The sequence below is a fragment of the Streptomyces johnsoniae genome (genome assembly GCF_031845565.1).
Lineage (GTDB): Bacteria > Actinomycetota > Actinomycetes > Streptomycetales > Streptomycetaceae > Streptomyces > Streptomyces johnsoniae.
On record NZ_JAVREV010000016.1, the window covers coordinates 1 to 55,105 of the forward strand.

The following is a 55,105-nucleotide window of genomic DNA, read 5'->3' on the forward strand; positions in this document are numbered from 1 at the left end:
GATTCGGTAACGCAGCGTGGGGGCACCTCCCAGCCGCCAGGCTGGGGGAGTGCCGTAGCTGGGGGCACCTCCCGGACGGAGTCTGGGGGAGTCGTGGGCCCGGCAAGATCGGCAGGACAGGGCCTAGGCGCGGTCATGCAGGGGCGGGCGGCCGGGATCAGCCGACCGTGCCGTACATCCGGTCGCCGGCGTCGCCCAGGCCCGGCACGATGAACCCCTGCTCGTTCAGACCCTCGTCGAGCGCGCCGGTCACCACCGTCACCGGCGCCCCGGCCAGCGCCGCCTCCAGCCGCTCCACGCCCTCGGGCGCCGCCAGCAGGCAGATCACCGTCACGTCGTCCGCGCCGCGCCGCATCAGCTCGCCCACCGCGGCCACCAGCGTGCCGCCGGTCGCCAGCATCGGGTCGAGCACGTAGACCTGACGCCCCGACAGGTCCTCGGGCATCCGGTTCGCATAGGTGGACGCCTCCAGCGTCGCCTCGTCCCGGATCATCCCGAGGAAGCCGACCTCGGCCGTCGGCAGCAGCCTGACCATGCCGTCGAGCATGCCCAGACCTGCCCGTATGATCGGCACGACCAGCGGACGCGGATGGGAGAGACGTACACCCGTGGTCGCCGTCACCGGGGTCGCGATGTCGACCAGCTCGGTGCGGACGTCACGGGTCGCTTCGTAGGCCAGCAGCGTGACGAGTTCATCGGCCAGCCGCCGGAACGTCGGGGAGTCGGTACGCGCGTCGCGCAGCGTGGTCAGCTTGTGCGCCACCAACGGGTGGTCGACGACATGGGTCCGCATGGGTTCGACAGTATCGAACACCACCGGCACTCCAGGACTGACCGGCGGGTTTCCCGTTGTGGACCGCCGGTGGACAAAGAACGGCGGCGGCGTGGAGAGTGGTGCATGGCAGGAGGAGGGCATATGCCGCCCCGGCGCCCGAGCCCGGCCGACCGCGCCCGTACCCGTCCGTTCGCGTGAGGAACAACGCGCGCGAACATTCCGTTGGTGAACTGCCGAGTTACCCGACAGCGCACCCCTTTTCTGCCACGATGCAGGTGGCACTGCCGAACCGAGTGGGGAGAGTCACGGTGTACTTCACCGCACTGCTCGCGCGGACCGATAATGGTTGGGAAGCGAGTGATACAGAGCTCGATGACGTGGAGAGTCTCGACGAGCTGGCCGAGTTGGCCCGCGCGGCGACTCCCGACGACGAGACGGTTCTCGTCTGCATCGAGCAGGAAGGTGCCTGGTTCGGTCTCGTCCGTGTGGACGGCGAGGACGACCCGAGGATCTTCGTCTCCGACGCCGCACGGGCGATGCGCAGCGCCTACGGCGAAATCCTGCTGACCGATGAGCTGCTGGGCCGCGAGCCGGAGGGCCCCGACGTTCTGGACCAGCTGGCCGGCCTGGACGGCTCCCAGGACGGCGAAGTGGCCGAGGCCGAAGAAGAGGACGACCACGAGCCCGGTTCCCCCGACGCGGTGCCGCGCGGCCCGCTCGGCGACTCCGGCCTGCTGGCGGACCTGGGGATCGACGCCGGCACCGTTCTGAAGCTCACCCCCGACGACGCGCTCGGCGAGATCGCCGACGCGCTGGGCTGCGCCGAGGTCCTTGAGGCGGTCAGGTGACGCCCGCCCCATGACCGAATGACCGAAGAGACCCCCCGCGTGACCGCGCGGGACCCGCTGCGCGACCCGTGGCGGCCGGCGATGCGCGAAGCGCTGACGCGGGCCGCCGCCGCGGCGAAGGCGGGAGACGTGCCCGTCGGCGCCGTGGTCCTCGGCCCCGGCGGCCCGGACGGCCCCGTCCTCGGCACGGGGCACAACGAACGGGAGGCCACCGGCGATCCGACCGCGCACGCCGAGGTACTGGCCCTGCGGGAGGCGGCCGGACGGCTCGGCGCCTGGCGGCTCACCGGCTGCACGCTGGTCGTCACGCTGGAGCCGTGCACGATGTGCGCGGGCGCCGGCGTGCTCGCACGCGTCGACCGCGTGGTGTACGGCGCCACCGACCCCAAGGCCGGCGCCGCCGGCTCCGTGTGGGACGTCCTGCGCGACCGACGCCTCAACCACCGCCCCGAGGTGATCGGCTCGGTCCTCGCGGACGAGTGCGGCCGGCTGCTGACGGACTTCTTCCGTTCCCCCTGACCCTTCCGGTTTTCTGCCGGGCCCCGGCGTGGGATAGGCTCTCTCCCGGTAGCGTGTCCGAGCGGCCTAAGGAGCTCGCCTCGAAAGCGAGTGTGGGGGCAACTCCACCGAGGGTTCAAATCCCTCCGCTACCGCTCTTGAGCAGTACAGACGAGAGGGCGGGCCCCACGGGGCCCGCCCTCTCGCCGTGCCTCCGTCTCAGTTCGGGGAGCGGCGCCGGGGGCTGGGTTGCCTTGTCTGGTTCAATGGCCGCTCGTCCGGCCGACCGCCCGGAGTCGTTCGTCTCGGAGGCATCCCATGACGCTGGCGCAGGCGAGGAAGATCGCCCTGTACGTCCTGACCGTTGCCGCGTTCTACGCCGTGATGACTTCCCCCGCCAGGTCCGCCGAGTTCGTTCACCTCCTCTTCGAGGCGCTCTCCGGCTCGGCGGACGCGGTCGGCGACCTGCTGACCGGCCGCTGATCAACACGTAGTTAACCGGTGCTTGCACACAGTGGACCTGTCTTGTGATGCTATGAATGGTTTTGCCCGGTGGTGATAGCCGTGAAGGAGTGGTCGGGAGGTGGCGGCGACGCAGAGCCGGGGTGCGGCAGCGCGGGCGCTCACACAGGCCCTGTTCGAGCGGCTGGCGGACTGTCCCGCGGGGAGCGCCGAGCGCGCCCGGGTTCGTGCCGCGCTGGTCGAGGCGAATCTGCCGCTGGTCCGCTACGTCGCACTGCGCTTCCGCAGCAGGAACGAGCCGATGGAGGACATCGTCCAGGTCGGCACGATCGGGCTGATCCACGCGATCGACCGGTTCGACAGCGAGCGCGGCGTGCAGTTCCCCACCTTCGCCATGCCGACGATCGTCGGCGAGATCCGCCGCTACTTCCGGGACAGCGTGCGCAGCGTGCACGTGCCACGGCGGCTGCACGAACTGTGGGCGCAGGTCCGCGGGGCCGCCGAGGAGTTGACGGTCGCGCTGGGGCGGACCCCGACGGCCGCCGAGATCGCGGAACGGCTGCGCATCCCCGAGGAGGACGTGCTGGCGAGCTTCGACGCCGGCCGGGCCTACCGGGTGACCTCGCTGGAGGCCGCGGGCGAGCGGGACGACGGGATGCCGGGGCTCATCGACCGGCTGGGCTATGAAGATCCAGGACTGGTCGGCGTCGAGCATCGCGCGCTGGTCCGGCATCTGCTGGTGCAACTACCCGAGCGCGAACGGCGCATCCTGCTGATGCGGTACTACCGCAACCTGACGCAGTCCCAGATCAGTGCGGAGCTAGGCGTTTCGCAGATGCACATTTCCCGGCTGCTCTCGCGGAGCTTCACCCGGCTGCGTGCCGCAAATCCGCTCGACGCCTAAGTCTCACGAGCTACTCAACTTCGGGAACTCAGCCCTCAGCTGTGCCGTTTTATCGACATGAAGCTACGTCGCGTTGATGACATGTGACATTCTGTGGGAACCGCGTTTGCCGTGGCGGCAGAGCCGGTATCCACGAGGAGGCGACTTCTCTCGTCCGAAGTCACATCCGGAAGCGCGCCGCCGCGACCCGTCCACGACCTCAAGGGGGTGGCATGTCCGTAGAACTGGGCAGCTCCAAGGTGCTCACCACGACCGGCACGCCGCATGTACCCGCGCCGCACGTACCCTCGTTGCCGCAGGAAGCTCCCGCGGAGACCGGCAACCTCGACACCCGCACGCTGTCGCGTTCCCTGTTCCAGCGGCTCTCAGCGCTCGACGCGGACAGCCCCGAGCGCGGATACGTGCGGGACACCCTGATCGAGCTCAACCTTCCGCTGGTGCGCTACGCGGCGGCCCGGTTCCGCAGCAGGAACGAGCCGATGGAGGACATCGTCCAAGTCGGCACCATCGGGCTGATCAAGGCCATCGACCGGTTCGACTGCGAACGGGGCGTGGAGTTCCCGACGTTCGCGATGCCGACGGTGGTCGGTGAGATCAAGCGGTTCTTCCGCGACACCTCGTGGTCGGTGCGCGTCCCGCGCCGGCTCCAGGAGCTGCGGCTCGCCCTCACCAAGGCGAGCGACGAGCTGTCCCAGCGGCTCGACCGCTCCCCGACCGTGCCCGAGCTCGCCGCATGCCTCGGCGTCTCGGAGGACGAGGTCGTCGACGGCCTCGCCGTGGGCAACGCCTACACCGCCAGCTCTCTGGACTCACCCTCGCCCGAGGAGGACGGCGGCGAGGGCTCGCTGGCCGACCGGCTCGGCTACGAGGACACCGCCCTTGAGGGGGTCGAGTACCGCGAGTCGCTGAAGCCGCTGCTGGCCAGGCTGCCCGCCCGCGAGCGCCGCATCATCATGCTGCGCTTCTTCGGGAACATGACGCAGTCCCAGATCGGCGAGGAGGTCGGCATCTCGCAGATGCACGTCTCCCGGCTGCTGACGCGCACCCTGGCACAGCTGCGCGAGGGCCTGACCGCGGAGGAGTGAGGAGACCCGGGCCGGCGGACCCGCCGCCGGTCCGGGGGAGTTCGATGTGCCACGCGGGCGCGCCACGTGGGCGCGTCGCGCGCCGTCAGCCGAGGGCCAGCCAGGCCACCGCGGCCAGCACGACGACCGCCACGACGACGCCCGCGATCAGGCCGACGCGCGGCCCGGCCGACGGCGGCGCCGCTGGTGTGACCTGCCGCGACGCGGTGGTGCTGTCGTTGACGAACGCCTGGAACATCTGCGTGCTGCCCGCCGGGTCGTGGTCCTGCGGACCCTGCGGGCCCTGGGGCGGCTGAGGGGCGTGCGGATTGTGGGCCATGCCTGCCGACCCTAGCGAACGTGCCGCGGAGACCGATAACCGGTCCGCCGCGTTCCGGAACCAATCAGGCCGGTATCCGCCCTTGAGTTGGTCTGCGCCACGCTCGAAGCTGTGTCACGGGCATGGGAGGCGCCCCACAACTCCCCACCTTGGAGTGGTGCCCGTGAAACGCGTCAGACGCATGATCGCCGCGGTGTCCGTGCTGGCCGTGGCCTGGACGCTCCCGCACGCCTACGCCGCGGCCGACCCCGCCCCACCGGCCGAGGCCGCACCCGCACCTGCGCCCGGACCCGCACCTGCGCCCGCACCCGCCGCCGTCGTCTTCGAGGAGAATTTCGACGGTCCGGCCGGCTCCGCCGTGAACGGCGACCGGTGGCAGCTGGAAGTCGGCGACAACGTCAACAACCATGAGTTGCAGTACTACACGCCCGGCAACGCCAACGCCGCCCTCGACGGCCAGGGCAACCTGGTGATCACCGCCCGCCGGGAGAATCCGGGCAACTACGCCTGCTGGTACGGCCGCTGCGAGTACACCTCCGCCCGCATGAACACGGCGGGCCGCTTCACCGCCCAGTACGGCCACGTCGAGGCCCGCATGAAGCTGCCGCGCGGGCAGGGCATGTGGCCCGCGTTCTGGATGCTGGGCAACGACATCGGCAGCATCGGCTGGCCCGCCAGCGGCGAGATCGACGTCATGGAGAACGTCGGCTTCGAGCCGGGCACCGTGCACGGCACCCTGCACGGCCCCGGCTACTCCGGCGGCGAGTCGATCGGCGGCGCGTACACCCTCCCCGGCGGGCAGGCGTTCGCCGACGGGTTCCACACGTTCGCCGTCGACTGGTCGCCGAACGCCATCACGTGGTCGGTCGACGGCCAGGTGTACCAGACCAGGACGCCCGCCGATCTGGGCGGCGACCCCTGGGTGTTCAACAAGCCGTACTTCCTCATCCTCAACCTCGCCGTCGGCGGCTACTGGCCGGGCAACCCCGACGGTTCCACCGTCTTCCCGCAGCAGCTCGTCGTCGACTACGTGCGCGTCACCACCGGCGACAGCGGCGGCGGCCGCACCGGCCCGATCCGCGGCCTGGGCGGCAAGTGCGTCGACGTCGCCGGGGCCGGCACCGCCAACGGCACGCCCGTGCAGCTCTACGACTGCAACGGGTCGGCCGCGCAGAACTGGACCATCGGCACGGACGGCACCATCCGCGCCCTCGGCAAGTGCCTCGACATCGACGGCGGCACCGCGGACGGGTCCCCCACGCAGATCTGGGACTGCCACGGCGGGCCCAACCAGCAGTGGGTCGCCAACGCCGCCCACGACATCGTCAACCCGGCCGCCGACAAGTGCCTGGACGCCACGGGCAATTCCTCGGCGAACGGCACCCGCCTGCAACTGTGGACCTGCACCGGCGCCGCCAACCAGAAGTGGACGGCGCCCTGACGAAGCACTACTAGGAACCGAGCGTGAGCCGCAGCACCGTCAGCCCGCTCGGCGTGCGGACTTCCAGCGAAGCGATGTCCGCACGCCGCAGCGGGGTGCCCACCGTGAGGTAAGCCGTGTCCCGCGGCAGCGCGTGCCAGCTCGCCAGTTCCGCCACGGTGCCGTCGGGGCCCACGGCGACCAGCAGGTAGTCGCCGCCGCGGTCGCCGCCGTACTGGCACTCCATCTCCACGCGCATGCCGCCCTCGGCGTCCACGAGGCCGACCGTCGCCGACACCGGGTAGCCGCCGACGGGCGTCATCGCCGACTCCGGTTCCTCCGCCGCGCCGCCCCCGCCGAGCAGCATGAACACCAGGGCCACGCACGCCGCGAGCGCCACCGCCGCGGCCGAGATGCCGGTGAGCAGGCGCCGCCTGCGCCGGGCGGCGCCGACCCGGGCCAGCAGCCCCGGCAGCAGTTCGGGAGTCGGCGGCCGGCCCGCGGCCGATTCGGTCTGCGCGAGCAGCCCGGGCAGCCCGGCCAGCTCCCGCACCGCACGGGCGCAGGACTCGCAGGTGCGCATGTGCTCCTCGAACGCGGCCCGTTCCTGCGGTGCGAGCGCGCCGAGCACATAGGCCCCGTCGAACGTCCGGAACGAATCCCCGCTCATCGGGTCACGCCCTTCTCCTCAAGCGCCAGGCGCAGCGCGCGAAGGGCGTAGTGGGTCCGTGACTTGACCGTACCTTCGGCGATCCCGAGCCGCGCGGCCGCCTCGGCCACCGACAGGCCCTGGAAATAACACAGGACCAGCACCTCCCGGTGGCGGGCGGACAGTTCGTCCAGCGCGTCCGCGACCAGCCAGCCCTGCACGGCGCGTTCGGTGTCGTCGGGCACGGCCGGCTCGGGCAGCGCGTCGGTGGTGATCTCCGAACGCGCCGCCGCCGACCGCCAGCCGTCGATCACGATGCGCCTGGCCACGGTGAACAGCCAGGCGCGGGCCGAGCGCGCCGACTGGTCCAGCACGCCGGGGTGCCGCCAGGCGCGCAGCAGCGTCTCCTGCGTGACGTCCTCGGCCCGCGCGCGGTCGCCACCCGTGAGGTGGAGCGCGAACGACCACAACGCCGCGGCGTGCTCGTCGTGCAGGGCGCGCATCAGCTGGTCCTCCGCGCTTTCGTTCATGCCCGCGCGCCCCGACGCGTGCCCCGACGCCCGCCCAGGCGGGGGTGGTGGCGGAAGCGGAGCGCGAGCAGGGCGGCGCCGCCCACGATGCAGGCGGCCTCGGTCACCACGCCCCAGACCTCCTCGTCGGTGCGGAACTGCTCCTCCACGCCGAAGAATCCGACGGTCAGCGACAGCACGTACGCCAGCAGCGTCGCCGCGCCGAACCCGACGGCCGCCAGCTCCGGCAGCCAGTGCCCGCGCCAGATGGCCACGGCGACGGCGAGCAGCGCGCCGGCGCCCACGTTCACCAGGAACAGCGGCCCGACGACGTCGTCGTAGCGCGCCCAGTCCTGCCACACGATCAGATGCACCCACGCCGACCCCAGCAGGCCGAGCACCACCAGTATCCGCAGCCCCCAGCCGACCATGGTTCGCTCCCTTGTGTCATGCCCGCGTTCCGTCTTCGACCCCACACACGAGACGGGGGCGCCGGAGGTTCAAAAGTGAACTGAACCCGAAGCGGGGTGGCTTCGTGTGCACGGGTATGACTGCGACCCCACACACCCACACCCGCCGCCGCACCCTCCTCGCCGCGACCGCCGCCTCCGCCGGCACCCTGGCCCTCGCGGCGTGCGGCGACGACAGCGACGACAGCGACGACACCGGCGCCGAGAACGGCGACAACGGCAACGACGACGCCGCGCCGCAGGACCCCGAAGGCCCGGGTGGCGCCCTCGCCGCGCTGGCCGACGTGCCGGTGGGCGAGGCGACGGCCGCCACGACCCCGGACGGCGACGACGCCCTGCTGTTCCGCGCCGACGAGGCCACGGTCGCCGCGTTCAGCGCGGTCTGCACCCACCAGGGCTGCGGCGTCCAGCCGGCCGGTGCCGAGCTGCACTGCCCCTGCCACAATTCGGTCTTCGACGCGGCCACCGGCGAAGTGCTCAGCGGGCCCGCGGACGAACCGCTTCCGGCCATCCGGGTGAGAATCGAAGGACAGCGGATCGTGCAGGAATAACCACGCACCGCGCCGGGTTCTGCCGCGCATGACGAACTCGGAAAGCGTGGAACGGCCGGCCAGGGCGGCGCTCGCCGCGGACCTCGGCCGCATCGGCATCTGGAGCGGGGCACTCAACTCGTCCGATCCGGCACGCGGCGGCGAAGCCGCCGAGGCCGCCGCGGAGCTTGAACGCCTGGGTTACGGCACCCTGTGGCTGGGCGGCAGCCCCGGTGTCGCCCAGGCCCGCCCCGCGCTCGACAGCACGACACGGCTCACGGTCGCCACCGGCATCATCAGCATCTGGGACTACGAACCGGCCGCCGTCGCCGCCGAGTTCGCCGAGGTGAACGAGGCGCACGGCGGCCGGTTCGTGCTCGGGCTCGGGGTGAGCCACGGCGCCGCGACCCCGCGTTACCGGCGGCCGTACTCCGCCATGACCGACTACCTCGACGCCCTCGACGCCGCGGACCGGCCCGTTCCGCCCGCCCGCCGCGTGCTCGCCGCGCTCGGCCCGCGGATGCTGAAGCTCTCCGCCGACCGGGCCGGCGGCGCCCACCCCTACCTCGTCACCCCCGGCCACACCGCGCAGGCCCGTGCCGAGCTGGGCGACGGCGCGGTGCTGGCGCCCGAGCTGAAGGTCGTCCTCGACGAGGACCTGCCGCGGGCCCGCGCCACCGCCCGCGCGTACCTGTCGTTCTACCTGGCCCTGCCCAACTACACCAACAACCTGCGCCGCCTCGGCTTCGAGGACGACGACTTCCGCGACGGCGGCAGCGACCGGCTGCTCGACGCGGTGTTCGCCCTCGGCGGCGCGGACGCCGTGCACGCCCGCGCACAGGAGTACCTGGCCGCGGGCGCCGACCACCTCGCGCTCCAGGTCGTCACGGAGGACCCGCTCCACGACATTCCGCTGCCCGCCTACGGCACCCTCGCCGCCGCCTTCGGGCTCGGCGGCCATGATGGGTGAATGAACCACACCCTCCGGCTCGCCCAGCGCCAGGACGCCGACGAGCTGCTCGGCCGCAGCCCGCTGGCCGCGCTCGTCGGCATGCTCCTCGACCAGCAGGTGCCGATGGAGTGGGCCTTCACAGGCCCGCGCACCATCGCCACCCGCCTCGGCCGCGACGACCTCGACGCCCGCGAGATCGCGGCCCTGCCACCCGAGGACTTCGCCGCCGTCCTGGCCACCAAACCCGCGGTGCACCGTTATCCGGCGGCCATGGCCAAGCGCGTCCAGCAGCTGTGCCAGCACCTCACCGACCACCACGACGGCGACGCGGAGGCCCTGTGGCGCGACGCCGGGACGGGCGCCGAGCTGCTGAAACGGCTGAACGGGCTGCCCGGCTTCGGCAAGCAGAAGGCGCAGATCTTCCTGGCGCTGCTCGGCAAGCAGCTCGGCGTCACCCCCGAGGGCTGGCGCGAGGCCGCGGGGCCCTACGGCGAGGAAGGCTCCTACCGTTCCGTCGCGGACATCACGGGCCCCGAGTCCCTGACCCGGGTACGCGCGGCCAAGCAGGAAGCCAAGCGCTCAGCGGGCTGACGCTTCCCCGGGTCGTAGGGTGGGGAACGTGCGAACGGGTGAACGGATCGGCTCCGGCCGGAGCGCCGACGTGTACACGCTCGTCGGCGACCCGGGCCGCGTGCTACGCCGCTACCGCGACGGCACCGATGCCACCGACGAGGCCGCCCTCATGGCGCGCCTCGCCGCCCTCGGCTACCCGGTGCCCGCCGTTCACCTCGAGGACGCGCCGGGACCCGCCGATCTCGTGATGGAACGGCTCACCGGCCCCACCATGCTGCAAGCCCTCCTCACCGAGAGCGCCGCCGACGATGTCGGCGCCCGCGCCGGGGCCACCCTCGCCGGCCTGCTGCACCGGCTACACGCGCTCCCCGGCCGGATCGTCCACCTCGACCTGCACCCGGACAACGTGATTTTCGGCCCGCGCGGCCCCGTGGTGATCGACTGGTGCAACGCGGACACCGGCCCGCCCGGCCTGGACTGCGCGATGTCGGCCCTCATCCTTGCCCAGGCCGCGGTCGGCGCGCTCCCGCAGGCCCGGCCGGTCCTCGCCGCGCTGCTCCCTCAGCTCGACGGCACCCTGGAAACCCACCTCCCGGCCGCCACGGCCCGCCGCGCCGCCGACCGCGGCGCGGCCCAGGAGGCCGTGCTCCTCGACGAGGCGGTCGCCCTCATACACGCTCTGCGCCGAGTCCAACCTCAAATTTCGCTCTGAGTATCGGGCCGGGCCATTTGCCCGGCCCCCGGCCGGGCATGGGAACGGGGTAAGGACGTCCCGTCCCTTCCGGACCCCGGAGTGCGGCCATGACAGCCAACCCGCCAGCCACCACCCCGGAAGTCGGCACGATGGCCCGCGACGTCTCGCGCGGCAGAGTCGGCCGCGTCATGGCCCACCTCTACGGCACGGTCTGGCTGCGCCCCCCGGGCGGCGGCCAGGAGTGGACCGCCCGCCCCGAAGACCTCGCCCCGGTGACCGCCTCCGAATCCCTGAGCCCCCGCGTCGCCGAGCTGAACCGCCGAGCCCGTCACAGCCACTGAGCATCGGCACGCGCCCGGTGGGAACCCGGGACGCGAACGGCCGAGAAGGCGACCTCGACGCGACAAAGGGCGAAGACATGACCAGGGAAAAGGAGCCCCGCCCCGGCGACCACGTGGCATGGAGCAGCCACGGGAGCGAGGCCGTGGGCAAGGTGACACGCAAAATCACCGAACGCACACGGGCCGGAGGCCGAACGGTCAACGCCTCCCCGGAACACCCGCAGTACGAGGTGCGGAGCGAAAAATCCGGCGGCACCGCCGTGCATAAACCGGAAGCGCTCCGCAGAAAGGAGGACGACGCACAGTGAACGCCACGACACAGGACCGCGAAGAGACGATCACCGCATTCCAGCACGCCGTCAACCTCCCGGCCCACCGCCTCGAACAATGGCTGACGACGGAGGAATCCCACGCCGCGGGCCAGCACAAGGGAAAGAGCCAGGAAAGCACCGGCCACGCGTCGGGCCGCCGCATCGTGCAGCTGATGCACACCAAGAAGCCCGACCTGACGGACGACGACCTGGCCCACATGCGGAAGGTCACCGGCTACATCCACCGCCACCTGAAACAGCGCCCGAAGGGCGACGTGACGCACTCCCGCTGGCGCCACTCCCTGATGAACTGGGGCCACGACCCCTGCCGCTGACCCCACCCCGGGGAACGCCGACGCTCAACGCGCGGCGTTCTCCGCACAGGGAGTCATCGCCAACGCCCCGGCAAACAACGGCTGAATAACATCGGCCAACACCCGCCGCGACTCGTCCGCATCCCCCGGATGCTCGGCCTCGAGAACGAGCGTCAGCTGGTCAATGTAGTTGTGCCCCCCGGGCCCCGGCACAGCACAAGCCGCAGTCGCCATGGCCACCCCCGGCCACACCACAGCCTCGAACTCCCCGGACACACTCTCGGCATCCGCCATGTCGACGCCGAGTGAGTCAAGGCCGAACTCCTCGAAGCTTTCCCTGCCTTCTGCGTCGACCCGCAGTACCGTCTCATCGTCCACATTAATCTCACAGTGACGCGTTGCCATCTGCTCGTAGTCCTCGAACGAATGCAGTACGTCCAGATCGTCCCCCGGTGGAAAGAGCGCCTCATAAAGGCTCTGGTCCATATCGACGCCACACAAACTGCTCGGCAAGCCGTATTCCCTCTCGGATGACCCACCGCAACCAACGACCGCGAGAACCGCAAGCGCCACGCCCACTCCGACGAAAGCACGCACGCGCCACCTCACTACTTCTCCAAATCTGGATGGTCCCACTCGATTCGAAGACCGAAGAACTCCATGATCTCCATTTCCGCAGCATTACGCAGCACCCTCGGCGCATCACTGTCCTCACCGTATCGCCCAACAGCAGCAACCTCGACGGCGTTACCCGCGGAGAACACCGCCGATTCGTAATCGGCCAGGTAGCCGGCTCCTGCGTCCGCAGCCGCTCGCTCGCTGTTGTCGCGCTCCAACGTGGAGAAGATGGCGTCCGACAACTCGCCAACACCCCACTCGATGGCCGGTCCCACGACCGGGTACCGCTCAGAAGCCACCCCCACCACCTCGTCCAGGACGACGCCCGTCCAGTCCTGGATCAGTCCCATTCTGGCGTTGTGCTCCTCGTCGCCCGCGATGCCCTGCTCAAAGACAGCGTTGGCTCGTGCCTCGCTCATGATGCCCGCCATCTGGGCACCCGGAGCGACGGCCTGCACAACGGCTTCTTCCTGCCCGATTCCTTCCGGCAGCTCCGTGGCCAGCGCGCGATCCACACTGACCGCGGTGAACGCCTGCTGAGCACCGGTGATGATGCCGTGCGCCTCTTGATCCCTGCCCAGTTGCCCCAGAAAACTCACGATGTCGCTTCTCTCCCCCAGCTCGACGGGCTTCTCCGACTGAGGCAGGATTTCCAGGCCACTCAACTGCGCCTGGAAATCGCCCATGTACGCGGCCGTCATCCTGGCCAGCTCCGGGCGCAGGGACTGGAACTGGCCGCCGTCCGCGATCAGTGCTGCCTCGTTCGCCGAAAACTTGTCGAACACCATCTCCGTGATCGCGCCGCCCCCCTCCGTGAGGCGCAGCTCGACAGGGCGCTCGCCCGCCGGGACGCCCGTCGTCGCGGCCTGGAGGGCCGCGCCGAAGCCGTCCTGGCCGGTCGGCACGTCGACGGCCTGCGTCGGCGTGACGAACATGTTCATATGTGACCAGTCGCGCTCGTCGATCAGGTACTCCAGGCGGCCGTTGCCGCCGCTCGGATCGAGGTAGGACGTGGCGATGGGCGGCTGGTCACCCATGATCCCGAGCATGGTGTCCATCGGATCGACCGTGAACCATTCGAGGTCCGTGTCGTCCAGCCCATCGACCCCGGCCTCATCGGAGCCCTGGAGCCAGAAGTCCGGGTCTCCGCCCATCGACGGGTCCTCGGCCGCACGGATGTTGTCGGCGAGGTCGTGCAGCAGCCGCTGCGAGTAGTCCGCCTCCCCGGAACTCATCAGGCTCGTCAGCAGCTGGTAGCCGCGTACGTCCTGCCCGGTCAGCCCCTCCACCCGGTGCTCGGCGCGGCCCGCCTCGTCCAGCTCCGCCATGAACTGCGTGTAGAACAGGCCCTGTTCCGTTCGCGCCCACTGACCGTGCTCCATGCTGCCCGGCTCCAGGGACGGCACGGCCGTGCCCGTGGCGAGCAGCGTTCGCATGTGGTCCTGGAGCGCGACGAAGTCCCGCCGCGTATCCCCTTCCCCGCCGACGACCTGACCGCCGACCTGGGCGGCCAGGTCGACGAAGCCGCCGCCGCCCAGCCCGTCCAGCAGTTCCCGTGCGAACTCCGGGTCGTCCGCCTCCAGTTCGAGCAGCCGCACCAGCTCCGCCCGTTCGTCCGCCGACAGCTCCTCCCCGGCCGCGAGCCGGCCGCCCAGCTCGTGGGCCCGGGCCGCCAGCACCTCGTCGGCCGTGTCCTCGGCCGCGCCGTTGAAGATGCCCGCGCGGCGGCCGTCGTTCGTCTCCATGAACTGCGTGAGCGCCAGGTGCAGGCTGTCATCCGCCTGCCCCACCGCCTCCACGGCCCGGTCCACTTCGCCCTGCCGGATGCCACGGTCGCGCGTCAGCCGCTCGTACTCCGTGTCGTTGGCCCACTCGGGGTCCAGCAGGACCCGCCCCTCGCCGTTGACCTCGAAGCCCTCGGCCCTGATGTCGGCGACGACCGCCTCCAGCGCGCCGCGCAGCCGCACCAGCTCCGCCTTGCCGTCCCTGATCACGGCCGCCAGCGCCCGCGCCTCCGCCTTGGCCGCGTCCAGCTCCTGTTCGGTCGCGGAGAACTGGAAACTGGCCGCCCCAGCGCTCTCCCCGACCCACAGCTCCTCGTGGCCGGGCAACGAGGCCACCTCGCTGCGGTAGTTGACCGCGACCTCCTCGAACCCGTCCGAGGCCGCGTCCAGCTCACTCGCCGCGGTCTCCAGGATCTCGAAGTCCTGCTCGATGATTTCGGCGTAGGTCGGCACGGCTCACCAGGTGCCGTCGGCGAGGCTGCCCAACTGCCCGAACTGGTACGTCGTCTCCAGCTCGCCACCGGCGAATCCCGTGGAGACGCCGCGCAGCGCCTCCGCCTCGGCCTGCAACTGCGCGGTCAGCAGCGCGACTTTGCCCGCCCAGCCGTCGGAGACGGTCCGGAGGCCCGTGGCGCACGCCCACCCGCTCATCCGGGCCGACGCCCGGCTCAGCTCGTCCACCGGCAGGTTGCCCTCCCGGCGCGCGTCCGGCAGCAGCTCGGTCTCCAGGTAGTCCGCCGCCGCACGCTGCGCGTCGGAACTGGCCACCAGCCGGTCGTTCGCACCGCCCGCCTCCGAAACGTGACGCGAGGCACTGATCTGCTCCTCGCGGGCGGCAGCCTGCAACTGCGCCCACTCCTCGTCGAACGCACCCACCGAGGCTCCCCCCACGAGAACTGCACGGACCGTAGCGTTCATACTACGCTGCGACCGTGCGCGTGGAGATCAGCAGCCTTGCCGAACGTCCAGATCTTGAGGGCCTCATCTGGTTCCCCGACACCTGGCCCGAGTTCGTCAAGAACGATCCTGCGGGCAACGCCTACTTCGGCCGGATCGCCGAGGAGTTCCCCGCGTTCACGCTCGCGGCGCTCGACGAACGCGGCGAGGTCGTCGGGCGGGGGCACAGCGTTCCCTTCGCCCTCCGCGTGCCCGGCCGCGGCGCGTTGCCGGCGACGGGCTGGGACGAGGTGCTGCGGTGGGCGTTCACCGACCGGGACCACGGCGCGCGGCCCGACACGGTGAGTGCCATCGATGTCACCATCCGGACCGACTGCCTCGGCCAGGGGCTGTCCGGGCGCCTGCTCGACGCGCTGCGGCGCAATGCCGCGTTCCTCGGCTTCACCGAGCTGGTCGCCCCGGTCCGCCCCTCCGCCAAGCACCACGAGCCGGACACGCCGATGGCCGAGTACGCCCGCCGTACCCGCCCCGACGGCCTCCCCGCCGACGCGTGGCTGCGCACCCACGTCCGGGCGGGCGGAGTGATCGACTCCGTGGCGCCCGCCTCGATGGTGGTCACCGGCTCCCTGGCCCAGTGGCGCGAGTGGACCGGCGCCCCGTTCACCGCCCCAGGCCCCACCCGGGTCCCCGGCGGCCTCTCCCCGGTCCGGTGCGTGCCGGACGAGGGCTACGCCGTCTACGTCGAACCCAACGTGTGGGTCCGCCACCGACTCGCTGGCCTTGACACCGGCGTCAAGGTCTAACGTCGCGGGTGAACAGGGAGGAGCCGCACATGCGGATCGGAGAGCTGGCCGAACGGGCCGGCGTCAGCTCACGGTCGCTGCGCTACTACGAGGCGCAGGGTCTGCTGCCGGCCCGCCGCACCGCGAACGGCTACCGCGAGTACGCCGAGGAGGACCTGCGGATGGTGCGCGAGATCCGCACCCTGCTCGACCTCGGCTTCGCGCTGGAGGAGACCCGGCCGTTCGTCGAGTGCCTGCGCGACGGGCACGAGGCGGGCGACCGCTGCCCGGACTCGCTCGCCGTCTACCGGCACAAGCTCGCCGAACTGGACGCATGCATCGCACGCCTCGGCGAGGCACGTGAACGGATCGCCGACCAGTTGGCGCGGGCCGCCGAGCCGCGCTGCGCGTTCTCCCCCGAAGCGGCCCGCCGAACGCAAAGGACCCCACCGTGACCCGCGACCCCGCCGTCGTCACCGTCACCGACGACACCTTCGACGAGCTGGTCCTGCGCAGCGCGCGACCGGTCCTCCTCGAATTCTGGGCCCCATGGTGCGGCCCGTGCCGGCAACTGGCCCCGGTCCTCGAAGAGATCGCCCGCGAGCAGGCCGACCGCCTGACCGTGGCCAAACTCAACATCGACGAGAACCCCGTGACCACGACCACCCAGCACGTCCTGGCCGCCCCCACCCTGCACCTGTACGCCAACGGCACCCTGACCAAATCCCTGGTCGGCACCCGCCCCAAACACCACCTGCTCCAACTCCTGCCCACCTGACCACCCCGCACGAAAGGCCCTGCCGATCACTCGGCAGGGCCTTCGAGCTGCTGCGCGCTCGGCAGGATTCGAACCTGCAACCTTCTGATCCGTAGTCAGATGCTCTATCCGTTAAGCTACGAGCGCCTGGCCCCTTGGGGCCGGTGCGGGGACAACATTACATGACCTGCGGCCGCTGGTGAAATCCGTATCCGGTGGGGGTGCTGACCTGCGGGAACAGCGGAATGCCCTGGTCGTTTGGGGCAGACCAGGGCACAGGTGGCGGAGGCTCCGGGATTTGAACCCGGGATGGGGGGTTACCCCAAACCGCATTAGCAGTGCGGCGCCATAGACCAGACTAGGCGAAGCCTCCTCGCACGACAGCGCGGGCTACGCCGCGTGCGTGCGAGCAAATAATGCCACAGCCCGAACGGCCGCAGCCAATCGGATTCCACCCTACGGGGGTGTCGCCGCCGAGTCGAGTTGCGCAACGTGTCGGGCGGAGGAGCGTTAGCAGTGGGAGCGGAGGTGCGTCCGGTGCCTCCGACCGCACTGAACCATGGAGCCCCCGCATGCTGCACAAGACTCTCGTCGCCGCCCTCGCCCTCGTCGCCTCCGCCGCCGTGCCGGCCGCCGCCGTCGCGGGGCATGCGCCCGAGGAGGCGGCGAACCGTCTGGTCATCACCGTTGCGGACAGCGGAACGGCGGCGGACGGCACCCACGAGCTGATCTGCGGGCCGGCCGGCGGGGACCACCCCGATCCGGCGGGGGCCTGCGAGGCCGTGGAGCGGGCGGACCGGCCGTTCGACGCGGTGGCGGAGGACGCGCTGTGCACCTACGTGCACGGCGGCCCCGCGACCGCCGAGATCGAGGGGGTCTGGAACGGCGAGCGGGTGCGCGCCACGTTCAGCCGCGTCGACGGCTGCGAGATCGCCCGCTGGGACGCGCTGGTGCCCGCGCTGCCGGAAATCGGCGCCTGAGCTGCGTCTTCACATCGGACCGCCGCGCCCGTTGCGCCTGCCCGTAGACTCCCCCTAATGACAGGCACGGGGTACGTGCACCTGAACACGTGGGTCAAGGGAGGAACCGACGTCGTGAGCAGCAGGCCAGCGAGGGGCGCTGCTCGCCTCGCCGCCATACTCGACGCGCTGCCCGACGCGCTGTTGCTCGTCAACGGCAACGGCACCGTCGTCAACGCCAACGCCATCGCCGTGGAGACGCTGGAGGCTCCGGGCGCTCCTCTCGTCGGCCGCGGGCTGCTCGATATCGTGCCGGAGTTCGACCCGCGCCGTATCCCCGGCTCGATGCGCCGCCCGGAGGAGGACCCGAGCGTCCGGACGCGGCCGACGCGCATGGTCGCCCGGCGCACGGACGGCATCGAGTTGCCGGTCGAGGTGACAAGCGCCGGACTCAACGCCGGTCATACGCCGTACAGATCCGCGATCGAAGCCGCGTTCGCCGACGACTACTCCGGTGAGGAGCTGCTGGTCCTGGTGGTGCGCGATCTGTCGGACGCACTGGATACGGAGTCCGAGCTGGTGCGCCAGCAGCGGCAGACGGAGATGATCCTGCGGGCCGCGTCCGAGGGCGTGGTCGGCGTCGACACGGCGGGCCGGATCGTGCTGGTGAACCCGGCCGCCGCGCAGATCCTCGGGCACCGGGCCAGCCAGCTCGGCGGCCAGGAGCTGCATCCGCTGGCGCAGCACTCGCGGGCCGACGGAACGCCGTTGGCGTTCGAGGAGACGCCGCTGCACGACACGCTGACCTCGGGCCGCAAGCACCGGGTGCGCGGGCAGGTGTTGTGGACGAAGGATGGGCGTGCGGTGCCGGTGGATCTGACCACGGCGCCGGTGCGGGACGGCGACCAGCTGGTCGGCGCGGTGCTCGCGTTCACCGACCGCCGTGCCTTCGATGCGATGGCGGCGCGCAACGAGCAGTTGACGTCCGTGCTGCGCGAGGGCCTGCGCGGGCCGCTTGAGCAGTTGCGGGCCGAGCTGTCCGCGCTGGCGGCCGATCCGGCGGGGCAGTTGTGGCCGGAGGCCAATCAGGTGCTGCACCATCTCGCGGCCGGGTACGCGCGGATGACGACGCTGGTGGACAACGTGCTGAGCTACCAGCGGCTGGACGAGGGCCAGGAGAAGCTGGCGCTCGAACGGGCGTCGCTCGACGCGGTGGTGGCCGCGGGCGTCGAGGGGGCGACGGAGCTGATCGGCCCGGGGCGTGCGCAGTTCGCGGTGCACGCGCCGCCGATCGAGGCCGAGGTGGACCCGGAACGGATGGCGCAGGCGCTCGCCCACCTGGTGGCGGACGTGGCCGGGGTCGACGCCACCGGCCAGTCGGCGGCGGGCGCGGCCGGCGGGGACTCGACGATCGTGGTGGCCGCCGCGCAGCGCGGTGACGTGGTGCGGATCGAGGTGCGGGGTCCGCACTCGGGCGGCGATCCGGTGCACGAGCCGATCGTGCGCGGCATCGTTCGCCAGCACGGCGGGGTGTTGCAGACGCACGAGGTGGGCGGCTCGGCGGCGTATGTGCTTGAGGTTCCGGTGGCGGCGGGCGGCGGCAAGGCCCCGCCGGCGAAGCCGCGGGACGCGAGCGGTGACACGACGGTGATGCCCGTTCCCGCGCAGCCGGTGCGGGGCACGGGGGGCAAGGCGCCCATGGCGATCGAGCCGGTTCCTGACACGCCGACCGGTCGGCGACGGAGGGCCGCACCGCCGGCCTCCGCCGAGGTGGCCTCCGCCGAGGTGGCCGTCGCGGAAGCGGCCCCCGCGCCGCCGGCCTCCGCGGAGGTGGCGGTGCAGGAGCCCGCGGGGCCGCAGGCGTTCGGGCCCGAGCCGGACCCGGGCAACGGGCGCCGACGGCGCGCGCTCGCGCCGGCCGGCGAGGCGGCGCCCGTCCCGCACGCCCCCGCGGCGGAGGAGCCGACGGGGCGGCGCAGGCGGGCCAAGCCCGCGCAGGAGCAGCAACAGCCGCAGGAACAGCCGCACGAGCAGCCGCCGGGCGCACCGGGCGCGGGCGGCGTCGCGGTGCAGGGCACCGGGGCTGCGGCGCTCGAACCGGTGGGTCCGCAGCCGCCGCAGCCGTCGGCCGTTCCACAGCCGGAGGAGTCGGACGAGCCGCCGGTGGTGGAGCACTCCGTGGTGGCGGCCAGCCCGATTCTGGACGGCACCGCGCCGGTGGCCCAGACGATGCGGCAGCCGCGCGCGCTGCCGATGCCCGGCAGCGACCGTGCGAAGGCCGGTCCGCGGCCGCCGGGGGTCAGCGTGCAGACGCTGGGGCAGGGCGTTCCGGTGGGGCCGCAGCTGCCCGCTCCGATCGCACCGGCGCGTCGGCGGAAGCTCGCGACGCCGCCCGCCGACGATGCGCGGCTGGCTCCCGTGCAGCAGCCGGGCGCCCCCGGCGCGCCGGAGCGCGAGGAACGCGACGGGCGCGAGGGGCACAAGGGGCACGAGGAACGCGAGGAGCGGGAGGAAACGCAGGGCCGCGGACGGCAGTTCGCGATCGGCGCCCCCGCGGAGGGCGCGGCCGAGGGCCCGGAGCCGCTGGACGGGCCGAACGGGGCGGTCGAGGTGACCGAACGGCACGTGCCCGCCGGGCCACCGGCGCCCGCGGACGACGAGTTGCCGCCGGAGCCGCTGGACAACCCGCGGCGGCTGCTGGTGTGGCCGGAGCCGGACGTCTCGACGCAGCAGGCGCTGACGGACCGCGGGTACCGGCCGGTGATCGTGCATTCGCGCGAGGAGGTCGACGCGCAGATCGCGGCCTATCCGGCGGCGCTGTTCGTCGACCCGCTGACGGGCCCGATCACGCGGACGGCGTTGCAGTCCCTGCGTTCGGCGGCGGTGGCCGCGGAGGTGCCGGTGCTGGTGACGGCGGGGCTCGGCCAGGCCAGCCGGGAGGCGGCGTACGGCGCGGACCCGGCCGTGCTGCTGAAGGCGCTCGCGCCGCGCGACAGCGAGCAGCACCCGCCGCGGGTACTGCTGGTGGAGGAGCAGGAGGCCATCGCGAACGCGTTGACCGTCTCGCTCGAACGGCGCGGGATGCAGGCCGCGCACGCCACCTCCGACGCGGAGGCGATGGAGGTGGCGTCGCAGATCCGTCCGAACCTGGTGGTGATGGATCTCAACCAGGTGCGGCGGCGCCGTGCCGGGATCATCGACTGGCTGCGGGTCAACGGCCTGCTGAACCGAACCCCGTTCGTCGTCTACACGGCCGCGGAGCTGGACCCGGGACAGCTGCCGTCGCTGGCCTCGGGCGAGACGGTGCTGTTCCTCGCGGAGCGCTCGACGAACCCGGAGGTGCAGGCGCGGATCGTGGACCTGCTGACCAAGATCGGCGCGCACTAGCGGCCACGGCCCGGCGCCCGCGGGTCTGCGGGCGCCGGGCCCGGTCAGTCCTCCAGGGTGACGACGGTGAGTTCGCCCTGGGCGTAACGGGCGCGGAGCACCTTCTTGTCGAACTTGCCGACGCTCGTTTTCGGCACGGCGTCGACCCGCGTCCAGTGTTCCGGCAGCTGCCAGCGCGGGAGGCGTTCGCCCAGGTGGCCGCGCAGCTCGCGGTAGGTCGCCTCGGTCGCCTCGGTCGCCTCGGCCGGGTCGGCCGGGTCGGCCGGGTCGGACAGGACGACGGCGGCGAGCGGGCGTTCGCCCCAGGTGTCGTCCGGAACAGCGACGACGGCGGCCTCGCTGACGAGGGGATGGGACATCAGGTGGTTCTCCAGGGCTACGGAGGAGATCCACTCGCCGCCCGACTTGATGACGTCCTTGGCGCGGTCGGTGAGGGTGAGGTAGCCCTCGGGCGAGATGACGCCGACGTCGCCCGTGCGCAGCCAGCCGTCCGGGCTGAACCGGTCGGCGGGGCGCTCCGGCTCGCCGCCGGGGCCGCCGTGGTAGGCGGCGGCTATCCACGGGCCGCGGACCTCCAACTCGCCGGCCGAGGTGCCGTCCCACGGCAGGAACGTGCCGTCCGGCCCGGCGAGACGGGCCTCGACGCCCACGCTGAACCGGCCCTGCGACTCCCGGTAGGGCCGCTCCTCCTCGGGGGTGAGGCCGGGCGGCGGGTCCGCGGTGGTGCCGACGGGGGACGTCTCCGTCATGCCCCAGCAGTGCCGGACGTTGATGCCGTACTTCTCCTCGAACGCCCGCATCAGCGCCGGCGGGCAGGCCGAGCCGCCGATGGCGACGCGGCTGAGGCTGGAGACGTCGCGGGGTCGTTCGGCCAGCTCGGCGAGAAGCCCCTGCCAGAGGGTGGGCACCGCGGCGGCGTGGGTGGGACGTTCCGCGGCGATCATGTCGGCGAGCGGCCCCGGCTGGAGGAACCGGTCGGGCATGAGGAGACCGGTGCCGGACATGAAGACGGCGTGCGGGATGCCCCAGGCGTTGACGTGGAACATCGGCACGACGGGCAGCGTCAGGTCGGCGAGCGTCAGGCCCATGGCCTCGGCCGCCGTCACGTGCATCGAGTGCAGGAAGATCGAACGGTGCGAGTAGGCCGTGCCCTTGGGGTCGCCCGTGGTGCCCGAGGTGTAGCAGAGGGCGGCGGCGGTACGTTCGTCCAGCTCGGGCCAGTCGTAGGTGGTGGGGCGGCCCGCGATGAGGTCCTCGTAGTCGTGAACGGCGGCGCGCGCGCCGGTCAGCGCGCCGGTGTCGCCGGGGCCCACGACGACGATGTGCTCGACGCGGGGCAGGCCGGGCAGCAGCGGGGCGAGGAGCGGCAGGACGCTGCCGTTGACGAGGATCACGCGGTCGTCGGCGTGGCCGATGATGAAGGCCAGCTGCTCGGACGGCAGCCGCAGGTTGAGCGTGTGCAGCACGGCGCCCATCGACGGGACGGCGAAGTACGCCTCAAGGTGCTCCGCGTTGTTCCACATGCAGGTGCCGACGACGTCGCCGCCGCGCACCCCCAGCTCGTCGTGCAGGGCGTGCGCGAGCTGGGCGGAACGGGCGCCCGCCGCCGCGAACGTGCGGCGCCGCGGCTCCCGGCCCTCACCCGCCCAGGTCGTGATGGGGGAGCGCGCGTGGATCGTGGCGCCGTGCCGCAGGATGCGGCTGATCAGTAGGGGGACGTCCTGCATCGTGCCGAGCACCGGGGGCCTCCTGGCTCCTCGCCTGACGGTCGGTCTCCGGTGATTGTGGTGGCTGCGGCGGCCTTATGGCACTGTCGGGGGCCGACGAATTACGCGGCCATCGCCTGGTTGTCGCGGTGACTGCCGCGCTGAGCGCTGTACTGAGCGCCGTGCTGAGCGCTGTACTGCCCGCCATGCTGACTGTCCCGGGCGACCTCGGCCAGCTCCTCGTCCTCCCGGAGCTTGGCGAGCGCGCGCGAGACGGCGCTCTTGACGGTGCCGACGGACACCCCGAGCACCTCGGCGGTCGACGCCTCGCTCAGATCTTCGTAATACCTCAGGACGACCATGGCCCGCTGCCGCGCCGGGAGCCTGACGACGGCGCGCCACATCGCGTCGCGCATCGCCTGCTGCTCGGCCGGGTCGGGCGCGGGCAGCGGGTCGGGCTCGGGAAGCTCGTCCGTCGCGTACTCGTCGACGCGGCGCTTGCGCCACTGCGAGGTGCGGGTGTTGAGCAGGGCGCGGCGGACGTAGCCGTCCAGCGCCCGGTGGTCCTCTATCCGCTCCCAGGCCAGGTAGGTCTTGGTGAGGGCGGTCTGGAGGAGGTCTTCGGCGTCACTGGGATTGGCGGTGAGCGAGCGGGCAGCGCGCAGCAGAACCGGGCCGCGTGCCTGCACGTACGAGGTGAAGGTCAGCGGGGCTGCTGTCCGGGCCGTCCTGGGCGTGGTCATGCCTTACAAATTAGGAGACATCACCCCGCTCGGGGATCGGCCACAGGTCGCGATGAGGTATCCGCCCCAGGGTGTAGAAGTGGTGCTGGCTGCACCTCCCAGAGGTGGAGGGGCCGCCTCCTTTTCGTCAGGGGGGATCAGGGATTCACCTGATGCCCGGTGCGGGAACGCCCTCGGGGGCGCCGGCGAGAACGGCCACCGGGGCGTGCACGAGATTGCGGTCGATGAGCAGGCGCCGCCCGCCGTGGGTCTCGGCGACGTCGCCCGCGTACTGGTGGATGCGGCGGTGCGGCTGCCAGGCCGCGGGGTCGAGGGACGGCTCGGCGTCCAGGGTGGGCGGCGCGCCCCAGCGGGCGTACCACAGGGCGTCGGGGAGGTCGGGGGCGCCGGCGCGGCGGGCGTTCTCCAGGTGGGCGATGCCGGAGGTGGCGCTGGAGTAGTAGCCGGCGATCCAGCCCTCGTCGGCGAGGTGACGGGTGAAGCCCTGGACGAACGCGAGGGTGTCCGCGGCGCAGTCGGGGTCGTGGTGGTCGTAGTCCTCGATGTCGAGGTAGATGGGGCTGCCGGGCGCGAGGCCGAGAGCGCGCGCCGAGAACACGGCGTCCTTCGCCTCGGCGGCGCCCTGGGCGCGCGGGCCTTCGGGGCCGATCGTGGCGGCGCTGTGGCCGGGCGGGCTGATGCAAGGGGACTGCGAGCCCGCGTAGATGGGCAGGAGCCGCCAGCCGAGGGCGCTGACGTCGCGCACCCAGTCGGGTGTGAGGTGCGGCTGGGCCGCGCAGGCGCGGCTCTTGCCGCCGACGTAGATGCCGAGTGCGCGGTAGGGGGAGGCCAGCCAGTCGCGCATGGTGGGCAGGGCGGGGGCCTCGCAGGTGTCGAACCCGCGGCCGTGGAAGACGCGGGCCCCGCGGGCGGTGAGGTCGCCGCTCATCGAGGCGTCGCCGTTCGCCGAGGCGTCGCCGTTCGCCGAGGCGTCGCCGTTCGCCGAGGCGTCGCCGTTCGCCGAGGCGTCGCCGTTCGGCAGGGCCTTGTCGTCGGGAAGGGCGGGGCGCATGGGCGGGGGCGCGGGTCCGGCGAGGGCGGCCGCGGGGGCGGCGGTCAGGGCGAGCGCGAGAGCGCCGAGAACGAGAGCGCCGGGAACGAGGGCGCCGAGGACGGGGGCGGCCGGCCGGGGGCCGGTGTGATGGGCGTACCGCATGGGACCGAGTCAAGGCGGATGGCGCGGCGGGAACGGCGCTGACACCCGGGGGCCGCTCACCTGGCCCGGCTCGTTCACCCGAACGGACCACACGGCCAGACCCCGTCCGGCCCCGCGCGTGCTCAGGCCGTTGCGGTCAGCTCCTCGATGCGCTGGGCGAAATCGTCGGCGGGCAGGGGCAGTTCGATCTCGTCGACGAACTGCACGGCGTCCGGTACGTAGTGCACGACCGCCGCCGCGGCAGCGGTGAGGCAGGCCCGGTCCCCGCACAGCCGGGCCAGCACGCGCAGGACCAGGGCGGGACAGCTGCCGTCCTCCCGCTCCTCGTCGGCGGTCTCCGGGTCACGGTCCGGGTCGGCCTGGCGGTGCCACAGGGCGGCCTCCCAGGTCTCGCCGAGGATCAGGTGGTGCAGGTACAGGCAGTAGGCGGCGGCGCCGTCCCCCGCGCCGGCGGCGAACTGCCACCAGAAGCGCGCGCTGTCCTCGCAGCCGGCGAGCTGGAGCACGCAGCCCAGCACGCGCGCGCCCTCGGGCTCCGGCACGCGCCCCCCGAGGAGGGCGGCCATGTGCTGGAGCGCGCCGTCCTGCCCGACCACCGTGCGGCACAGGGTCGCCAGGTAGTGGAACGCGTCGGCCTCGCGCCCGCCGGACCGCGGCGGGCCGCTGACGGCCGGGGGCAGCCGGTCGGCGACGCGGGCGGCGATGCGCGACTCGGCCGCCTCGATCTCCTGGTCGCTGTAGGTGTGGGGCCGGTGCACCAGGATCGCCCGGGCCAGAACCTGATCAATGGACCGGGGCATGACCGGCCCTCCCGTCCGCGCCGCCGGCCTCGGCGCCCGCATCGTTCCCGGCGTCGGCATCGTTCCCGGCGTCGGCATCGTTCTCGGCGTCGGCAAGGGCATCGGCATCGGCATCGGCATCGGCATCGAGGGCGGTCTCCCGCAGGCCGAGCGCCTCCTTGAGCCGGTGCCTGGCGTAGCGCGCGGTGGAGCGGACGCCGGGCACGCTGATGCCCAGGATGTCCGCCGTCTCCTCGGTGCTGTAGCCGATGCAGTACCGCAGCACGATGACGTCGTGCTGCCGCTCGGGCAGCTCCCGGATCGCCTGGTAGATGCTCAGGCTCTCCTCCAGCTCGCCTATGGGATCGACGGCCGAGTGCAGGGCGTGGGTCTCGAAGGGCGCCGTGTCCGCCATGACCGGCCTGCGGCCCCTGGCGCGGGCCGCGTCGACGGTGCGTTCCTTGAGCAGGGTCCAGGCGTAGCCGGCCGGGCTGTCGAGGCGGAGGACGCGCGGCCAGTCGGCGGCGAGCTGCTCGAAGGCACGGTCGACCGTCTCCTCCGCGTCGGCCCGGTTGCCGAGGTGCAGCTCGGCCCAGCGCACGTAGGCGGGCCGGTACAGCTGGTGGAATGCGCGGAAGTCGGCGGGCAGCGCCGGAAGCGGCGCCACACCGGTACGCGGGGCGGGCAAGGAGTCGGTCACCGGATCTCCGGGTCCTTCCTTCGTCTCTGCGTCGTGTTGGTTCCGCCCCCGACAGCGATCGGCAGCGGTCGATCGTGCTTGACCGAGTCAGAAATCTTACGCAACGAAGCTCTTCAGTTACGAAATCGATCAACGAACGCCTCGGTACCGAACGTTGAAAGGGGCACCCGAGTACCCGGGCGCCCCTTCGTCACCACGGCATCGCCGCCGGCGGAGGCTGTGGGATTTGAACCCACGGTGACGTTGCCGCCACGACGGTTTGCAAGACCGCACCGCCCGTCTGCTGCGTTCAGGCTTTGACCTGCCCAGCAGGCTAGCGGGCATGCCCGAAGGGGGCCACCTTGGCCACAGGATGGCCAGAGGTGCCGTTGGTCACGCGTGAGCGTCGGTCGGATCAGGTACTCCAGAAACATGCAGCTCTCCCCCGAGGAAGCCCGCGCACGGCTCACCGCCTCCCGCGTTCTGCGGCTGGCGACAGCCGATGGCACCGGTTCTCCCCACCTCGTTCCTGCGACCTTCGCTGTGCGGAACGACACAATCGTCATTGCCGTCGATCACAAGCCGAAGCAACGCCAGAACCTTAAGCGCCTGCGGAACATCACGGTGAACCCGCAGGTCTCCGTCCTGGTGGACGTCTACGACGACGACTGGACCCAGCTTTGGTGGGCCCGTGGTGACGGCACGGCGCACATTCTCGACGACGCGCGCCGTTGTGCGCCGGTCGAATGGCTGCGGGAGAAGTACGCCCAGTATCGTGACGCCCCGCCGGGCGGCCCGGTCATCGAGATCACGGTCACGCGCTGGTCCGGCTGGGCATTCACCGATCCTGCATGACTGATCGCGCCGCGAAGTTCCGGGTGATCGCCGAAGATCTGCGGAAGGAGATCCGGGCGGGGGCCTGCCCGCCGGGGAGTCGCGTGAGCTGAAGTCGCCGAACCACGACGGGCGAGCTGGCCGCGCGCAAGGACGTGGACGATCCGCCGGCGGATGTCGCCGCGGCGCCGGCCTGGATCGCCCGGCGTTCGCTGAAGCTCACCGACGTGGCCCGGTCGGCCAAGCCGCGGCTCGCGCTCGACGCGCTGTCCGTGAAGCTCGACGGCCGTCCGGCCGCGGACAACACGGTCCGGCGGAAGCGTGCGGTGCTGAGCAACGCGCTGCGCTTCGCCGTCGAGCAGGAGTTGCCGCCGGTGAACCCGCTCGACCGGATCGACTGGGAGCCGCCGAAGACGGGCGACGAGGTGGACTTCCAGTTCGTTCCCGCGCCCGAGCAGGCGCGGGCGCTGCTCGACGCGGTGCGCGCGGACGGTGGCCGAGGGGAGCACCCGCACGCGTTCTTCGGGGGCCTGTACTACGCGGCCATGCGGCCGTCCGAGGCCGCGGCGCTGACCGCGGCGCTGACCGCGGCGCTGACCGCGGCGAACTGCACGCTGCCCGAGCCGGGGTGGGGCGAACTCCCGCTACGTGCGAGCCGTCCCGAGGTGGGGTCCGGCTGGACGGACGACGGGAAGCCGTACGAGGACCGCGGGCTGAAGCGGCGGGCGCGGAAGACCACGCGGCCGGTGCCCATTCCGCCGACGCTGGTCGCCCTGCTGCGAGAGCACCGCGAGGCGGACGGCACCGCGCCCGTTCCACCGAGTACACCGACGTGTGGCGGCGGGCCCGGAAGACGGCCCTCGCGCCCGCGGACGTGACGTGGAGACGCCGCTTGCCGAGGTGCCGTACTCCCTGCGGCACGCGGGCGTCTCCCTGTGGATCAAGGCGGGGGTCGACCCGGTGGAGGTCGCGCGGCGGGCGGGCCACAGTCCCCCGCGGTGCTGTGGCGCTTCTGCGCGAAGATCCCGCGCGGGCAGCAGCACCAGGCGAACGTGCTGGTCAGGAGTGGGACGCGGTGAGACAGGCCAGCACCGAGGGTGAGAAGCAGAGCGGCCCCCGGGTGTCCGGGGGCCGCTCTGACCTGCGTCTTTACCGTCTGGGCGGAGGCTGTGGGATTTGAACCCACGGTGACGTTGCCGCCACGACGGTTTTCAAGACCGTTCCCTTCGGCCGCTCGGGCAAGCCTCCCGGTGTGCGGGAATCCCGCACGCACCCGGACAGCCTAGCGGCTCGGTCCTCAGTCGCCCACGCGCTCGCCCAGGACGACGGTCGTGGTCTGCTCCTGCCCGTCGCGGACGAACGTCACCTCCACCGAGTCCCCCGGCTCGTACGTCCAGATCTGGCTGATCAGGGTGGGGCTGCTGTCGATCAGCGTGTCGCCGAACTGCGTGATCACGTCGCCGGGCTGGAGCCCCGCCTGGGCGGCCGGGCCGTCGGGGGAGATCGGCTCGGGGACATCGGCGCCCTCTTCGATGATCGCCGCGCCCTCGGTCTCGCCGGTGGCCGGCTGCACGTGGGCACCGATGATCGGGTAGACCGGCTCGCCGGTCTCTATCAGGTCGGCGGCGACGCGCTGCGCCTGGTTGATCGGGATGGCGAACCCGAGGCCGATGCTGCCGACCTCGCCCATGCCGTTGGAGGAGCCGCGGATCGCCGAGTTGATCCCGATGACGGCGCCGTCCGCGTTCAGCAGGGGGCCGCCGGAGTTCCCCGGGTTGATCGAGGCGTCGGTCTGGAGGGCATTCATGTAGGAGGCGGCGCTGCCCTGCGCGTCGCTGGACGCCACCGGGCGGTCCTTGGCGCTGATGATGCCGGTGGTGACCGTGCCGGAGAGGCCGAACGGCGCGCCGATCGCGATGGTGGCGTCGCCGACCGCGACCTCGTCCGAGTTGCCGATGGGCAGCGGCTCCAGGTCCCGGCCGTCGAGGTCGGTCAGGCGCATGACAGCGACGTCGTAGCCCTCGGCACGGCCGACGACCTCCGCCTCGTAGGTCTGCCCGTCCGAGAAGGTCGCGGTGAGATCGCCGCCGTCGGCGGCGCTGGCCACCACGTGGTTGTTGGTGAGGATGTGGCCCTCTTCGTCGTAGACGAAGCCGGTGCCGCCGGCCGCCTCCGCGCCGTTGCCCGCCTCGATGGTCACGACGCTGGGCAGGGCCTCGTCCGCTATGCCGGCGACCGACTCCGGCGGGCGGGCCACCGCGTCGCCGTCCGACTCCCGGCCGATGACGGACGAGCCGCCGTCGTCCCCGCTGTCCGCCACGACGTAGCCGACGCCGCCGCCGATGCCGCCCGCGACGAGCGTGGCCACCACGACGCCGGTCAGCAGCCCGTTCCGCCGCTTCTTCGGCGGGGGCGGCGGCGGGAACGCGCCCCATGCCCCGGCGGGCGGGGGGGCGGAGCCGTCGGCCGTCGGCAGCGCGGCCGGATCGGCGGCGTACGGAACGCCCGCACCCGAGGTCGGGTGCGCGGCGGGCGGCGCGGGCGCGGGCGCGGGGACGTGCCCGTGCGCCGGGTAGGGCTGCGGCTGGTGAGGCTGGGGTGGCTGCGGATACTGCTGGGTCTGCTGATGGGTCTGCGCGTGCGCCGCGGGGGGCACGGGCGGTGGCGGTGCGGCCGGTGCGGCCGGGTCCGGTGCCGGAGGCGGGGGTGGAGGAGACGCGGCCGGCGGCGGGACCGGCGACGCGGCCCGGGGTGGCGTGGACGACTGGTCCGCCCGGGTCTCCGGCGCACCGGCGGCTGGCTCGTCCGGCTTGCCGGCGCCTTCGTTCTCGGTGCTCACAGCTCTCTCCTCAGGGGCACGACAGGATGTGCGAGCAGTCTTTCCCATGGTCTGTCAGACGGACATAAGCCCCGCCGGACTTTCTTTCCCACGGCCGGGGCCGTGGCACCATGTCGCGATGACCGCCGACCGCCGCACCATCAAGGTCATCGCGCACCGGGGGGCGTCCGAGGACGCTCCCGAACACAGCCTGGCCGCTTACCGCCAGGCCATTACGGATGGCGCGGATGCGCTGGAGTGCGATGTCCGGCTCACGGCGGACGGGCACCTGGTCTGTGTACACGACCGCCGCGTCAACCGTACCTCCAACGGCCGCGGAGCCGTTTCCACTCTGGAACTGGCCCAGCTGGCCGAGCTGGACTTCGGCTCCTGGAAGGCCCCGGCCGGCCCGGGGGCGGAGGCGCCCGACACGGCAGATCCAGAACGCACGACCGTGCTGACGCTGGAGCGGCTGCTGCGGCTGGTCGCCGCCGCGGAACGGCCGGTGGACCTGGCCATCGAGACCAAGCACCCGACCCGCTGGGCCGGGCAGGTGGAGAGCCGGCTGCTCGATCTGCTCGCCCGCCATCCGCTGCCGGGCCAGGTGCGGGTGATGAGCTTTTCCGCGCGTTCGCTGCGGCGCGTCCACCTGGCCGCGCCGGGGCTGCCGACGGTGTTCCTCATGCAGTTCCTGCTGCCGCGGCACCGGGCCGGGCGGCTGCCCGAGGGGAACCGGATCGCCGGGCCCGGCATCCGGATTCTGCGCCGCGATCCCGAGTACGTGGCGCGCGCGCACCGGGCGGGGCAGGAGGTGCACGTGTGGACCGTGGACGATCCGGCGGACGTGGAACTGTGCGCGCGGCTCGGCGTCGACGCGGTTATCACCAATCGCCCGCGTACGGTGCGTGAGCAGCTCGCAAGCCTCAGCTGACCCACTGATCACTCTTTTTCACCGGGCGTGCCCCGGCGCATTCGCTTCGTATCCGATCATTACGACTGCGTCAACAGATCTTGCATGGCCGGTTTCCGTCGTACGCCCGGAGGGCACGAATCCCATGGCGTGGGGCAAAGGAGGTCTCGGGGGTGGCGTTGGTGGTCACACAGCAAGTACCGACGTCGTCGTCCATGTCGGTGTCCCACGGTCCTTCGGGCGTGGGAACGGCACGGCGGCGATTGAGCGCGGAATTGCGCGAAAGCGGAGCGCCGGAATCGATCATTGATGACGCTGTATTGATCCTTTCCGAACTACTCAGCAATTCCTGCCGACATGCACGGCCACTCGACGACGATCAGCAGATCCGGGCTTCCTGGAGCCAGGACCGCGACGGCGCCCTCACCATTTCGGTCACGGACGGCGGCGGGCCCACCCGGCCCCGGCCGGCGTCACCCTCCGTCACCGCGAGGGGCGGGCGCGGGCTGACGATCATCACCTCGCTCGCGCGGGCCTGGGGCGTGCGGGAGGCGCCCGCCACGGGCGCGGTCACGGTGTGGGCGGTCCTGCCCGCCCTCGGCGGCCAGGCCGCGAACGGGCACGGCTGACGCCCGTTTCCCGCGCCTGGCACGCCCGCGGCCGGGCCCCCGCCCGGCGCCGCGGGCTCGTAGGATGCACGGCATCCGCCGCGCGGCCCGGTCCGGCAGGATCGAGGGGAACCGCCCCTGGGCGCGCGGCACAGCCGTACGCCCCATGCAGCAGGAGACCCGCACACTATGGCCAAAAAGCGCCGCCTTCGTACCCAGCCAAGCGCCTCGGCCACCCCCCGGCCGGCCGACGGCCAGATCCCGGCCGTCGGGGCGCGGGAGCCCTGCCCGTGCGGATCGGGCCGCCGCTACAAGGCGTGCCACGGCCGCGCCGCCGCGCAGGCGGCCACCGAGCTGGTCCGCCGGCCGTTCGAAGGGCTGCCGGGCGAGTGCGACTGGGTCGCGCTGCGCGAGCTGGTTCCCGCCGCCACCGTGCCGCTGACTTTGCGCGAGGGGCTGCCCGAGGACGTGCCGTCCGTCACGCTCGCGACCGTGCTGCCGATGGCCTGGCCCGCGCTGCGCCGCGACAACGGCGAGGTGCTGCTCGGCCTCCAGAACGACACCGCCACCGGCGACCTCAGCCGCGACCTCGCCGACGTGCTCGCCCGGGCGCTCACGACCGCCCCTGGCAACCCGGTCGCCGCCGGGCGCCCCGCGCCGGACGGGCCGCGGCTCCAGGACGTGCTGGACCTCGGCGCGCCGTTCGTGCCGACCGTGCACGAGGGCTTCGAGTTCTGGCTGGACGACGCGGAGAAGGCCACCGGCGAGGTGGCGGCCTCGCTGGAACGTGCCAACGCCGCCGCGACGCCGACCGTCCGACTGGCCGGCGTGGAGTCCGCCTACTGGTGCAGGACGCCGGAGAAGAACCACCTGCGCTGGGTCATGCCGCAGCCGGAGGAGGTGCTGATCGACGCGCTCGCCAGGCTCCAGGCCGCGGGTGCCTCGTCGCTGGGCGAGGACACCCGCCTGGTGGGCTCCTTCCGCGCGCACGGGCTGACCGTTCCGGTGTGGGACCTGCCGAGCGGGCTCGGCGCGGAGGAGTGCGAGAAGCCGGCCGCCGCCTTCCACGAACGGCTGACCGAAGCGCTTGAGGTGACCGCGCCGCTCACCGCGGACGAGCGGCGGGCCAGGAGCAGCCTCACCAACCGGCAGATCACGCTGAATTGACGGCCCGCCAGCTGCCGGGCGGCGCCGCCGCGCCGCCCCCAAGGTAGTGATTCCGGTCACAACTCGCCCCGTGCCACGGGAGTTCGGGCGTTTAGGGGGCGTCGCGGGATTTGCGAATCCCCGATGAGTTGTTACCTTCTGATGAGGGCCCGGTCGCTGGTGCATCCCCCGTCGCCAGCGATCGGGTCCGCCCATGTCCGCATCCCCGCGCGCTGTGTGTGCGGGAGCGCGCTGCCGTGACCGTTCCGGCAAGGACTCCGGGGGACTTCGGGAGACTTCGGAAGGTTCAGTGCGCGAGCCAGCCGCCCGGGTCGGGCGCGCTGAGGCCGGCCTCCACGAGCACGTCCAGCAGGTCCGCGGCCCGCGGCAGCGGCACCCGGCCCTCGCGCGGCTCCGGCTGCCGCGCCCAGCCCACGCTGCCCGCGCCGGTGCGGGACGGCGGCAGCGGAACGTACCCGCCCGCCCCGTGGAACCGCAGGGAGCTCGGCACCCGTTCGAGGCCGCTGAGCAACTCCCCAAGCTCCGGGAGCCCGTAGGGCTCCACCAGCAGCATCCACCGCGTCGGCGCCGCCACCACCGGGCCCGTCGGCACGCCGCGCCGCACCAGCTCGGCCAGTGCCCTGGCCCCGGCCACCGCGGGCAGGCTGAGCGCGCAGGGCGCCCGCCCGCCCGTCGCGAGAACGATCGGCGCGCGCGGCCGGACCGTCCACCACCACTGCACCATCCGGGCGTCCGTCGTCGCGGCCAGCAGCTCCGGGTCGAGGGGGTGGGCCCCGGGAACGACGCAGCCGGCCCTCGGGCAGCAGCACCCCCCGTCGGCCCCGGCCTCGGCCCCCGGCAGCACGGGCCACTGCCACTGCCTGGCGTAGACAAGCGCGGCTCCGCGCAGCGCAAGGCCATGGGCTTTGCCGTTGCTCTTCCCGTTACCGTTCTTGCGTCGCTCTCCGAGGATCTCGCGCATCGGCGCTCGTCCCTTCCCGTCGCGGGTCAATTGCACCAGGTGGAACACTGATCACCGTACGTAGCGGGTCGCGCTGGGGAGCAGCGGCGGGCTCCGAGGGCCTGGCCGCCTACCGATAGGACGTCAAAACTCGCCGGTCCGTTCCGATATGTACCCAGCCCGCCCGGCTCGATCCGCCGCCGGGTTCGTCCAGTCGACCGCGCACCGCCCCACCAGGCGCTTCTTTTCCGCCAATTCCGCCAAAGTCGCTCCGGTCCGGCCTGTCGAACCGGAAACCGACCCGCTACCTGGGCATCATCCATCACGGAAGGACAGTACTTGACACGCGTCCGCCCCGATCGCCCTCACCGCCGATCCCTTAGTGACGCACACCACCTGGGGGTTCCCCTCACCCATGAGCATCTCGCCCCCGCCGAAAGTGGCCGGAATCCACCAGGCCCTGTCCACCGTGCCACAGACTTCCGCGCCCGCCGACGCCCTGCCCCGCACCCGCCCCGGCGGCTTCCAGGACCGCCTCGCGTCCTGGATCTCCGACCTCACCACGCTGCACGCCCTGACCGAACGCCTCGGGCGCACCCGCACCCTCGGCGAGGCGCTGGACGAGACGCTGCGCGCCGGCGCGGGGCTCGTCGGCGCGCGCCGCGGGCTCATCGCCCTGCGCCCCGCCGACGGCCTCGGCCCGGAACGGCTCGCCGGGTTCGGCCTCGGCCACGCCGACCTCGGCCACCTCGAAACGGTCCCCCGCGGCTTCGACCTGCCGCGGGACGCCTGCGGCGAGCCCGCCGAGGCCGTGCACCGCGACATCGCCCGCGAGGACGCCGTCCACCCACGCCACCGCGAGGTCGCCGCCCGGCTCGGGATCGCGGCGAGCTACGCCGTTCCGCTCGCCGCCGAAGCGCCCGGCCGCCTCGGCTCCGCGCTGTGGCTGTACGACGAGCCGGGCGCGCCCGACCCACGCCAGCGTCGGCTGCTGGCGCACTACGTGCGGCAGGCCGCCCAGCACATCGCCAACCGGCTCGAACTGGGCCGCGCCCGCGCCGACGTGCGCGCCGTTCACGAGGGGCTGCTGCCCGCCCGCCTGCCGCGGCTGCCCGGCGTCTCCCTCGCCGTCCGGCACCGCACCGGGCCACGGGGCGGCGGCGACTTCTACGAGGCGCTCGCCCTGCCCGACAGCGCGCTCGGTCTCGCCGTCGGCGGCACCGCGGGCGGCGGGCCCGCCGCGCTCGCCGCGATGGGCCGGCTGCGCGCCGGCCTGCGCGCGTACGCCGTGATGGAGGGCGAGGACCCGGTCGCGGTGCTCTCCGACCTGGAGCTGCTGCTGCGCCTCACCGAGCCGGGGCGCTCGGCCACCGCCCTGTTCGGCTACGCGGAGCCGGCCACGCGCCGCCTCGTTCTCGCCTCCGCCGGCCACCCGCCGCCGCTGGTCGTCGGCCCGGCCGGCGCCGTCTTCGCGGAGACCGCCCTGTCCGCGCCGCTCAACATGCTGGCCTGCTGGGAGGCGCCGAGCGTCGAACTCCGCGTCGCCGACGGAGAAACGGTCCTCCTCTACAGCGACGGCCTGCTGCACCGCACCGGCGAGCCACTGGACCGCGCGTTCGCCCGCCTCCAGGCCGCCGCGGCAGGCGCGGGACCCGGCGCGCGCGCCGACCCGGGGGCGCTCGCCGACCACGTACTGCACACCGTGCTGCCCGGCCTCGACGCCCGCGGCGGTGCGGGCAACGACCGGGACGCGGGGGACGCCGACGACATCGTCCTGCTCGCCGCCCGCTTCGCCTGAACCCCCTTCCCCGGCCGACTCCGTCCGCCCATCGCGCGGCGGCCGGCCGCCGAGGCTGTCCTCGCGCCCGCGGCCCCGCCTACCATGGGTGGAGTACCGACGCGAGGAGGCGGGACGTGGCCGACGAGCAGCAGGCCGGGCAGCAGCAGGCGGACGAGCCGGGGCGGAAGCCGGTCAAGCCGCGCAAGAACGGGGTGTCCCCACAGGTGTCGGACGAGCTGGCCGAAAACATGAAGCGGGGCTGGGCGGACACCGAGCGCCGGGACCTGACGCCCGTCCCCCAGGCCGGACACACCGCCCGCCGCCGCGCCGCGCTGTCCGCGCGCTTTCCCGGCGAGCGGCTCGTCGTTCCCGCCGGGCGCCTGAAGACCAGGTCGAACGACACGGAGTACCCGTTCCGCGCGGGCGTCGAGTACGCCTACCTCACCGGCGACCAGACGGAGAACGGCGTGCTGGTCCTGGAGCCCGCCGCCGAGGGGCACGACGCCACGCTGTACCTGCTGCCGCGCTCCGACCGGGAGAACGGCGAGTTCTGGCTGAGCAGCCAGGGCGAGCTGTGGGTCGGGCGGCGCAACAGCCTCACCGAGGCCGCCCGCCTCTACGGCCTGCCGGTGGCGGACATCCGCACCGTTCCCGAGCTGCTGCGGGAGGCCACCGGGCCGGTCCGGGTGGTCAGGGGACACGACGCGACGGTCGAGGAGGCCCTGGCCGACAAGGTGACGGCGGAGCGGGACGAGGAGTTCCGCGTGTTCCTCTCCGAAATGCGGCTGATCAAGGACGACTTCGAGATCGCCGAGCTGACGCGCGCCTGCGACTCGACGGTCCGCGGCTTCGAGGACGTCGTCCGCGTTCTGGACCGGGCGCAGGCCACCTCCGAGCGGTACATCGAGGGCACGTTCTTCCTGCGCGCCCGCGTCGAGGGCAACGATGTCGGGTACGGCTCGATCTGCGCCGCGGGCCCGCACGCCACCACGCTGCACTGGGTGCGCAACGACGGGCAGGTGCGGCCGGGCGAGCTGCTGCTGCTCGACGCGGGCGTGGAGACCACCGAGCTGTACACGGCGGACGTCACCCGCACGCTGCCGATCAACGGCCGCTTCACCGACCTTCAGCGCCGCGTCTACGACGCGGTGTACCAGGCGCAGGAGGCCGGCATCGCCGCGGTGCGCCCGGGCGCGAAGTACCGCGACTTCCACGAGGCGGCGCAGCGCGTGCTGACCGAGAAGCTGGTCGAGTGGGGCCTGGTCGAGGGCCCGGTGGAGCGGGTCCTGGAGCTGGGGCTCCAGCGGCGCTGGACGCTGCACGGCACCGGCCACATGCTCGGCATGGACGTGCACGACTGCGCCGCGGCGCGACGCGAGACGTACGCGGACGGCACGCTGGAGCCGGGCATGTGCCTGACGGTGGAGCCCGGCCTCTACTTCCAGCCGGACGACCTGACGGTCCCCGAGGACTACCGCGGTATCGGCGTGCGGATCGAGGACGACATCCTGGTCACCGAGGACGGCAACGTCAACCTGTCGGCCGCGCTGCCGCGCAGCGCCGACGAGGTCGAGCTGTGGATGGCGAAGCTGCGCGGGTGACGCACGCGGAGCAGAGCTGACGAGCAGGTGTCAAGGGGGCGATTTCGGGTACAGCCTGGGAACACGGACGCGCGAAGACGCGTTGTGTGAGTCAACTTCCGTGGAAGGAGACCACGTGTCCGCCCAGTCGACGGACCCTGACGGGCATAGTCCCGGACCACCTCGCCGGCGGCAGGCGTGCCGCGGCACACGGCGAGGTGGTGTTCGTTGAGTGCCGCGCTCGGTCTGCTCGCCGTCCTCGTGCTGACGGCGGGCACCGGCTATTTCGTCGCCCAGGAGTTCGCGTTCGTCGCGGCCGACCGCCTCGCGCTCGGCCGTGAGGCCGCGGCGGGCGACCGGCGGGCCGCCCGCGCCATGAAGGTGCAGGAGCGGCTGTCGTTCATGCTGTCCGGCGCGCAGTTGGGCATCACCGTCACCGGGCTGATCGTCGGCTTCCTCGCCGAGCCAGCCCTGGCCGCGCTGCTCGACCCGGCGTTCCGCGGGCTGGGCGTGCCCGGCGCCGCGGCCACCGGCATCGCGCTGGTGCTGGCGTTCTCGCTGGCCATCGGCATTCAGATGGTGCTGGGCGAGCTGGGCCCGAAGAACCTCGCGCTCGCCGTGCCCGAGCGGCTGGCCAAGAGCCTGGCCGCCTCGACGCTGCTGTACCTCAGGGTGGCCGGGCCGCTGATCCGGATTTTCGACGCCTCGGCGAACCGGCTGCTGCGACGTGCCGGCATCGAGCCGGTGGAGGAGCTGCACCACGGCGCGACGCTTGAGGAGTTGGGCCACCTCATCGGGGAGTCGCACGAGCAGGGTCAGCTGCCGAACGAGACGGCCGAGCTGCTGGACCACGCGCTCGGCTTCTCGGAACGGACCCTGGCCGAGGTGATGGTGCCGCGCGTCGAGGTGAACTCGGTGCGGGCCTCGGCACCGGCCGCGGAGGTGATCGCGCTGATCGGCGCGCACGGGCGTTCGCACTACCTGGTGGTCGGTGAGCGGATCGACGACATCGTCGGCGTCGTCGGGGTGCGGGAGCTGATGCGGGTCTCGCCGGAGCGCATCACGCGCCGCACGGCGGGCGCGCTGGCCCGGCGGGCGCTGCTGCTGCCGGACACGCTGCCGCTGCCGGGCGCGGTGGAGCAGATGCAGGCGGCGGACGAGGAGTTCGCGGTGGTGCTGGACGAGTACGGCGGGGTGGCGGGGATCGTCACGCTGGAGGACATCGCCGAGGAGCTGGTGGGCGAGATCGCCGACGAGAGCGATGCGGTGGAGGAGCTGGCGGCGCCGGACGGCACCGGCTGGCTGGTGAACGCGGGCAGGCGCGTGGACGAGGTGGCGGAGGCGACGGGCCTCCCGCTGCCGGAGGACGACGCGTCCCAGACGGTGGCGGGCCTGGTGATCGGCCACTGCGGGCGGTTCCCCGCGGCGGGTGACCGCATCGTGGTGGAGCTGGCCGACGGCGGCCGGGCGCGGCTCGAAGTGCTGTCGCTGGACCGGCGGGTGCCGGACCGGGTCCGCCTGGAGCGGACGGCGGCCCCGGTCGCGCCGGTAGCGGGCCGCGCGCCGCGGACGCGGGAGCGCGAACGGGAGCGGGAGCGCGTGCGCGAGCGGGCGCGTGAACCGGAGCGGAAGCTCGTCTCGTGAGTGTGCAGGCCGCCGTGCTGATCACGGTGCTGCTGCTCGTCGGCAGTGGCTTCTTCGTGGCCTCGGAGTTCGCGCTGGTCGCGGCCAAACACCACCGGCTCGAACAGGCGCGTGCTGAGGGCGCCCGGGGCGCACAGGCCGCGCTGGCCGGAATGCACGAGCTGTCGCTGATGCTCGCCGGAGCCCAACTGGGCATCACCGCCTGCACGCTGGGGCTCGGCAGCATCTCGGAGCCGGCCATAGCGCACCAGATCGACCCGCTGCTGCACGAGCTTGGCCTGCCGGGCGGGCTGTCGTACGGCCTCGCCTTCCTGGTGGCGATGACGGTCGTCGTCTTCCTCCACATGGTGGTCGGCGAAATGGCGCCGAAATCGTGGGCGATCTCGCACCCGGAGCGTTCCGCGATGCTGCTGGCGCCGCCGTTCCGCGCCCTGGTGCGGGCCGTCAGGCCACTGATCCGGGTGCTGAACGAGATCAGCAACGCCCTGGTGCGGGCCTGCCGCGTCACCCCGCGCGAGGAGCTGGTCCCGGTGCACGACAGGGAGCAACTCACGCATCTCGTCGCCGAATCACAGCGGCTCGGGCTGATCAGCGAGGCCGACTCCGGCCTGATCACACGGTCGTTGACCGAGCCTCAGGCGCCGGTCGGCGCCGCGCAGGTCCCGGCCTCCCGCATCGCGGAAGTGGCCGCGGACGCGGGCACCGACGCGATCCTGGCCGCCGCCGCGGCCAGCGACCACACGCGGCTGCTGGTACGCGACGGGCAGCGGGTACTCGGCTCGGTCCACGCCAGGGACGCGGTGGTGGCGCGGGCCGCGGGCCGCCGGGTGACCGCCCGCGAACTGGCCAGGCCGGTACCGGAGCTGACGCCGGAGGACACCGTGGCGCACGCCGTCGAACAGCTGCGGCAGCAGCGCGCCTCCCTCGCGGTGGTGCGGGGTGCCGACGGCCGGGTGACGGGGCTGATCAGCCTCGACGACCTGCTGGTGCGGCTGATGGGACCGGCCGGGCCCCGGGCGAGGCCGGCCGGGCCCGCGCCCGCGGCGGGCGGCCCCGGCGCGGGCCGCTGACGCGGGCCCGGCCATGATGCCGCCGCCGGGGAACGCGATGCCGTGGCAAGCGCGGTATCGGCCCCGCGGAATCGGCCCCGCGGAATCGCGGTCGCTCACCTCTTGCTCTCTTCCTTACAGCGTGAATCAGCGCTGTACGATCGCAAGTATCCGACGGATGGGGAAGGGGTGACCGCGTGCCGGGCCGGCCGTACAGCTGCGGAATCGACGTGGGCATCGATGTCGTGGGCGGCAAGTGGAAAGTGCTGATCCTCTGGGCGGTGCACGACCGTCCGCGGCGGTTCGGGGAGTTGAGGCGCATGGTCCCCGAGGTCAGCGAGAAGGTGCTGATCCAGCAGCTGAGAGAGCTGGAGAAGGACGAGATCGTGCGCCGCGAGGCATTCGGCGAAGTGCCGCCGCGGGTGGAGTATTCGCTCACCGATTACGGCGTCGCGCTCAATGCGGCGCTCGCGCCACTGGCGCGGTGGGGGGCGGAGCACAAGGAGAGGATGCAGAAAATCCGGGACCGCGAGGCGGAATCGGTGAGCTGCAAAGTCCTGTCCGACACATAGCGCCCCGGCCCCCCGGGGGTGGGGCTCAGTCGACGCTGACGGACTCGATCACCACGTCCTCGACCGGGCGGTCCTGCGCGGCGGTCTCCGTTCCGGCGATGGCGTCGACCACCGCGCGGCTCTCGTCGTCGGCGACCTCGCCGAAGATGGTGTGCATCCCGTTCAGGTGCGGGGTGGGGGCGACGGTGATGAAGAACTGCGAACCGTTCGTATTGGGCCCGGAGTTGGCCATGGCCAGCAGGTAGGGCTCGTCGAAGACCAGTTCCGGGTCGATCTCGTCCTGGAACTGGTACCCCGGGCCGCCCATGCCGGTGCCCTCGGGGTCGCCGCCCTGGATCATGAAGTCGTCGATGACGCGGTGAAAGATCGTTTCGTCATAGAGCGGCTCGTCGCCCTCCTGCCCGGTCCACTGGATGGAACCGTCGGCCAGGCCCGCGAAGTTGGTCACCGTCAGCGGCGCGGACTCCGGGAAGAGCGTGACCGCGATGTCGCCCTCGCTGGTGTGGATGGTGGCGCTGGTGACGTCCCTCGCCTCGGCGTCCGCGGGGCCGCCGGACGCCGCCCCGTCGCCCTCCTGCTCGGGGGCCGACTCGTCGCCGCCCTGCTCGGGGGCCGACTCGGACGCTTCGGGCGGCGTCGTCTCCTCGTCCCCGCTGTCGTCGTCCGAATCCGAACCGCAGGCCGCGAGCAGGCCCACGCAGAGCAGCGCGCCCGCCAGCCGGCGAGGAGAGCGAATCATGTCGGATGCCTTCCGGGTACGTGCAGGGGACAAGGACCACGGTCATCATGCACCACGCGTGCCCCGGCCGTCTCCCCCTCCCGCGGCCCCCGCACGCCGCCCGCGTCCGCGGGCTCAGCCGGTGACGCGGGCCGCCGGGAGCGCGGCGAGCAGCGCGTCCACCGTCTCCGACGGTGTCTGGTCCGAGGTGTCGAGCCACAGCCCGATCCGCGGGGTCGACTCGCGCAGCGAGGCGTCGAGCGCCGCGACGGTCCACGGGCCGTAGCCGTCCTTGGGGCGGGCCGCCTCGCGGGCGGCGACGGCCTCGGGGCGGGGCGCGAGCACGACGACGTAGAGCGGGCGCGTGCGCACCCGCGCCACGTAGGGCGCCAGGTCCTCGCCGATCACGATGTCCTGGACGACGGCGGTGAACCCGGCGGCCGCGTACAGGTCGGCGGCAGTCGCGGACAGCCGCTGCCGCAGGCGGAGTTGGGCCGTGGCCTCGTCGGACCCCGCCGGGGTCGGCTCGTGGCGGCCCGAGACGATCATCCTGCGGAAGGTGTCACCGCGCACGTGCGCGGCGCGGGGGAGCCGTTCGGCCAATGCCTGCGCGATCGTGGACTTGCCGGACGCCATGACGCCGGTGATCAGCACGACGGCACCGCTCAACTCCTCGCCGGTCAACGCCACTCACCGCCCTCTCATCCTTATCGGTGGTGTGGGAACGATATCCAGGGGCTCGCGTCGGATCGATCGATAATCTGATCTCCCCTCCTCCTGGACGGCCTGTGTATGGACGCACTCGCGCTCGGCCCGGCCTGGATGGCGCCGGAGCGGCTCATCGACACCTTCGGTCTCATCGGCATCGTCGTCATCGTCTTCGCGGAGTCGGGTCTGCTGATCGGTTTCTTCCTGCCGGGCGACCCGCTGCTGTTCACCACCGGGCTCGTCGTCTCCTCCGGCGAGTACCTGGACTATCCGCTCTGGCTCGTCTGCACGCTCATCGTCACCGCCGCGGTGACCGGTGACCAGGTCGGCTACGCCTTCGGCCGGCGGGCCGGCCCGGCCGTCCTGAGCCGGCCGGGTGCGCGCTTCCTGACGGAGGAGCACCTGGTGAAGGCGCAGGTGTTCTTCGCCAGGCACGGCAGGGCCTCGCTGGTGCTGGCCCGCTTCGTGCCCGTGGCCCGGACGTTCACGCCGGTGCTCGCCGGGGCAGGGCGCATGGACTACCGCACGTTCATGACGTTCAACGTGCTCGGGGGCGTGCTGTGGGGCGCGGGCGTGACGCTGCTCGGCGCGGGACTCGGGCAGGTGGCGTTCGTGCGGGGCAACATCGGGCTGCTCCTGCCGGTGATCGTGCTGCTCGCCGTCGTGCCGACGGCGGCCGAGTACCTGCGGCTGCGCCGCTCGGCGCGCGGTGCCGGGCGTGCCCGCGGTGCCGGGCGTGCGGTGCGGCGAGCAGGGCAGAGCGAAGCGCCCCCGGTCACCGCGGACCGGAGGCCTCGTCCCCGGCCGTAGCGGATACGGCCGACGCGGATCAGCTCGCCGCGGGCTTCGCCTCGTCCACCGTGCGTGAGCTGGTGACGTCCCCGGGGGCCGCCTGAATGGTCTTGGCGGGCGGCTCCTGAGCCTGCGGCTGGGCCGCGCCGTCCTGCGGTGGCGCCGCGGAGGCGCTCTCCGCCTTCATGGCGGCCGTCTCGCTCTTGAGGATGCGTGCCGACTTACCCAGCGAACGGGCGATGTCGGGCAGCCGCTTCGCTCCGAAGATCAGCAGCACGATGATCGCGAGAACAACCAGCTCCCGCGCCCCGATCTGACCCATGAGATCCACCTCCAAGGAGACGCACTCCGACGTCCCACACCATCAGCAAGAGTAGCGCGGCCGGGGTGAAGTTTGAATAAACCGGAAGTCAATACCGGAGCGTACCGACCGCCGGAACGGACACCTCCCTGAGCCGTTCTTCCTGTGACATGATCCCCACCGCGCTGCAGCGCACGGGGCACAGGCGCACGACGAAGGTCGAGGACGGGACAAACGGGACAAGGGGCGGGGGCCGAGCGAATGCGGCTGAGAAATGTGATCGTCGGGGCCGTGGCCCTCGGCACACTGGCGGCCTGCGGCGGCGGATCGGACGACGACGACGGCAGCGGCAACGGCAGCGGCGGCACGGACAAGACCGGCACGGGCGGGGACGCCGCGGGGCAGGAAGCGGAGCAGGACGACGCCCCCGCCGCGCCCGTCACCCAGCTGACGGTCCCGGCCGCCTACGACACCGGGCGCGGCTGGGAGACCGCGCTGCCGCCCGGTGCCGCGCCCCTGACGCTGCCAGGGTCGGGGGCCGTCGCGCTGTTCGACGAGACGAGCGGCACGGACGGCAGGTTCACCGTGCACGACGCCGCCACCGGCGAGGTGCTGTGGTCGAGCGCCGCCCTGGAGCCGGTCGGCGAGAGCGCGTCGCTCGAGGCGTTCGCCACGACGGTGAACGGCGAGGACTACCTGGTCGCCTGGTCCGCGGGCACCTCGGGGGCGGGCGTCATCGACCGCGGCGACGAGCTCGTCGTGCTCGACATCTTCACCGCGGACGGCTCGGGCGACGCGGTCGAGCCGTTGCACCACGTCGAGGTGCCGGGCTCGGGCGAGGCCGCGCCCGGCGGCGCTGGGCTGATGCTGGAGCTGGAGGAGGACATCGTGGTCGGCGTCGACCCGGCCACCGGTGTCACCACCGAGTACGACGAGAGCGCCCTGGAGCCGCCGCCCACCTGCAAGGACTGCGATCCGGGCGGCGACATCGTGGCGCTGACCGCGAACGGCCCGCTGGTCGACGACAGCTACGCCTACGAGGGCTTCTGGGTGCCCGGCGGCTGGGCGGGCGAGGAGGTGGCGCCCCGGGAGGCCGGTCCCGACGCGGGTGCCTCGGTCACCCCGGTCGGGGACGGCCTCGTGATCGCCGAGTGGAGCCGCAGCGACGGCCAGACGATCCGATCGGTCCTGGACAGCGCCTCGGGTACGACCGCCGCCACCGCGCTGTGCCCGGAGCCCGACGGCTCGGCCGCGGGCGCGGAGCACACCGCCATGTCGGCGAACGGCCGTTACCTCGTCCACGGGGTGCTGGTCTTCGATCTGGAGGAGGGCACCGGCCACTGCTTCGAGGCCACGCCGGACGCCAATGCGGTGCAGTTCAGCGCGGTCACCGACGCCGGTGTGGCGTTCGGTGTCGCGGAGGTGATGACGGAGGACTCGTGGGTCGGCACGCCCACGCCCGTCCAGCTCGACATCGCCTCGGGCGAGGTGGCGGAAACGGCCCCCGAGGCCGTCTTCCCGGTGGCCGACCTGGGCGGTGCCGGCCTGTTCACCGCGGATGACGAGACGCTGGTGGCCTACCTGCACGCCGGGTGACACCCCGGCGTCGGGGCCCCCGGCCGCGGGCTGCGGGGCCCCGGGCGCGGTCGCCTCAGGACGCCTGGAGCAGCGGCTTGTTCCGCCATTTGAGGATCTTGTCGAACGTCACGACCGCCCCGCCGCTGCCCGGCTGGTTGTCGAACTGCACCCGGTCGGACAGCGCCTCGATCAGCCGCAGGCCGCGGCCTCCCGACTGGAGCTCGCGCGGCTCGGGGCGGGGCACCACCGCGCCGATCGGGAAGCCGGGGCCGCAGTCGGTGACCTCGATGCGGCAGACGTCGCCGTGGATGGAGGCGGTCACCCGGTAGCTCTCCGCCTGGGTGCCGCCGTGCTGCACGGCGTTCGAACAGGCTTCGGAGAGGGCGACCGACAGCTCGTGGGAGATGTCCGCGTCGACTCCGGCCGACTCCATCGCCCCGAGCAGCAGCCGCCGGGCGAGCGGGACGCTGGCCGCTTCCCGCCGCAGTTGGAGAGACCACCAGATGCTCATGCTCCCGCCTCCAGGCCGCGGCTCGACATATCTGTAGGTATTGCCTACCGGCGCGCACCGTAAGCGTGTGATTGACCCAACACCCCCCGTTCGGCGGAAGTATCGGGACGGACCTGCGGAAATACCGACAAATCACCGTCTCGATGCGCCCCCCACGCGCCACCTGTCCGTGCCCCCGCGCCCCCGCCGGTCCTGGCCCGGTGAGATGATGGCGCCGCCATGCGTGCCGGAGCCGATCTGCGAGTGCTGCGCGCCGCGGTGTTCGCCGCGGCCTGCGCCACGCTGGCCGCGGCCGGGCACGTGTGGGCCACCGGGCCCGTGCCGCCACCGGCCGCGCTGGCGGCCGGCTGGGCCGCCGCGTTCGCCCTCGCTCTCCCGCTCGCCGGCCGGGAACGGCGTTCGGTGCCCGCCATCGCCGCCACCCTCGCCGCCACGCAGCTCGCGCTGCACGCCCTGTACTGCCTGGGCCGGCACGCTCCCGCGGCCGGTGCCGCCGAGCACGGCGGCGGCGCCGGGGACGCCATGGCGCTCGCGGCCCGTCTGCTGTGCAACGACCACGCCCTGGCCCTCACCGAGGAACGTGCCGCCCGCATCGTCGACGAGGCGGGGCTCGCCCCGCACCCCGGCGCCGCTCCCGGGGCGGCGGACGCCGCGGCCGGGCTCGGCGAGGCGTTCGCTTCGCTGGCGTCCGCCCCCATGCTGCTCGGCCACCTGCTGGCCGCGCTCGCCGCCGCCTGGCTGCTGCGCCGCGGCGAGGCCGCGCTGTGGCGGCTGATCCGCCTCTCCGCCCGCGTCTCGCGGCCGTTCCTGCGCCTCGTGCGCGCCCTGCTGCGCGCCCTGCACGCCCCGCGGCCGTGCCCGCCGGTGCCCTGCCCGCCGCGGCACCGCCACCACCGGCTGCCCGCCCCGCGCGGCACCGTCATCGCCGCCGCCGTCACCCGGCGCGGCCCCCCGCACCCCACGGCGCACCACCTCGCCCTCGCGGCCTGACCGCACCCACGGAACCGGACGGGTGCGCCCTCGCCGCGCGCTCGTCCGACCCCAGATCTCTTCCGATCTCTTCCGAATTTCGTGGAGTGCCCCATGAGACACCACCGTTCGCGCCTTGCCGCCCGCTCCGTGCTGGCCGCCACCGCCCTCGTCGCGCTGACCGCGGCGCCCGCGTGGGCGCACGTCTCCATCGACCCGCCCGAGGCCGCGCAGGGCGGCTACGCCACCCTCAACGTCAAGGTGCCCAACGAGCGCGACAACGCCTCGACCGTTCAGCTCGAAATCCACCTGGACCCCGAGCACCCCGTGCCGTCCGTGATGCCGCAGCCCGTTCCCGGCTGGGACGTCGAGGTGACGACGGCGCCGCTGGAGACGCCCGTCGAGGTCCACGGCAGCGAGGTCACCGAGGCGCCCAGCGTCATCACCTGGAGCGGCGGCGAGATCGAGCCGGGCACGTTCCAGCAGTTCCCGCTGTCCGTCGGGCCCCTGCCCGAGGACGCGGACCGGCTGGTCTTCGACGCCATCCAGACGTACGACAACGACGAGGTCGTCCGCTGGATCGAGGAGCCCGTCGACGGGGAGGCCGAGCCGGAGAGCCCCGCGGCCGTGCTGCGCCTGACCGCGGCCGAGGGCGACGGGCACGGCGCCGCGGCCGACGACGCGGCGGGCGGCGGGGCCGACCCGCAGGAACCGGCCGCCGACCAGGCCGCCGCGGACGGCGGCGACGACTCCGCGAGCGACACGACCGCGCGCGTCCTGGCCGGCGTCGGCATCGCCGTCGGGCTGGCGGGCGTCGCCTTCGGCGTCCTCGCCGGGCGCCGCCGCACCCCCGCGGGGGACTGAGCGCGGGCCGCGCCCCGCCCCGTCCCGCACGACACCACGCGCACGAGACCACGCGCACGACACCTTGCCACCGCGCCGCGGAACGGACGACCCCGTTCCGCGGCGCCCCACCACGCATCAGGAACCTTCCATGCACCTGCGCACGATCACGACCGCCGCGGTCGCCGCGGCGACCGCGCTCGCCCTGGCCGCCTGCGGCAGCGAGAACGACTCCGGTGACGACGCCGAGGACACCCCGGCCGCCGACGTCTCCGGCGCCCACGCCGCGGACGAGGGCACGGTCCTCGACCAGCCGTTCGACAAGCCCGAGCTGGTCCTCACCGACACCAACGGCGAACCGTACGACTTCGCCGCCGAGACCGACGGCCACGCCACGCTGCTCTACTTCGGCTACACCAACTGCCCCGACATCTGCCCGCTCACCATGAGCAACATCGCGGTGGCCGCGAACTCGCTCACCGAGGAGCAGCGCGCCGACCTGCGGGTCGTCTTCGTCACCACGGACCCGGACCGGGACACCCCGGAGTCGCTCGGCCCCTGGATCAACGCCCACGACCCCGACTTCACCGGCCTGACCGGCGACTTCGCCGACATCCAGGAGGCCGCGCTGGCCCTCGGCGTCGCCATCGAACCGTCCTACGAGGACGACAACGGCGACATCGTCTCCAACCACGGCACGCAGGTCGTCGCGTTCCTCCCGACCGACGACAAGGCCCACGTCGTCTACACGGAGGGCGTCACGGCCGAGACCTTCGAACGCGACCTGCCCGGCCTCATCGCCGGAGAGCTGCCGTGAGCCGCCGCGCCGCGGGCACCGCCGCGGCCGCCGCGGGCGTGCTCGCCGCCGCGCTCCTGCTCGGCGGGTGCGGCGACGACGCGGCGGACGCGGCGGACGCGGCGGACGCGGCGCCGGAACTGTCCGCCACCGGCGCGTTCATCCCGGCACCGGCCACGGGCGACGTCGCCGCCGGCTTCCTCACCCTGCACAACGCCGGCGACGCGGACGACGCCCTCACCTCGGCCGACAGCGACATCGCAGGCACCGTCGAGATCCACGAGACGGCCGACAACGCCATGCGGCAGGTCGAGTCCCTCACCGTCCCCGCGGGCGGCGAACTGCGGCTCAGCCGCGGCGGGAACCACCTCATGCTCCTCGACCTCTCCCGCACGCCCGCGGAAGGCGAGACCGTGAGCATCGAACTGCACTTCGAGACGTCGGACCCGATCACCCTCGACGTACCGGTCGAAGCCGCCACCCACACCGGGGAGTGAGACCACCGCCATGACCACCCCACCCCGTTCCCCCGCGGCACTGCTGCTGCTCGCCGCCGCGGCGCTCGGCCTGCTGCTGCTCGGCGCCACCCCGGCCGCCGCGCACGCCGAACTGACCGGTACCACACCGGGGGACGGGGAGGTGGTCGCGGCGGCCCCCGACCGGGTGACCCTCACCTTCTCCGAGTCCGTCTCGCTCGCCGATGACGCGATCCGCGTCCTCGACCCGGAGGGCGCAGGCGTGCACAGCGGCGGGTTCACCGACGAGGGCGACAACACCTGGGCGGTGCCGCTGGAGGGCGGTCTCGGCGACGGCACGTACACCGTCGCCTGGCACGCCGTCTCCGCCGACAGCCACCCCATCTCGGGCGCGTTCACCTTCTCCATCGGCGCGCCCTCCGAGACGGTCGCCGAGATCCCGGACCGGACCGGCGACGACGGCCTGACCGGCCTCCTGTACGACGTCGCGCGGTACGCCGCCTACGGCGGGTTCGTGCTCATGGCGGGCACCGCCGCGTTCGTCCTCGTCTGCTGGCCGCGCGCCACCGCGCTGCGCCCGGTCCAGCGCCTCGCCCTCGCCGGCTGGACCAGCGCCACCGCGGCCACGCTCGCGCTGCTGCTGCTCCGCACCCCGTACACGGGCAGCGGCGAACTCGCCGACGCCTTCGACCTGGGCGGCCTGCGCGACGTCATCGACACCAGGGCGGGGACGGCGCTCCTGACCCGGCTGCTGCTCCTCGCCGCCGCCGGCCTCTTCATCGCCGTGCTGCACGGGCCCTCCGCCCGGCTGGTCACCACCGGCGGGGCGGCGGAAGGGGACGGGAACGCCGAGGACGCCGAGGACGCGGCGACCCGCGCCCGCGACCTGATGTTCGGCCTCGGCATCGCCGGCACGATCCTCGCCATCGGAACGGCCGCCACCTGGGCCATGTCGGAGCACGCCGCCACCGGGCGCCAGACGGGCATCGCCATCCCCGCCCACATCCTCCACCTGCTCGCCGTCGCCGCCTGGCTCGGCGGGCTCGCCACCCTGCTGACGCTGCTGCGCACCGCGCCGACGCTGCCGCGCGCGGTCGTCCGCCGCTTCTCCGCGGTCGCCCTCACCTCCGTCACCGTGCTCGCCGTCACCGGCCTCTACCAGTCCTGGCGGCAGGTCGGGTTCTCCTGGTCCGCGCTGACCGGCACCTCCTACGGCCGGCTCCTGCTGCTCAAGGTCGGCCTCGTCGCCGTTCTCCTCGCGGCCGCCTGGATATCCCGCCGCTGGACCGCCCGCCTCACGGACACCGCACCGGAGCGGCCGGACGAGGAAACGGACGCCGGAACGGACGCCGGAACGGACGCAGCGGCCGTCGCGGAGAGCCCGGAACGCACGCGGCAGCTCGCCCGTCAGCGCACCGCCGTCCGGCAGGCCAGGGAGCGCAGAGCCCGCGACGCCGACCCGCACCGCGCCGGGCTGCGCCGTTCCGTGTGGGCGGAGACGGCCATCGCCGCCGTCCTCCTCGCCGTGACCACCGTGCTCACCGGCACCACCCCGGCCCGCACGGCCGACACGGCGCCCGCGCAGGCCGCGCCCGCCGCGCCGCGGGGGCCGGTCTCCGTTCCGTTCGACACCGGCGGCGAACGGGGCCAGGGCACCGCCGAGCTCGACCTGTCCCCCGCCCGCACCGGCGGGAACACCCTGCACGTCCGCCTCTTCGACACCGAGGGGCTGCCGACCGGCGCCGTCGAGGTCCGGGTCGCCTTCACCCTCCCCGCCGAAAACCTCGGCCCGCTGCGCCACGAGCCCCTGCACGTCGACGTCGGCCACTGGACCCTGACGGAGGTGCAGCTGCCCCGCCCCGGAGACTGGGAGGTGGCCCTCACCATCCGCACCTCCGACATCGACCAGGTCACCGAGACCGCCACCGTCACCATCACCTGACCGCGTCGCCCGCACCCGACCCGGCCCCGATCCCACCGGATGACTTGAGCCATGACCTCTGACCCTGACCAGAAACGCCAGAAGCCCAAGGAACGCCAGGAACGCAAGGAACGCCCCGCCCTCACCCGCCGCCGCCTGCTCACCACCGCGGGCGCCGCGGGTGCCGCGGGGCTCGCCGTCGGCGCCCCGACCGGCGCCCTCGCCCACTCGGCCGCCACCGGCGACGACGGGCCCGCGCTGGCCGAAGTGGGCGCCACGGCCGTCCCGTTCCACGGCACACACCAGCCGGGCATCACCACCCCGATGCAGGCCCACGGCCACCTCGCCGCGTTCGACCTGGCCGCCGCCGCGGGCCGCCGCGAGGCCGCGGCGCTGCTGCGCCGCTGGTCCACCCTGGCCGCGGAACTGATGGCCGGGGGCACCCCCGACACGGACACCGGCGTGGCCCGCGACGCCGGCCCCGCCTCCCTCACCGTCACCATCGGCTTCGGCGGAAGCTTCTTCGACGCCGTGGGCCTCACCGGCGCCAGGCCCGCCGCCCTCGACCCGCTGCCCGCCTTCTCGGCCGACGCCCTGGACGAGCGGCGGTCGAACGGCGATCTGTGGCTCCAGATCGGCGCGGACGACGCCCTCGTCGCCTTCCACGCCCTGCGCACCCTCCAGCGCGCGGCGGGCGAAACGGCCGCCGTGCGCTGGCAGATGACCGGCTTCAACCGCAGCCAGGGGGCCACCGCCCGGCCCATGACCACGCGGAATCTGATGGGCCAGGTCGACGGCACCAACAACCCGCGGCCCGAGGACGACGACTTCGAGGCGCGCGTCTTCGTGCCCGCGGGCGGCGACCCGGCGTGGATGTCGGGCGGCTCGTACGCGGTGGTGCGCCGCATCCGCATGCTCCTCGACGTCTGGGAGTCCAGGCCGCTCGCCGAGCAGGAACGGGTGATGGGGCGCCGCAAGTCCAACGGCGCCCCGCTGACCGGCGAGCGCGAGACCGACCCCGTCGACCTTGAGGCCACCGGGCCGGACGGCACCGCCGTCATCGCCGCGAACGCGCATGTGCGCGTCACGGCTCCCGAGACGAACGGCGGTGCCGCGATGCTGCGCCGCCCGTTCTCCTACCACGACGGGTTCCGCGATGACGGCGCACCGGATGCCGGTCTGCTGTTCGTCTGCTGGCAGGCCGATCCGCTGCGCGGCTTCGTTCCCGTGCAGCGCAAGCTGGACCGCGGCGATGCGCTGTCCGAATTCGTCCGGCACGAGGCGAGCGCCCTGTTCGCCGTGCCCGGCGGGGCGGCGGAGGGTGAGTACGTGGGGCAGGAGCTGCTCGAAGGCGGCTAACGTTTGAGCCATGACAGCTGCGAGCCGTTATACCTATCTCGGCCCCGAGGGCACGTTCACCGAGGCGGCGCTGCGCACGCTCCCCGAGGCGGCGACGCGGGAGCTCGTTCCGATGATCTCGGTGCCCGCCGCGCTGGACGCGGTGCGAGGCGGCGAGGCCGGCGGCGCGCTCGTGCCCATCGAGAACTCGGTGGAGGGCGGCGTCTCCGCGACGGTCGACGAGCTGGCCGCGGGCGGGCCGCTCATGATCTACCGCGAGGTGTACCTGCCGATCGCGTTCGCGCTGCTGGTCCGCCCCGGTACGGAGCTGGAGAACATCAAGACCGTGACCGGCCACCCGGTGGCGCAGCCGCAGGTGCGGGGCTGGCTGGAGCGCTTCCTGCCCGAGGCGCAGTGGGAGTCGGCGGCCTCGAACGCGGACGGGGCCCGGCTGGTACAGGAGGGGCGCTTCGACGCGGCTTTCGCGGGCGAGTTCGCGGCGCCGACCTACGGTCTCGAACCGCTGGTCACGGACATCCACGACGCGGACAACGCGACCACCCGCTTCGTCCTCGTCGGCCGCCCCGCCAGGCCGGCCGCGCCCACCGGCGCGGACAAGACCTCGGTCGTGCTGTGGCTGCGCGCCGACCATCCGGGGGCGCTGCTCGACGTGCTCCAGGAGTACGCCACCTGCGGCGTCAACCTGGTGCGCATCGAGTCACGCCCGACCGGCCGGGGGATCGGGCAGTACAGCTTCTCCGTCGACTGCGAGGGCCACATCTCGGACCGCAGGGTCGGCGAGGCGCTGATGGGCCTGAAGCGGCTGTGCTCCGGCGTCCGCTATCTCGGCTCGTACCCGCGGGCGGACCAGGTGGCGCCGACCGTCGTCACGGGGACGGCCGACGCGGACTTCCTCCAGGCGTCGGACTGGCTGACCCGGTGCCTGGACGGGCGCAGCTGAGGCCGCGGGCCGACGACCTGGCGCCTGTCCCCAGAGTTATCCACAGGCGACCCTGTGTGCCTGTGCACAAGTCGACACTTGAGAACGGGCGGAACCGGCATATCGTCCACTCCGCCCGTAAACCGCGCACAGTGCTACCGATCCCCTTTCGTCAGCCCAATCGCCTCGGATAACTCGCGAGTGTGAGGCAATTTCCCTCGTAAGAGAGTGTGAGCGGCGTTTGAATGGGGAATTCTGTGCCGCACGGCCGGAGGCGGACGGCAATCGGGAGAGCATCCACAGGAGCGGGGGAAGCCTGTGGATAACCCTGTGGATACCCGTCCTGACCTGTGGATTCTCCAGCAGCCCCCTTTTCCGGCATACCGGACTAAACGCCCCATGCGCTTTATGGATTCAGCCGCCGCCCGGCCTCCCGGTAGCCTGGGTCCGTGATTGACCTTCGCCTGCTTCGTGAGGACCCCGACCGCGTGCGCGCCTCCCAGCGCGCCCGAGGAGAAGACGTCGGCATTGTCGACGCACTCCTCGCTGCCGACGAGCTGCGGCGGTCCTCCGGCTCCCGCTTCGACGAGCTGCGGGCCGAGCAGAAGCAGCTCGGCAAGCGCATCCCGCGCGCGGCCGGCGACGAGAAGGCCGAGCTGCTCGCGCGCGCAGGGGAGCTGGCCGCCGCCGTGAAGACGGCCGACGCCGAACGGGACGAGGCCGCCGCCAGGGCGCAGGACCTGCTGCTCCGCCTGGGGAACGTGGTGCATCCGGACGTCCCGGTCGGCGGCGAGGACGACTTCCGGGTCCTTCAGACGCACGGCACCATCCGCGACTTCGCGGCCGAGGGCTTCGCCCCGAAGGACCACCTGGAGCTGGGGCAGGCGCTCGGCGCGATCGACACCGAGCGCGGCGCCAAGGTCTCTGGCTCGCGTTTCGCCTACCTCACCGGCGTCGGCGCCCTGCTCGAACTGGCCCTGGTCAACGCGTCGGTCGCCCAGGCCACCGCGGCCGGTTTCGTGCCGGTGATGACGCCCGCGCTGGTCAAGCCCCGCGCGATGGCGGGCACCGGCTTCCTCGGCCAAGCCGCGCAGGACATCTACCACCTGGAGAAGGACGACTACTACCTGGTCGGCACCTCCGAGGTGCCGCTCGCCGCCTACCACATGGACGAGATCGTCGACGCGGACCGGCTGCCGCTGCGCTACGCCGGCTTCTCGCCGTGCTTCCGCCGCGAGGCCGGATCGCACGGCAAGGACACCCGCGGCATCATCCGCCTGCACCAGTTCGACAAGGTGGAGATGTTCTCCTACGTCGCGCCCGAGGACGCGGAGGCGGAGCTGGAGCGGCTGCTCGGCTGGGAGAAGCAGTGGCTCACCTCGCTGGAGCTGCCGTTCCGCGTGATCGACGTGGCCAGCGGCGACCTGGGCGCCTCCGCCGCCCGCAAGTTCGACTGCGAGGCGTGGCTGCCCACGCAGGGCAAGTACCGCGAGCTGACGTCCGCCTCCAACTGCAACACGTTCCAGGCCAGGCGCCTGTCGATCCGGACGCGCGGCAAGGACACCGGCACCCGCCCGCTGGCCACGCTGAACGGCACGCTCTGCGCGGTGCAGCGCACGATGGCGCTGCTGCTGGAGAACCACCAGCAGGCCGACGGCTCCGTGCACGTTCCCGAGGTGCTGCGGCCGTTCCTCGGCGGCCGGGAGCGACTCGAGCCGGTCGCGGCGTGACCACCGCGGCCCCGGACGACCCGGGCATACCGCCGGCACTGCCGCAGCGGTTCCCCTACCGGCTGGTCGCGACCGACCTCGACGGGACGCTGCTGCGCGGCGACGGGACCATCTCGCGGCGCACGCGGAACGCGCTGACCGCCGCCCAGGCGGCGGGCGCGCACCACATCGTGGCGACGGGGCGCAGCGTGGCCTGGACGCGGCACATCCTGGACGGCCTCGGGTACCGGGGGCTCGCGGTGTGCGGACAGGGCTCGCAGCTCTACCACGCCGGGGAGCACCGGCTGCTGACGTCGGTCACCCTGGACCGGGCGCTGGCCCGTTCCGTGGTGGCCCGGCTTGAGGCGGCGCTCGGTCCGCTGGCGCTCGCGTCGAACCGGGACGGTCTCGACGGGGACGTGATCATGGACGCGCGGTACGAGGCGGCGGTCGGCGCGGTCTACCGGGGCGAGGGCAACAATCCGGACCCGGCGCAGGCGCCGGACCGTTCGGTGCTGTTCGCGGAGCCGATCATCAAGATGTACCTGCACTCCGCCGGCCGGTCCGAGGACGAGCTCGCCGCCGCGGCACGGTCGGTGGTCGGTGACTCGGTGGGCATCGTGGTGTCGGGCGAGGCGCTGGTGGAGATGCTGCCGCTGGGCCTGACCAAGGCCACCGGCCTGTCCCTGGCGGCGCGGCGGCTCGGGGTGCGGGCGGCGGACACCATCGCGTTCGGGGACATGCCGAACGACATACCGATGCTGGAGTGGGCGGCGCACGGCGTCGCGATGGCCGGCGCGCACGCGGACGTGTGCGCGGTGGCGGACGAGGTGACGGCGGGCAATGACGCGGACGGCATCGCGCTCGTGCTCGAACCGCTGCTGCGGCCCGAGTCCGGGTGACGCCAGGTCAAATGCGTTGTCCACAGGCCCGGTCGGCGCCTGTGGACAAGTAAGCGTGCTTATCCACAGGTGGTTTGCCCGTTTGCCGGTTTCCTGAACGATCAGGGCGCGCGCCCCGCGGCGCGTCGGTAACGGTCCGCCACCGACCGCAGGGCGGCGGCGAGTTCGGGACTGCCGGAGGCGTCGAAGTCGAAACCGAGCACGCCGATCCACACGGCCAGGCTCTCCGGACTGTCCGCACCGGTGGCCACCACACAGGTGTGCTCGTCGACGGGCTCCACGGTGCCGGCCGTCGCCGGCAGCCGTTCGGCGACGGCCTCGGCCGGGGCGTGGACGGTGACCCTGGCCCGGAACCGCCACGGCGCCGTCGCGACGCCGCGGGACACGTACGCGGCGACGTCCTCGTCCGGCAGCGGACGCGGCGCGAAGCGCGGCCCGCCCGGCGTGAGGGGCGTGACGCGGTCGACGCGGAACGTGCGCCAGTCGCCGCGCCCGGTGTCCCAGGCGATGAGGTACCAGCGCCGCCCCCAGTTGACCAGCCGGTACGGCTCCACGTCGCGCCGGCCCGTGGTCGCGTCGTGCGCCCGGTAGTCGAAGCGCAGACGTACGTGGTCGCGGCAGGCCGCGGCGATCGTGGTCAGCACGTCCGGCGGCACGCCGGGCCCCTGCCGCCGCGGCCGGACGGGCACGGTGTGGCTCTGGAGGGCGCCCACCCGGCGGCGCAGCCGCGGCGGGAGCACCTGTTCCAGCTTGGCGAGGGC

The 55,105-nt window shown here is 73.0% G+C and carries 58 protein-coding genes, 4 tRNA genes and 1 pseudogene (1 of these 63 cut by a window edge); 40 read left to right on the forward strand and 23 right to left on the reverse strand.

The genetic code is table 11. The annotated features are described in order from the left end of the window. Positions 1-157 precede the first annotated feature (157 nt). Positions 158-793, reverse strand: coding sequence for a uracil phosphoribosyltransferase (upp, locus tag RM779_RS25090; protein WP_077063380.1), 636 nt, complete (start codon positions 791-793; stop codon positions 158-160). 290 nt (positions 794-1,083) lie between these two features. Here upp and RM779_RS25095 point away from each other — a divergent pair, with 290 nt between their 5' ends. The 6 genes from RM779_RS25095 (at position 1,084) to RM779_RS25120 (ending at position 4,572) form a co-directional block, all read left to right on the forward strand. Next, positions 1,084-1,623, forward strand: a complete 540-nt coding sequence (locus RM779_RS25095) for a tRNA adenosine deaminase-associated protein (RefSeq protein ID WP_311620033.1) — start codon at positions 1,084-1,086, stop codon at positions 1,621-1,623. 18 nt (positions 1,624-1,641) lie between these two features. Beyond that, a complete protein-coding gene (tadA, locus tag RM779_RS25100; RefSeq protein WP_311620034.1) occupies positions 1,642-2,142 on the forward strand; it encodes a tRNA adenosine(34) deaminase TadA in 501 nt (166 codons plus the stop codon). A 47-nt stretch (positions 2,143-2,189) separates the two neighbouring features. Then, a tRNA-Ser gene (locus RM779_RS25105) sits at positions 2,190-2,276 on the forward strand. A 163-nt stretch (positions 2,277-2,439) separates the two neighbouring features. Continuing rightward, a complete protein-coding gene (locus RM779_RS25110; protein WP_311620035.1) occupies positions 2,440-2,604 on the forward strand; it encodes a hypothetical protein in 165 nt (54 codons plus the stop codon). A gap of 100 nt (positions 2,605-2,704) precedes the next feature. Continuing rightward, positions 2,705-3,487 carry an RNA polymerase sigma factor SigF gene (locus tag RM779_RS25115; RefSeq protein ID WP_311620036.1) on the forward strand — a complete coding sequence of 261 codons (783 nt, stop codon included), beginning with the start codon at positions 2,705-2,707 and terminating at the stop codon, positions 3,485-3,487. Positions 3,488-3,699: 212 nt separating this feature from the next. Continuing rightward, a complete protein-coding gene (locus RM779_RS25120; RefSeq protein WP_077060059.1) occupies positions 3,700-4,572 on the forward strand; it encodes an RNA polymerase sigma factor SigF in 873 nt (290 codons plus the stop codon). 85 nt (positions 4,573-4,657) lie between these two features. On the opposite strand, the gene RM779_RS25125 is transcribed toward RM779_RS25120, so the two are convergent. After that, positions 4,658-4,891, reverse strand: coding sequence for a hypothetical protein (locus RM779_RS25125; RefSeq protein ID WP_311620038.1), 234 nt, complete (start codon positions 4,889-4,891; stop codon positions 4,658-4,660). 181 nt (positions 4,892-5,072) lie between these two features. Between RM779_RS25125 and RM779_RS25130 the strand changes: the two genes are divergently transcribed. After that, positions 5,073-6,332, forward strand: a complete 1,260-nt coding sequence (locus tag RM779_RS25130) for a ricin-type beta-trefoil lectin domain protein (RefSeq protein ID WP_394813390.1) — start codon at positions 5,073-5,075, stop codon at positions 6,330-6,332. A gap of 10 nt (positions 6,333-6,342) precedes the next feature. On the opposite strand, the gene RM779_RS25135 is transcribed toward RM779_RS25130, so the two are convergent. From RM779_RS25135 to RM779_RS25145, 3 genes are read right to left on the reverse strand one after another with little or no spacing between them, the layout of a single operon-like run. Then, complete coding sequence (locus tag RM779_RS25135) at positions 6,343-6,981, reverse strand: anti-sigma factor family protein (RefSeq protein WP_311620040.1); 639 nt, start codon at positions 6,979-6,981, stop codon at positions 6,343-6,345. After that, positions 6,978-7,490 (reverse strand): sigma-70 family RNA polymerase sigma factor, encoded by a 513-nt coding sequence (locus RM779_RS25140; protein WP_311620041.1) that lies wholly within the window; start codon positions 7,488-7,490, stop codon positions 6,978-6,980. Before RM779_RS25140 ends, RM779_RS25135 begins: the two co-directional genes overlap by 4 nt. Further along, a complete protein-coding gene (locus tag RM779_RS25145; RefSeq protein WP_311620042.1) occupies positions 7,487-7,900 on the reverse strand; it encodes a hypothetical protein in 414 nt (137 codons plus the stop codon). The genes RM779_RS25140 and RM779_RS25145 overlap by 4 nt, the downstream gene beginning before the upstream one ends. A gap of 116 nt (positions 7,901-8,016) precedes the next feature. Here RM779_RS25145 and RM779_RS25150 point away from each other — a divergent pair, with 116 nt between their 5' ends. From RM779_RS25150 to RM779_RS25180, 7 genes are all read left to right on the forward strand, one after another. Next, positions 8,017-8,490: a Rieske (2Fe-2S) protein gene (locus RM779_RS25150; RefSeq protein ID WP_311620043.1), complete on the forward strand. Its 474-nt coding sequence runs from the start codon at positions 8,017-8,019 to the stop codon at positions 8,488-8,490. 28 nt (positions 8,491-8,518) lie between these two features. Then, the gene (locus RM779_RS25155; RefSeq protein ID WP_311620044.1) at positions 8,519-9,439 is read left to right on the forward strand and encodes a TIGR03620 family F420-dependent LLM class oxidoreductase; all 921 of its coding nucleotides are present in this window, start codon (positions 8,519-8,521) and stop codon (positions 9,437-9,439) included. Next, a complete protein-coding gene (locus tag RM779_RS25160) occupies positions 9,440-10,012 on the forward strand; it encodes an HhH-GPD-type base excision DNA repair protein (protein ID WP_311620045.1) in 573 nt (190 codons plus the stop codon). It abuts the gene before it with no gap. Positions 10,013-10,040: 28 nt separating this feature from the next. After that, on the forward strand, positions 10,041-10,706 hold the full coding sequence (locus RM779_RS25165; RefSeq protein WP_311620046.1) for a phosphotransferase: 666 nt from the start codon (positions 10,041-10,043) through the stop codon (positions 10,704-10,706). 89 nt (positions 10,707-10,795) lie between these two features. After that, on the forward strand, positions 10,796-11,029 hold the full coding sequence (locus tag RM779_RS25170) for a hypothetical protein (protein ID WP_311620047.1): 234 nt from the start codon (positions 10,796-10,798) through the stop codon (positions 11,027-11,029). Positions 11,030-11,106: 77 nt separating this feature from the next. Continuing rightward, a complete protein-coding gene (locus RM779_RS25175; protein WP_311620223.1) occupies positions 11,107-11,337 on the forward strand; it encodes a hypervirulence associated TUDOR domain-containing protein in 231 nt (76 codons plus the stop codon). Next, positions 11,334-11,675 (forward strand): DUF3140 domain-containing protein, encoded by a 342-nt coding sequence (locus RM779_RS25180; protein WP_311620048.1) that lies wholly within the window; start codon positions 11,334-11,336, stop codon positions 11,673-11,675. Before RM779_RS25175 ends, RM779_RS25180 begins: the two co-directional genes overlap by 4 nt. Before the next feature lie 24 nt (positions 11,676-11,699). Here RM779_RS25180 and RM779_RS25185 read toward each other — a convergent pair whose 3' ends face one another. The 3 genes from RM779_RS25185 to RM779_RS25195 are packed head-to-tail and all read right to left on the reverse strand — an operon-like array spanning position 11,700 to position 14,932. Continuing rightward, positions 11,700-12,251, reverse strand: coding sequence for a hypothetical protein (locus RM779_RS25185; RefSeq protein ID WP_311620049.1), 552 nt, complete (start codon positions 12,249-12,251; stop codon positions 11,700-11,702). A gap of 11 nt (positions 12,252-12,262) precedes the next feature. Continuing rightward, complete coding sequence (locus tag RM779_RS25190) at positions 12,263-14,509, reverse strand: hypothetical protein (protein ID WP_311620050.1); 2,247 nt, start codon at positions 14,507-14,509, stop codon at positions 12,263-12,265. A gap of 3 nt (positions 14,510-14,512) precedes the next feature. Continuing rightward, on the reverse strand, positions 14,513-14,932 hold the full coding sequence (locus tag RM779_RS25195) for a hypothetical protein (protein ID WP_311620052.1): 420 nt from the start codon (positions 14,930-14,932) through the stop codon (positions 14,513-14,515). A gap of 56 nt (positions 14,933-14,988) precedes the next feature. On the opposite strand from RM779_RS25195, the gene RM779_RS25200 reads away from it, so the two are divergent. The 3 genes from RM779_RS25200 to trxA are packed head-to-tail and all read left to right on the forward strand — an operon-like array spanning position 14,989 to position 16,513. Further along, positions 14,989-15,756, forward strand: a complete 768-nt coding sequence (locus tag RM779_RS25200) for an N-acetyltransferase (protein WP_311620053.1) — start codon at positions 14,989-14,991, stop codon at positions 15,754-15,756. 29 nt (positions 15,757-15,785) lie between these two features. Further along, positions 15,786-16,190 (forward strand): MerR family transcriptional regulator, encoded by a 405-nt coding sequence (locus tag RM779_RS25205; protein ID WP_311620055.1) that lies wholly within the window; start codon positions 15,786-15,788, stop codon positions 16,188-16,190. Further along, positions 16,187-16,513: a thioredoxin gene (gene trxA, locus RM779_RS25210; protein WP_311620056.1), complete on the forward strand. Its 327-nt coding sequence runs from the start codon at positions 16,187-16,189 to the stop codon at positions 16,511-16,513. The genes RM779_RS25205 and trxA overlap by 4 nt, the downstream gene beginning before the upstream one ends. A gap of 53 nt (positions 16,514-16,566) precedes the next feature. Here trxA and RM779_RS25215 read toward each other — a convergent pair. After that, positions 16,567-16,639 (reverse strand) — tRNA-Arg (locus RM779_RS25215). A 133-nt stretch (positions 16,640-16,772) separates the two neighbouring features. Further along, a tRNA-Ser gene (locus RM779_RS25220) sits at positions 16,773-16,865 on the reverse strand. A gap of 199 nt (positions 16,866-17,064) precedes the next feature. Between RM779_RS25220 and RM779_RS25225 the strand changes: the two genes are divergently transcribed. Further along, positions 17,065-17,472 carry an SSI family serine proteinase inhibitor gene (locus RM779_RS25225; protein ID WP_311620057.1) on the forward strand — a complete coding sequence of 136 codons (408 nt, stop codon included), beginning with the start codon at positions 17,065-17,067 and terminating at the stop codon, positions 17,470-17,472. A gap of 114 nt (positions 17,473-17,586) precedes the next feature. Beyond that, positions 17,587-20,838 (forward strand): PAS domain-containing protein, encoded by a 3,252-nt coding sequence (locus tag RM779_RS25230; protein ID WP_311620058.1) that lies wholly within the window; start codon positions 17,587-17,589, stop codon positions 20,836-20,838. A gap of 44 nt (positions 20,839-20,882) precedes the next feature. On the opposite strand, the gene RM779_RS25235 is transcribed toward RM779_RS25230, so the two are convergent. The 5 genes from RM779_RS25235 to RM779_RS25255 all read right to left on the reverse strand — a co-directional run bounded on the left by RM779_RS25235 (position 20,883) and on the right by RM779_RS25255 (position 25,961). Next, positions 20,883-22,577 carry a long-chain fatty acid--CoA ligase gene (locus RM779_RS25235; protein WP_311620059.1) on the reverse strand — a complete coding sequence of 565 codons (1,695 nt, stop codon included), beginning with the start codon at positions 22,575-22,577 and terminating at the stop codon, positions 20,883-20,885. Between the two features lie 89 nt (positions 22,578-22,666). Beyond that, positions 22,667-23,287: a SigE family RNA polymerase sigma factor gene (locus RM779_RS25240; RefSeq protein ID WP_311620060.1), complete on the reverse strand. Its 621-nt coding sequence runs from the start codon at positions 23,285-23,287 to the stop codon at positions 22,667-22,669. 145 nt (positions 23,288-23,432) lie between these two features. After that, positions 23,433-24,482: a DUF1906 domain-containing protein gene (locus RM779_RS25245; protein WP_311620061.1), complete on the reverse strand. Its 1,050-nt coding sequence runs from the start codon at positions 24,480-24,482 to the stop codon at positions 23,433-23,435. 122 nt (positions 24,483-24,604) lie between these two features. Continuing rightward, entirely contained in the window at positions 24,605-25,282 is a 678-nt protein-coding gene (locus RM779_RS25250) for a hypothetical protein (protein ID WP_311620062.1), read from the reverse strand. Beyond that, positions 25,266-25,961 (reverse strand): RNA polymerase sigma factor, encoded by a 696-nt coding sequence (locus RM779_RS25255; protein ID WP_311620063.1) that lies wholly within the window; start codon positions 25,959-25,961, stop codon positions 25,266-25,268. The genes RM779_RS25250 and RM779_RS25255 overlap by 17 nt, the downstream gene beginning before the upstream one ends. A 411-nt stretch (positions 25,962-26,372) precedes the next feature. On the opposite strand from RM779_RS25255, the gene RM779_RS25260 reads away from it, so the two are divergent. Next, positions 26,373-26,795, forward strand: coding sequence for a TIGR03668 family PPOX class F420-dependent oxidoreductase (locus RM779_RS25260; RefSeq protein ID WP_311620064.1), 423 nt, complete (start codon positions 26,373-26,375; stop codon positions 26,793-26,795). Between the two features lie 134 nt (positions 26,796-26,929). Next, the gene (locus tag RM779_RS25265; protein WP_311620065.1) at positions 26,930-27,652 is read left to right on the forward strand and encodes a hypothetical protein; all 723 of its coding nucleotides are present in this window, start codon (positions 26,930-26,932) and stop codon (positions 27,650-27,652) included. 283 nt (positions 27,653-27,935) lie between these two features. Here RM779_RS25265 and RM779_RS25270 read toward each other — a convergent pair. Continuing rightward, positions 27,936-28,022: transfer RNA gene (locus RM779_RS25270), tRNA-Ser, on the reverse strand. Positions 28,023-28,071: 49 nt separating this feature from the next. Further along, positions 28,072-29,613, reverse strand: coding sequence for a S1C family serine protease (locus RM779_RS25275; RefSeq protein ID WP_311620066.1), 1,542 nt, complete (start codon positions 29,611-29,613; stop codon positions 28,072-28,074). A gap of 118 nt (positions 29,614-29,731) precedes the next feature. Between RM779_RS25275 and RM779_RS25280 the strand changes: the two genes are divergently transcribed. From RM779_RS25280 to RM779_RS25290, 3 genes and pseudogenes are all read left to right on the forward strand, one after another. Further along, complete coding sequence (locus tag RM779_RS25280; protein WP_311620067.1) at positions 29,732-30,523, forward strand: glycerophosphodiester phosphodiesterase; 792 nt, start codon at positions 29,732-29,734, stop codon at positions 30,521-30,523. Between the two features lie 65 nt (positions 30,524-30,588). Further along, positions 30,589-31,092: pseudogene (locus RM779_RS25285) on the forward strand (ATP-binding protein); the annotation flags it as partial. Positions 31,093-31,299: 207 nt separating this feature from the next. Continuing rightward, complete coding sequence (locus RM779_RS25290; RefSeq protein WP_311620068.1) at positions 31,300-32,277, forward strand: DUF5926 family protein; 978 nt, start codon at positions 31,300-31,302, stop codon at positions 32,275-32,277. 286 nt (positions 32,278-32,563) lie between these two features. Here RM779_RS25290 and RM779_RS25295 read toward each other — a convergent pair whose 3' ends face one another. Continuing rightward, positions 32,564-33,238, reverse strand: coding sequence for a bifunctional DNA primase/polymerase (locus tag RM779_RS25295; RefSeq protein WP_311620069.1), 675 nt, complete (start codon positions 33,236-33,238; stop codon positions 32,564-32,566). Between the two features lie 394 nt (positions 33,239-33,632). Between RM779_RS25295 and RM779_RS25300 the strand changes: the two genes are divergently transcribed. The 5 genes from RM779_RS25300 (at position 33,633) to RM779_RS25320 (ending at position 39,842) form a co-directional block, all read left to right on the forward strand. After that, positions 33,633-35,015, forward strand: a complete 1,383-nt coding sequence (locus RM779_RS25300) for a PP2C family protein-serine/threonine phosphatase (RefSeq protein ID WP_311620070.1) — start codon at positions 33,633-33,635, stop codon at positions 35,013-35,015. Between the two features lie 116 nt (positions 35,016-35,131). Continuing rightward, positions 35,132-36,598 carry an aminopeptidase P family protein gene (locus RM779_RS25305; RefSeq protein WP_311620071.1) on the forward strand — a complete coding sequence of 489 codons (1,467 nt, stop codon included), beginning with the start codon at positions 35,132-35,134 and terminating at the stop codon, positions 36,596-36,598. Positions 36,599-36,805: 207 nt separating this feature from the next. Beyond that, entirely contained in the window at positions 36,806-38,221 is a 1,416-nt protein-coding gene (locus RM779_RS25310) for a hemolysin family protein (RefSeq protein WP_311620072.1), read from the forward strand. Beyond that, on the forward strand, positions 38,218-39,291 hold the full coding sequence (locus tag RM779_RS25315; RefSeq protein ID WP_311620073.1) for a hemolysin family protein: 1,074 nt from the start codon (positions 38,218-38,220) through the stop codon (positions 39,289-39,291). Before RM779_RS25310 ends, RM779_RS25315 begins: the two co-directional genes overlap by 4 nt. Positions 39,292-39,500: 209 nt before the next feature. Further along, the gene (locus RM779_RS25320) at positions 39,501-39,842 is read left to right on the forward strand and encodes a winged helix-turn-helix transcriptional regulator (RefSeq protein ID WP_311620074.1); all 342 of its coding nucleotides are present in this window, start codon (positions 39,501-39,503) and stop codon (positions 39,840-39,842) included. Positions 39,843-39,867: 25 nt separating this feature from the next. Here RM779_RS25320 and RM779_RS25325 read toward each other — a convergent pair whose 3' ends face one another. Then, on the reverse strand, positions 39,868-40,350 hold the full coding sequence (locus RM779_RS25325) for a peptidylprolyl isomerase (RefSeq protein WP_311620225.1): 483 nt from the start codon (positions 40,348-40,350) through the stop codon (positions 39,868-39,870). A gap of 345 nt (positions 40,351-40,695) precedes the next feature. After that, positions 40,696-41,244, reverse strand: coding sequence for an AAA family ATPase (locus tag RM779_RS25330; protein ID WP_311620226.1), 549 nt, complete (start codon positions 41,242-41,244; stop codon positions 40,696-40,698). Positions 41,245-41,352: 108 nt separating this feature from the next. On the opposite strand from RM779_RS25330, the gene RM779_RS25335 reads away from it, so the two are divergent. Continuing rightward, the gene (locus RM779_RS25335; RefSeq protein ID WP_311620075.1) at positions 41,353-42,078 is read left to right on the forward strand and encodes a DedA family protein; all 726 of its coding nucleotides are present in this window, start codon (positions 41,353-41,355) and stop codon (positions 42,076-42,078) included. Between the two features lie 19 nt (positions 42,079-42,097). Here the strand turns inward: RM779_RS25335 and tatA are convergent, their stop codons facing one another. After that, the gene (tatA, locus tag RM779_RS25340; protein ID WP_077060089.1) at positions 42,098-42,382 is read right to left on the reverse strand and encodes a Sec-independent protein translocase subunit TatA; all 285 of its coding nucleotides are present in this window, start codon (positions 42,380-42,382) and stop codon (positions 42,098-42,100) included. A 270-nt stretch (positions 42,383-42,652) separates the two neighbouring features. On the opposite strand from tatA, the gene RM779_RS25345 reads away from it, so the two are divergent. Continuing rightward, positions 42,653-43,957, forward strand: coding sequence for a hypothetical protein (locus tag RM779_RS25345; protein WP_311620076.1), 1,305 nt, complete (start codon positions 42,653-42,655; stop codon positions 43,955-43,957). Between the two features lie 55 nt (positions 43,958-44,012). Here the strand turns inward: RM779_RS25345 and RM779_RS25350 are convergent, their stop codons facing one another. Beyond that, entirely contained in the window at positions 44,013-44,450 is a 438-nt protein-coding gene (locus tag RM779_RS25350; protein WP_077060091.1) for an ATP-binding protein, read from the reverse strand. A 219-nt stretch (positions 44,451-44,669) separates the two neighbouring features. On the opposite strand from RM779_RS25350, the gene RM779_RS25355 reads away from it, so the two are divergent. From RM779_RS25355 to RM779_RS25395, 9 genes are all read left to right on the forward strand, one after another. Continuing rightward, on the forward strand, positions 44,670-45,440 hold the full coding sequence (locus RM779_RS25355) for a hypothetical protein (RefSeq protein ID WP_311620077.1): 771 nt from the start codon (positions 44,670-44,672) through the stop codon (positions 45,438-45,440). Between the two features lie 93 nt (positions 45,441-45,533). Next, a complete protein-coding gene (locus RM779_RS25360) occupies positions 45,534-46,283 on the forward strand; it encodes a YcnI family copper-binding membrane protein (RefSeq protein ID WP_311620078.1) in 750 nt (249 codons plus the stop codon). 130 nt (positions 46,284-46,413) lie between these two features. Further along, entirely contained in the window at positions 46,414-47,079 is a 666-nt protein-coding gene (locus RM779_RS25365) for an SCO family protein (protein ID WP_077060094.1), read from the forward strand. Further along, complete coding sequence (locus RM779_RS25370; protein ID WP_311620079.1) at positions 47,076-47,555, forward strand: copper chaperone PCu(A)C; 480 nt, start codon at positions 47,076-47,078, stop codon at positions 47,553-47,555. The genes RM779_RS25365 and RM779_RS25370 overlap by 4 nt, the downstream gene beginning before the upstream one ends. A 10-nt stretch (positions 47,556-47,565) precedes the next feature. Beyond that, a complete protein-coding gene (locus RM779_RS25375) occupies positions 47,566-49,476 on the forward strand; it encodes a copper resistance CopC/CopD family protein (RefSeq protein WP_311620080.1) in 1,911 nt (636 codons plus the stop codon). Positions 49,477-49,527: 51 nt separating this feature from the next. Beyond that, the gene (gene efeB / locus RM779_RS25380; protein ID WP_311620081.1) at positions 49,528-50,814 is read left to right on the forward strand and encodes an iron uptake transporter deferrochelatase/peroxidase subunit; all 1,287 of its coding nucleotides are present in this window, start codon (positions 49,528-49,530) and stop codon (positions 50,812-50,814) included. A 10-nt stretch (positions 50,815-50,824) separates the two neighbouring features. Next, positions 50,825-51,754, forward strand: coding sequence for a prephenate dehydratase (pheA, locus tag RM779_RS25385; protein ID WP_311620082.1), 930 nt, complete (start codon positions 50,825-50,827; stop codon positions 51,752-51,754). Positions 51,755-52,182: 428 nt separating this feature from the next. Continuing rightward, positions 52,183-53,463: a serine--tRNA ligase gene (gene serS / locus RM779_RS25390; protein WP_311620083.1), complete on the forward strand. Its 1,281-nt coding sequence runs from the start codon at positions 52,183-52,185 to the stop codon at positions 53,461-53,463. Continuing rightward, positions 53,460-54,344 (forward strand): HAD family hydrolase, encoded by an 885-nt coding sequence (locus RM779_RS25395; protein ID WP_311620084.1) that lies wholly within the window; start codon positions 53,460-53,462, stop codon positions 54,342-54,344. The genes serS and RM779_RS25395 overlap by 4 nt, the downstream gene beginning before the upstream one ends. 101 nt (positions 54,345-54,445) lie before the next feature. Here RM779_RS25395 and RM779_RS25400 read toward each other — a convergent pair whose 3' ends face one another. Beyond that, on the reverse strand, positions 54,446-55,105 hold the 3' portion of the coding sequence (locus RM779_RS25400) for a helix-turn-helix transcriptional regulator (RefSeq protein WP_311620085.1). It continues 309 nt past the right edge of the window; only the last 660 of its 969 coding nucleotides appear in the window; its start codon lies off the right edge, out of view; it ends in the stop codon at positions 54,446-54,448.

Bases quoted from the DNA above. Each gene is read 5' to 3' on its own strand.
- RM779_RS25300 (WP_311620070.1), top strand. From the start codon at position 33,633: ATGAGCATCTCGCCCCCGCCGAAAGTGGCCGGAATCCACCAGGCCCTG.
- RM779_RS25245 (WP_311620061.1), bottom strand. From the start codon at position 24,482: ATGCGGTACGCCCATCACACCGGCCCCCGGCCGGCCGCCCCCGTCCTC.
- RM779_RS25205 (WP_311620055.1), top strand. From the start codon at position 15,786: ATGCGGATCGGAGAGCTGGCCGAACGGGCCGGCGTCAGCTCACGGTCG.
- RM779_RS25335 (WP_311620075.1), top strand. From the start codon at position 41,353: ATGGACGCACTCGCGCTCGGCCCGGCCTGGATGGCGCCGGAGCGGCTC.
- RM779_RS25360 (WP_311620078.1), top strand. From the start codon at position 45,534: ATGAGACACCACCGTTCGCGCCTTGCCGCCCGCTCCGTGCTGGCCGCC.
- upp (WP_077063380.1), bottom strand. From the start codon at position 793: ATGCGGACCCATGTCGTCGACCACCCGTTGGTGGCGCACAAGCTGACC.
- RM779_RS25280 (WP_311620067.1), top strand. From the start codon at position 29,732: ATGACCGCCGACCGCCGCACCATCAAGGTCATCGCGCACCGGGGGGCG.
- RM779_RS25120 (WP_077060059.1), top strand. From the start codon at position 3,700: ATGTCCGTAGAACTGGGCAGCTCCAAGGTGCTCACCACGACCGGCACG.
- RM779_RS25130 (WP_394813390.1), top strand. From the start codon at position 5,073: ATGATCGCCGCGGTGTCCGTGCTGGCCGTGGCCTGGACGCTCCCGCAC.
- RM779_RS25140 (WP_311620041.1), bottom strand. From the start codon at position 7,490: ATGAACGAAAGCGCGGAGGACCAGCTGATGCGCGCCCTGCACGACGAG.
- RM779_RS25365 (WP_077060094.1), top strand. From the start codon at position 46,414: ATGCACCTGCGCACGATCACGACCGCCGCGGTCGCCGCGGCGACCGCG.
- tadA (WP_311620034.1), top strand. From the start codon at position 1,642: ATGACCGAAGAGACCCCCCGCGTGACCGCGCGGGACCCGCTGCGCGAC.
- RM779_RS25250 (WP_311620062.1), bottom strand. From the start codon at position 25,282: ATGCCCCGGTCCATTGATCAGGTTCTGGCCCGGGCGATCCTGGTGCAC.
- RM779_RS25145 (WP_311620042.1), bottom strand. From the start codon at position 7,900: ATGGTCGGCTGGGGGCTGCGGATACTGGTGGTGCTCGGCCTGCTGGGG.
- RM779_RS25155 (WP_311620044.1), top strand. From the start codon at position 8,519: ATGACGAACTCGGAAAGCGTGGAACGGCCGGCCAGGGCGGCGCTCGCC.
- RM779_RS25110 (WP_311620035.1), top strand. From the start codon at position 2,440: ATGACGCTGGCGCAGGCGAGGAAGATCGCCCTGTACGTCCTGACCGTT.
- efeB (WP_311620081.1), top strand. From the start codon at position 49,528: ATGACCTCTGACCCTGACCAGAAACGCCAGAAGCCCAAGGAACGCCAG.
- RM779_RS25125 (WP_311620038.1), bottom strand. From the start codon at position 4,891: ATGGCCCACAATCCGCACGCCCCTCAGCCGCCCCAGGGCCCGCAGGGT.
- RM779_RS25225 (WP_311620057.1), top strand. From the start codon at position 17,065: ATGCTGCACAAGACTCTCGTCGCCGCCCTCGCCCTCGTCGCCTCCGCC.
- RM779_RS25240 (WP_311620060.1), bottom strand. From the start codon at position 23,287: ATGACCACGCCCAGGACGGCCCGGACAGCAGCCCCGCTGACCTTCACC.
- RM779_RS25350 (WP_077060091.1), bottom strand. From the start codon at position 44,450: ATGAGCATCTGGTGGTCTCTCCAACTGCGGCGGGAAGCGGCCAGCGTC.
- RM779_RS25290 (WP_311620068.1), top strand. From the start codon at position 31,300: ATGGCCAAAAAGCGCCGCCTTCGTACCCAGCCAAGCGCCTCGGCCACC.
- RM779_RS25135 (WP_311620040.1), bottom strand. From the start codon at position 6,981: ATGAGCGGGGATTCGTTCCGGACGTTCGACGGGGCCTATGTGCTCGGC.
- RM779_RS25150 (WP_311620043.1), top strand. From the start codon at position 8,017: ATGACTGCGACCCCACACACCCACACCCGCCGCCGCACCCTCCTCGCC.
- RM779_RS25170 (WP_311620047.1), top strand. From the start codon at position 10,796: ATGACAGCCAACCCGCCAGCCACCACCCCGGAAGTCGGCACGATGGCC.
- RM779_RS25355 (WP_311620077.1), top strand. From the start codon at position 44,670: ATGCGTGCCGGAGCCGATCTGCGAGTGCTGCGCGCCGCGGTGTTCGCC.
- tatA (WP_077060089.1), bottom strand. From the start codon at position 42,382: ATGGGTCAGATCGGGGCGCGGGAGCTGGTTGTTCTCGCGATCATCGTG.
- pheA (WP_311620082.1), top strand. From the start codon at position 50,825: ATGACAGCTGCGAGCCGTTATACCTATCTCGGCCCCGAGGGCACGTTC.
- RM779_RS25375 (WP_311620080.1), top strand. From the start codon at position 47,566: ATGACCACCCCACCCCGTTCCCCCGCGGCACTGCTGCTGCTCGCCGCC.
- RM779_RS25175 (WP_311620223.1), top strand. From the start codon at position 11,107: ATGACCAGGGAAAAGGAGCCCCGCCCCGGCGACCACGTGGCATGGAGC.
- RM779_RS25260 (WP_311620064.1), top strand. From the start codon at position 26,373: ATGCAGCTCTCCCCCGAGGAAGCCCGCGCACGGCTCACCGCCTCCCGC.
- RM779_RS25160 (WP_311620045.1), top strand. From the start codon at position 9,440: ATGAACCACACCCTCCGGCTCGCCCAGCGCCAGGACGCCGACGAGCTG.
- RM779_RS25295 (WP_311620069.1), bottom strand. From the start codon at position 33,238: ATGCGCGAGATCCTCGGAGAGCGACGCAAGAACGGTAACGGGAAGAGC.